The sequence below is a fragment of the Pseudanabaena sp. PCC 9330 genome (genome assembly GCF_055795045.1).
Window position 1 is genome coordinate 1 of the sequence record NZ_JAYFES010000107.1, and the last position, 55,976, is coordinate 55,976.

General features: G+C 58.5%; 53 protein-coding genes (1 of these 53 running past the window's edge). 24 read left to right on the top strand and 29 right to left on the bottom strand.

Annotation, left to right across the window (positions count from 1 at the left end):
- Positions 1-495: 495 nt before the first annotated feature.
- The 3 genes from rodA to AC0QKW_RS13825 all read right to left on the bottom strand — a co-directional run bounded on the left by rodA (position 496) and on the right by AC0QKW_RS13825 (position 3,382).
- Entirely contained in the window at positions 496-1,755 is a 1,260-nt protein-coding gene (gene rodA / locus AC0QKW_RS13815; RefSeq protein WP_473151656.1) for a rod shape-determining protein RodA, read from the bottom strand.
- Positions 1,756-1,886: 131 nt separating this feature from the next.
- Complete coding sequence (locus AC0QKW_RS13820; protein WP_473151657.1) at positions 1,887-2,948, bottom strand: Mrp/NBP35 family ATP-binding protein; 1,062 nt, start codon at positions 2,946-2,948, stop codon at positions 1,887-1,889.
- Between the two features lie 158 nt (positions 2,949-3,106).
- Positions 3,107-3,382, bottom strand: coding sequence for a DUF7219 family protein (locus tag AC0QKW_RS13825; RefSeq protein WP_473151658.1), 276 nt, complete (start codon positions 3,380-3,382; stop codon positions 3,107-3,109).
- 239 nt (positions 3,383-3,621) lie between these two features.
- Between AC0QKW_RS13825 and AC0QKW_RS13830 the strand changes: the two genes are divergently transcribed.
- The 3 genes from AC0QKW_RS13830 to AC0QKW_RS13840 all read left to right on the top strand — a co-directional run bounded on the left by AC0QKW_RS13830 (position 3,622) and on the right by AC0QKW_RS13840 (position 7,195).
- Positions 3,622-5,553, top strand: a complete 1,932-nt coding sequence (locus tag AC0QKW_RS13830) for an alpha/beta hydrolase (protein WP_473151659.1) — start codon at positions 3,622-3,624, stop codon at positions 5,551-5,553.
- Positions 5,554-5,736: 183 nt separating this feature from the next.
- Positions 5,737-5,877, top strand: coding sequence for a hypothetical protein (locus AC0QKW_RS13835; RefSeq protein ID WP_473151660.1), 141 nt, complete (start codon positions 5,737-5,739; stop codon positions 5,875-5,877).
- A 223-nt stretch (positions 5,878-6,100) separates the two neighbouring features.
- The gene (locus tag AC0QKW_RS13840; protein ID WP_473151661.1) at positions 6,101-7,195 is read left to right on the top strand and encodes an extracellular solute-binding protein; all 1,095 of its coding nucleotides are present in this window, start codon (positions 6,101-6,103) and stop codon (positions 7,193-7,195) included.
- A 19-nt stretch (positions 7,196-7,214) separates the two neighbouring features.
- On the opposite strand, the gene AC0QKW_RS13845 is transcribed toward AC0QKW_RS13840, so the two are convergent.
- The 3 genes from AC0QKW_RS13845 to AC0QKW_RS13855 form a co-directional block, all read right to left on the bottom strand.
- Entirely contained in the window at positions 7,215-8,048 is an 834-nt protein-coding gene (locus AC0QKW_RS13845; protein ID WP_473151662.1) for a hypothetical protein, read from the bottom strand.
- 83 nt (positions 8,049-8,131) lie between these two features.
- Complete coding sequence (locus AC0QKW_RS13850) at positions 8,132-10,780, bottom strand: TIGR03960 family B12-binding radical SAM protein (protein WP_473151663.1); 2,649 nt, start codon at positions 10,778-10,780, stop codon at positions 8,132-8,134.
- 67 nt (positions 10,781-10,847) lie between these two features.
- Positions 10,848-11,177 (bottom strand): STAS domain-containing protein, encoded by a 330-nt coding sequence (locus AC0QKW_RS13855; RefSeq protein WP_473151664.1) that lies wholly within the window; start codon positions 11,175-11,177, stop codon positions 10,848-10,850.
- Positions 11,178-11,495: 318 nt separating this feature from the next.
- On the opposite strand from AC0QKW_RS13855, the gene AC0QKW_RS13860 reads away from it, so the two are divergent.
- Positions 11,496-11,696 (top strand): hypothetical protein, encoded by a 201-nt coding sequence (locus tag AC0QKW_RS13860; RefSeq protein ID WP_473151665.1) that lies wholly within the window; start codon positions 11,496-11,498, stop codon positions 11,694-11,696.
- Between the two features lie 316 nt (positions 11,697-12,012).
- Here AC0QKW_RS13860 and AC0QKW_RS13865 read toward each other — a convergent pair whose 3' ends face one another.
- Positions 12,013-12,369: a hypothetical protein gene (locus tag AC0QKW_RS13865; RefSeq protein WP_473151666.1), complete on the bottom strand. Its 357-nt coding sequence runs from the start codon at positions 12,367-12,369 to the stop codon at positions 12,013-12,015.
- A 351-nt stretch (positions 12,370-12,720) separates the two neighbouring features.
- Here AC0QKW_RS13865 and clpS point away from each other — a divergent pair, with 351 nt between their 5' ends.
- Together clpS and AC0QKW_RS13875 are read left to right on the top strand one after the other, a co-directional pair.
- Positions 12,721-13,008: an ATP-dependent Clp protease adapter ClpS gene (gene clpS / locus AC0QKW_RS13870; RefSeq protein WP_473151667.1), complete on the top strand. Its 288-nt coding sequence runs from the start codon at positions 12,721-12,723 to the stop codon at positions 13,006-13,008.
- A complete protein-coding gene (locus AC0QKW_RS13875; protein ID WP_473151668.1) occupies positions 13,001-13,885 on the top strand; it encodes a lysostaphin resistance A-like protein in 885 nt (294 codons plus the stop codon). The genes clpS and AC0QKW_RS13875 overlap by 8 nt, the downstream gene beginning before the upstream one ends.
- Positions 13,886-14,083: 198 nt before the next feature.
- Here the strand turns inward: AC0QKW_RS13875 and AC0QKW_RS13880 are convergent, their stop codons facing one another.
- From AC0QKW_RS13880 to AC0QKW_RS13890, 3 genes are all read right to left on the bottom strand, one after another.
- Positions 14,084-15,391, bottom strand: a complete 1,308-nt coding sequence (locus AC0QKW_RS13880) for a leucine-rich repeat-containing protein kinase family protein (protein WP_473151669.1) — start codon at positions 15,389-15,391, stop codon at positions 14,084-14,086.
- A gap of 654 nt (positions 15,392-16,045) precedes the next feature.
- Entirely contained in the window at positions 16,046-16,636 is a 591-nt protein-coding gene (gene hemJ, locus AC0QKW_RS13885) for a protoporphyrinogen oxidase HemJ (protein WP_473151670.1), read from the bottom strand.
- Between the two features lie 238 nt (positions 16,637-16,874).
- The gene (locus tag AC0QKW_RS13890; protein WP_473151671.1) at positions 16,875-17,726 is read right to left on the bottom strand and encodes an ABC transporter ATP-binding protein; all 852 of its coding nucleotides are present in this window, start codon (positions 17,724-17,726) and stop codon (positions 16,875-16,877) included.
- A 129-nt stretch (positions 17,727-17,855) separates the two neighbouring features.
- Here AC0QKW_RS13890 and AC0QKW_RS13895 point away from each other — a divergent pair, with 129 nt between their 5' ends.
- A complete protein-coding gene (locus tag AC0QKW_RS13895; protein ID WP_473151672.1) occupies positions 17,856-18,173 on the top strand; it encodes a hypothetical protein in 318 nt (105 codons plus the stop codon).
- 55 nt (positions 18,174-18,228) lie between these two features.
- Here the strand turns inward: AC0QKW_RS13895 and miaA are convergent, their stop codons facing one another.
- Complete coding sequence (gene miaA, locus AC0QKW_RS13900) at positions 18,229-19,125, bottom strand: tRNA (adenosine(37)-N6)-dimethylallyltransferase MiaA (protein WP_473151869.1); 897 nt, start codon at positions 19,123-19,125, stop codon at positions 18,229-18,231.
- 206 nt (positions 19,126-19,331) lie between these two features.
- Here miaA and gyrB point away from each other — a divergent pair, with 206 nt between their 5' ends.
- On the top strand, positions 19,332-21,272 hold the full coding sequence (gyrB, locus tag AC0QKW_RS13905) for a DNA topoisomerase (ATP-hydrolyzing) subunit B (RefSeq protein WP_473151673.1): 1,941 nt from the start codon (positions 19,332-19,334) through the stop codon (positions 21,270-21,272).
- Between the two features lie 153 nt (positions 21,273-21,425).
- Here the strand turns inward: gyrB and AC0QKW_RS13910 are convergent, their stop codons facing one another.
- Positions 21,426-23,738, bottom strand: a complete 2,313-nt coding sequence (locus tag AC0QKW_RS13910) for a ComEC/Rec2 family competence protein (RefSeq protein ID WP_473151674.1) — start codon at positions 23,736-23,738, stop codon at positions 21,426-21,428.
- A 211-nt stretch (positions 23,739-23,949) separates the two neighbouring features.
- On the opposite strand from AC0QKW_RS13910, the gene AC0QKW_RS13915 reads away from it, so the two are divergent.
- From AC0QKW_RS13915 to ggt, 4 genes are all read left to right on the top strand, one after another.
- Complete coding sequence (locus AC0QKW_RS13915; RefSeq protein ID WP_473151675.1) at positions 23,950-25,374, top strand: SPOR domain-containing protein; 1,425 nt, start codon at positions 23,950-23,952, stop codon at positions 25,372-25,374.
- 87 nt (positions 25,375-25,461) lie between these two features.
- Entirely contained in the window at positions 25,462-26,157 is a 696-nt protein-coding gene (locus AC0QKW_RS13920; protein ID WP_473151676.1) for a PspA/IM30 family protein, read from the top strand.
- Between the two features lie 87 nt (positions 26,158-26,244).
- On the top strand, positions 26,245-26,532 hold the full coding sequence (locus AC0QKW_RS13925) for a DUF3288 family protein (protein WP_473151677.1): 288 nt from the start codon (positions 26,245-26,247) through the stop codon (positions 26,530-26,532).
- Positions 26,516-28,123, top strand: coding sequence for a gamma-glutamyltransferase (ggt, locus tag AC0QKW_RS13930; RefSeq protein WP_473151678.1), 1,608 nt, complete (start codon positions 26,516-26,518; stop codon positions 28,121-28,123). Before AC0QKW_RS13925 ends, ggt begins: the two co-directional genes overlap by 17 nt.
- Before the next feature lie 437 nt (positions 28,124-28,560).
- Here ggt and AC0QKW_RS13935 read toward each other — a convergent pair whose 3' ends face one another.
- Together AC0QKW_RS13935 and ribBA are read right to left on the bottom strand one after the other, a co-directional pair.
- On the bottom strand, positions 28,561-29,331 hold the full coding sequence (locus AC0QKW_RS13935; protein ID WP_473151679.1) for a hypothetical protein: 771 nt from the start codon (positions 29,329-29,331) through the stop codon (positions 28,561-28,563).
- 173 nt (positions 29,332-29,504) lie between these two features.
- Complete coding sequence (gene ribBA, locus AC0QKW_RS13940) at positions 29,505-31,250, bottom strand: bifunctional 3,4-dihydroxy-2-butanone-4-phosphate synthase/GTP cyclohydrolase II (protein WP_473151680.1); 1,746 nt, start codon at positions 31,248-31,250, stop codon at positions 29,505-29,507.
- 292 nt (positions 31,251-31,542) lie between these two features.
- On the opposite strand from ribBA, the gene argC reads away from it, so the two are divergent.
- Entirely contained in the window at positions 31,543-32,610 is a 1,068-nt protein-coding gene (gene argC / locus AC0QKW_RS13945) for an N-acetyl-gamma-glutamyl-phosphate reductase (protein WP_473151681.1), read from the top strand.
- Between the two features lie 115 nt (positions 32,611-32,725).
- Here the strand turns inward: argC and AC0QKW_RS13950 are convergent, their stop codons facing one another.
- The gene (locus AC0QKW_RS13950; RefSeq protein ID WP_473151682.1) at positions 32,726-33,091 is read right to left on the bottom strand and encodes a slr1601 family putative cell division protein; all 366 of its coding nucleotides are present in this window, start codon (positions 33,089-33,091) and stop codon (positions 32,726-32,728) included.
- 270 nt (positions 33,092-33,361) lie between these two features.
- Here AC0QKW_RS13950 and AC0QKW_RS13955 point away from each other — a divergent pair, with 270 nt between their 5' ends.
- Positions 33,362-34,120: a metallophosphoesterase family protein gene (locus AC0QKW_RS13955; protein WP_473151683.1), complete on the top strand. Its 759-nt coding sequence runs from the start codon at positions 33,362-33,364 to the stop codon at positions 34,118-34,120.
- A gap of 39 nt (positions 34,121-34,159) precedes the next feature.
- Here AC0QKW_RS13955 and AC0QKW_RS13960 read toward each other — a convergent pair whose 3' ends face one another.
- The 3 genes from AC0QKW_RS13960 to AC0QKW_RS13970 all read right to left on the bottom strand — a co-directional run bounded on the left by AC0QKW_RS13960 (position 34,160) and on the right by AC0QKW_RS13970 (position 38,260).
- Entirely contained in the window at positions 34,160-34,618 is a 459-nt protein-coding gene (locus AC0QKW_RS13960) for a DUF29 domain-containing protein (protein ID WP_473151684.1), read from the bottom strand.
- A gap of 52 nt (positions 34,619-34,670) precedes the next feature.
- The gene (glpK, locus tag AC0QKW_RS13965; protein WP_473151685.1) at positions 34,671-36,185 is read right to left on the bottom strand and encodes a glycerol kinase GlpK; all 1,515 of its coding nucleotides are present in this window, start codon (positions 36,183-36,185) and stop codon (positions 34,671-34,673) included.
- Positions 36,186-36,676: 491 nt separating this feature from the next.
- Positions 36,677-38,260, bottom strand: a complete 1,584-nt coding sequence (locus AC0QKW_RS13970) for a protein kinase domain-containing protein (protein ID WP_473151686.1) — start codon at positions 38,258-38,260, stop codon at positions 36,677-36,679.
- 376 nt (positions 38,261-38,636) lie between these two features.
- Between AC0QKW_RS13970 and pheT the strand changes: the two genes are divergently transcribed.
- The gene (gene pheT, locus AC0QKW_RS13975; protein ID WP_473151687.1) at positions 38,637-41,075 is read left to right on the top strand and encodes a phenylalanine--tRNA ligase subunit beta; all 2,439 of its coding nucleotides are present in this window, start codon (positions 38,637-38,639) and stop codon (positions 41,073-41,075) included.
- Between the two features lie 142 nt (positions 41,076-41,217).
- Here the strand turns inward: pheT and AC0QKW_RS13980 are convergent, their stop codons facing one another.
- The 6 genes from AC0QKW_RS13980 to AC0QKW_RS14005 all read right to left on the bottom strand — a co-directional run bounded on the left by AC0QKW_RS13980 (position 41,218) and on the right by AC0QKW_RS14005 (position 46,322).
- A complete protein-coding gene (locus tag AC0QKW_RS13980; protein WP_473151688.1) occupies positions 41,218-41,700 on the bottom strand; it encodes an adenosine-specific kinase in 483 nt (160 codons plus the stop codon).
- Between the two features lie 295 nt (positions 41,701-41,995).
- A complete protein-coding gene (locus AC0QKW_RS13985; RefSeq protein ID WP_473151689.1) occupies positions 41,996-42,964 on the bottom strand; it encodes a DUF4349 domain-containing protein in 969 nt (322 codons plus the stop codon).
- Positions 42,965-43,068: 104 nt separating this feature from the next.
- Positions 43,069-43,728 (bottom strand): peptide-methionine (S)-S-oxide reductase MsrA, encoded by a 660-nt coding sequence (gene msrA, locus AC0QKW_RS13990; RefSeq protein ID WP_473151690.1) that lies wholly within the window; start codon positions 43,726-43,728, stop codon positions 43,069-43,071.
- Between the two features lie 139 nt (positions 43,729-43,867).
- Complete coding sequence (locus AC0QKW_RS13995; protein WP_473151691.1) at positions 43,868-44,551, bottom strand: ferritin-like domain-containing protein; 684 nt, start codon at positions 44,549-44,551, stop codon at positions 43,868-43,870.
- Positions 44,552-44,746: 195 nt separating this feature from the next.
- Positions 44,747-45,265 (bottom strand): hypothetical protein, encoded by a 519-nt coding sequence (locus AC0QKW_RS14000; protein ID WP_473151692.1) that lies wholly within the window; start codon positions 45,263-45,265, stop codon positions 44,747-44,749.
- A 115-nt stretch (positions 45,266-45,380) separates the two neighbouring features.
- Positions 45,381-46,322 (bottom strand): glycosyltransferase family 9 protein, encoded by a 942-nt coding sequence (locus tag AC0QKW_RS14005; RefSeq protein WP_473151693.1) that lies wholly within the window; start codon positions 46,320-46,322, stop codon positions 45,381-45,383.
- Positions 46,323-46,534: 212 nt separating this feature from the next.
- On the opposite strand from AC0QKW_RS14005, the gene ispD reads away from it, so the two are divergent.
- Positions 46,535-47,233 carry a 2-C-methyl-D-erythritol 4-phosphate cytidylyltransferase gene (gene ispD, locus AC0QKW_RS14010; RefSeq protein ID WP_473151694.1) on the top strand — a complete coding sequence of 233 codons (699 nt, stop codon included), beginning with the start codon at positions 46,535-46,537 and terminating at the stop codon, positions 47,231-47,233.
- A 37-nt stretch (positions 47,234-47,270) separates the two neighbouring features.
- On the opposite strand, the gene psb30 is transcribed toward ispD, so the two are convergent.
- Positions 47,271-47,402, bottom strand: coding sequence for a photosystem II reaction center protein Ycf12/Psb30 (gene psb30 / locus AC0QKW_RS14015; protein ID WP_473151695.1), 132 nt, complete (start codon positions 47,400-47,402; stop codon positions 47,271-47,273).
- 171 nt (positions 47,403-47,573) lie between these two features.
- Here psb30 and AC0QKW_RS14020 point away from each other — a divergent pair, with 171 nt between their 5' ends.
- The 3 genes from AC0QKW_RS14020 to AC0QKW_RS14030 all read left to right on the top strand — a co-directional run bounded on the left by AC0QKW_RS14020 (position 47,574) and on the right by AC0QKW_RS14030 (position 48,786).
- Entirely contained in the window at positions 47,574-47,930 is a 357-nt protein-coding gene (locus AC0QKW_RS14020) for a YkgJ family cysteine cluster protein (protein ID WP_473151696.1), read from the top strand.
- A gap of 178 nt (positions 47,931-48,108) precedes the next feature.
- Complete coding sequence (locus AC0QKW_RS14025; protein ID WP_473151870.1) at positions 48,109-48,429, top strand: TMEM165/GDT1 family protein; 321 nt, start codon at positions 48,109-48,111, stop codon at positions 48,427-48,429.
- 75 nt (positions 48,430-48,504) lie between these two features.
- A complete protein-coding gene (locus AC0QKW_RS14030; protein ID WP_473151697.1) occupies positions 48,505-48,786 on the top strand; it encodes a TMEM165/GDT1 family protein in 282 nt (93 codons plus the stop codon).
- A gap of 5 nt (positions 48,787-48,791) precedes the next feature.
- Here the strand turns inward: AC0QKW_RS14030 and AC0QKW_RS14035 are convergent, their stop codons facing one another.
- The 3 genes from AC0QKW_RS14035 to tadA form a co-directional block, all read right to left on the bottom strand.
- Entirely contained in the window at positions 48,792-49,778 is a 987-nt protein-coding gene (locus AC0QKW_RS14035) for an L-lactate dehydrogenase (protein WP_473151698.1), read from the bottom strand.
- Between the two features lie 97 nt (positions 49,779-49,875).
- A complete protein-coding gene (locus AC0QKW_RS14040; RefSeq protein ID WP_473151699.1) occupies positions 49,876-50,676 on the bottom strand; it encodes a lysophospholipid acyltransferase family protein in 801 nt (266 codons plus the stop codon).
- A gap of 139 nt (positions 50,677-50,815) precedes the next feature.
- Positions 50,816-51,364: a tRNA adenosine(34) deaminase TadA gene (tadA, locus tag AC0QKW_RS14045; RefSeq protein ID WP_473151700.1), complete on the bottom strand. Its 549-nt coding sequence runs from the start codon at positions 51,362-51,364 to the stop codon at positions 50,816-50,818.
- 295 nt (positions 51,365-51,659) lie between these two features.
- On the opposite strand from tadA, the gene AC0QKW_RS14050 reads away from it, so the two are divergent.
- Positions 51,660-51,986 carry a PDDEXK family nuclease gene (locus AC0QKW_RS14050; RefSeq protein ID WP_473151701.1) on the top strand — a complete coding sequence of 109 codons (327 nt, stop codon included), beginning with the start codon at positions 51,660-51,662 and terminating at the stop codon, positions 51,984-51,986.
- A 111-nt stretch (positions 51,987-52,097) separates the two neighbouring features.
- Here AC0QKW_RS14050 and AC0QKW_RS14055 read toward each other — a convergent pair whose 3' ends face one another.
- Positions 52,098-52,415: a Mo-dependent nitrogenase C-terminal domain-containing protein gene (locus AC0QKW_RS14055; protein WP_473151702.1), complete on the bottom strand. Its 318-nt coding sequence runs from the start codon at positions 52,413-52,415 to the stop codon at positions 52,098-52,100.
- Between the two features lie 498 nt (positions 52,416-52,913).
- On the opposite strand from AC0QKW_RS14055, the gene AC0QKW_RS14060 reads away from it, so the two are divergent.
- The 4 genes from AC0QKW_RS14060 to AC0QKW_RS14075 form a co-directional block, all read left to right on the top strand.
- Positions 52,914-53,183 carry a YciI family protein gene (locus AC0QKW_RS14060; protein WP_473151703.1) on the top strand — a complete coding sequence of 90 codons (270 nt, stop codon included), beginning with the start codon at positions 52,914-52,916 and terminating at the stop codon, positions 53,181-53,183.
- A gap of 102 nt (positions 53,184-53,285) precedes the next feature.
- A complete protein-coding gene (locus AC0QKW_RS14065) occupies positions 53,286-54,158 on the top strand; it encodes a helix-turn-helix domain-containing protein (protein ID WP_473151704.1) in 873 nt (290 codons plus the stop codon).
- Between the two features lie 56 nt (positions 54,159-54,214).
- On the top strand, positions 54,215-55,009 hold the full coding sequence (gene tatC / locus AC0QKW_RS14070; protein ID WP_473151705.1) for a twin-arginine translocase subunit TatC: 795 nt from the start codon (positions 54,215-54,217) through the stop codon (positions 55,007-55,009).
- Positions 55,010-55,131: 122 nt separating this feature from the next.
- On the top strand, positions 55,132-55,976 hold the 5' portion of the coding sequence (locus tag AC0QKW_RS14075) for a hypothetical protein (RefSeq protein WP_473151706.1). It continues 391 nt past the right edge of the window; the window shows 845 of its 1,236 coding nt (coding positions 1-845); it begins with the start codon at positions 55,132-55,134; the stop codon falls past the right edge of the window.

The following is a 55,976-nucleotide window of genomic DNA, read 5'->3' on the forward strand; positions in this document are numbered from 1 at the left end:
GCGTCTCGGAAACAACATGAGCAGCGCATCTATCGAATCGAGTTCAAAATACACACGTACTGCTATGCTGCCGATTAGTTTTGTCAGTCAACCAGCCTACGATCGGTGGTGGAACAGCCTATTCGTTTGCAAACCTCAGCAAGTTCCAGGAAACGTGGAATAGTCTCGAAGCTTTTCAGCACACGTTTTTCAAGTATTGACAGGCGCAGCAAGCAGGTGCGAGAAATAACTCACAGATGGCCCTGGCAATCAATTTCAATGCTGAGCTGGCTGGCGATTTTTCCAGCAGTGGCTTTGTGGAAGCCCGTGGATGACCTATCTACGATTTCTCCGTTGGCCAGTTCGTAGCGGGGGTTATCGCCATAGCGGCTTCAAAAATTCACCAACGCCAAGTACAAGCGGCGATGAGTTCTGAGCCATAGAAAAGACTCCCAGAGCCAAGCAGTCATAGGATAATAGTAGAGAATTAGAGAAAACTTAACAGACATCATCGCCCTAATCGGTAAACTTCAGCCGATGGCGAAAATTGGCCACCGATTCCACCATGCCCAGGGCGATAAAATTGGTCAGCAGGGCCGATCGCCCGTAGCTCAGCCACGGCAGCGGAATCCCGGTAATGGGGGCGAGGCCAATGGTCATACCAATGTTGACCACCACCTGAAAGACGATCATCGCCAGCACGCCAATGACCAGCAGTGAGCCAAAGTCATCTTTAGCATTTTGGGCAATGATCACCAGGCGATAACAAATGAGCCAGTAGGCCAAAATCACCACCATTGCCCCCACAAAGCCCCACTCTTCGCCCACCGCCGAAAAAATAAAGTCGGTGTGCTGCTCAGGAATAAAGTTGAGCTGGGTTTGGGCACCTTGTCCTAGCCCCTGCCCCCAGATCTTTCCAGAACCAATAGCAATACGCGACTGAATCAGCTGATAGCCGCCCCCCAACGGATCTTTGTCGGGGTCTAGAAACAGCACCAGGCGGTCTTTTTGATAGTCTTGCAGCAAATCCCAAGCTACATCTCCCAGCTTGCCCGCGACTAGATTGACCGCCGTAGCCATAACGGTGCTAAACCAGCGCCAGGGTAGGGTAAACCAGGCGATCGCTCCCATGGTCAAACTCCACACCAGCCAGCCAGGCAGCACCAGGTTGAACAAAACCGCCGCCACTAGGGGAGACACAAACAGCACCAGCCAGCCGGGGTTGCAGTTGGCCCAGTAGAGCATAGCCAGGGTAATGGCCCCAAACACCAGCGAAGTTCCCAGGTCGGGCTGGATAAATACCAGCGCCCAGGGCAGAACGATCACCATCATCGCTCCGGCTACTCCCCACAAACTAGAGGCATCGCGATTACTCAGCGTAGCGGCCAGGGTAATGATGATGCTCAGTTTGGCAAACTCTGAGGGCTGAACGTAGAACCCACCAACCGCAATCCAGCTTTGGGCACCACCGCCGACGGTACCGATAAACATCACCGCCACCAGCAGCAGATTGACGATGCCGTAGATAATCCACTGCCAGTTCAGCAGGTACTCATAGCGACTGCGGGCAATCCATAGAGTAATTACCAGACTAATCAATCCCAAAACAGCATGGTTTAATCCATAGCCTGCGTTGGCAGTATGCAGCTGGGTGCTGTGGATGACGATGGACCCAAAGACTGTCAGCGCCACGGGCAGCGCAAACAGAATCCAGTCGACGCCCTGCCAGCCCGCCGCCAGCAATCGCCACTGTTTTTGCACATCGGTTACAAACATAGCCGTTGCCTACCAGTTAACCCAATTGATTATGACAAGCGGTCAGGGTTTTGGGGTTTGGGCCTGCCCCCACATCTCGGGTGCATCCCAACTATGGAGCCCTCACCCGAGCAGAGGCTAGGGGATAAGCGCTAGGCCAGCGCCGCCATCGACACCTTTGCTGCCACCTGCTGAGCCATAGCCCGCAGCGCCTTAGCCGATTCAGAATCAGGATGCTGCACCACGATCGGGATGCCCGTGTCGCCCCCCTCGCGCACCGCCATCTCCAGGGGAATGCAGCCCAGCACCGGCAGACCCAGTTCCTTCGACAGCAGCTCGCCACCGCCAGAGCCAAAGATGTCGTAGCGCTTCTCTGGCGCATCGGGGGGAATAAACACACTCATATTTTCGACGATGCCCAGCACCGGCACTTGCAGCTGCTGAAACATCTTGAGACCGCGCCGCGCGTCGGAGATGGCCACCGTCTGGGGGGTCGAGACAATCACCGCTCCGGCCATGGGCACAGCCTGGGCCAGGGTCAGCTGGGCGTCGCCAGTGCCAGGGGGCAAGTCCACAATTAGGTAATCTAGCTCGCCCCACTCCACCTGGTAGAGAAACTGGCGAATAATGCCATTGAGCATGGGGCCACGCCAGATTACCGGCTGGTCGCGATCGATCAAAAAGCCCATGGAGACCATCTTGACGCCGTGGTTAAAGGCGGGCTCTAGCACCTCGCCCTGCTTGACCACCACCTGGGCCTCGGTTAGCCCCATCATGATCGGCGCGTTGGGGCCGTAGATGTCGGCGTCGATCAGACCGACGGCAGCCCCCATCTGGGCGAGAGAGACGGCCAGATTCACCGCCACGGTGCTCTTGCCAACACCACCCTTGCCGCTGGAGACGGCAATGATATTTTTGACGCCGCCAATGCCAGTGCGATCGGGCAGGGCTTTTTGCTGGGGGGTCTCGGCGGTGACTTCGACATTCACAGCTTCGACCCCCGGCAGGGTGCGAACGGCCTTTTGGCAGTCTTCGACAATAAATTCACGCAGGGGGCAGGCGGGGGTGGTCAGCACCAGGGTAAAGCTGACGGTGCCGTCGGCGATCGCCACATTGCGAATCATATTGAGATCTACCAGGCTCTTTTGCAGCTCGGGATCTTGTACCGGGCGCAGCACCGCCAGCACGGAGTCAGAGTCTAAAGTTAGGGTCATGGGCTGATATCAGGTTGGCCAAAGCAGCCACCGCAAAGGGTTACACGTGTTACCGATCTATATTAGAGGTCGCTGACCTCACTTGAGCACATCGACCTGCTGTTCAGTTGCAGAGGCGGGTGTTGGCAAAGCCTTGTCTGGGGCAAATCACGCCTAGGCTACTCCGGGGGCAACTCTGGCGGTGAGTCGGGAGGGGCAGCGTCGAGCAAGTTGGCCTTCGATTGCTTTAGATCTTTCCACAGGCGCTTAATTTCGTCGTAGGCCTGGTCGGCTGACATCTTGCCCCCGGTCTCCAGATTGCACACAAAGGAGACGCGCTGGGCAAATTCTTGCAGGTTGGCATTAAATGCCAGCTGCTGAGGCGTAAATTCTCCCCAATACTTGCTGCGTGGAAAGAGAAAACTTTCCTTAGGAGATGACGAGTTATCTGTCATGGCATCGGGAGGGTGAGGGCATCGCTACTACCATACAGTAGATGAAACGACTGGGGCGATTGGTGGGGGCGATCGGGGTTGCGCAAAAAAACTTGATACTCAGAGCCCCCCACCCTGATGAGCTGTCGTTTAGATTAAATTAACCCACGGAGAAAATTTGGGTAATAGTGAAGCTATTGCTTCATCGTGACATGGCGCTGTCTGGGTATTGCCCCTGCCCCAATCGCTCTCTATTGGTAATGGCTACCGTGATCAGCCTCAGAGTTTTACTAACTTCCATCAGCCCGTGGCGGCGGGGCCGCCGAGTTTTTTGGGTGGCGGCCCTGGGTGGAATGCTGCTGAGCCCGCCTGCCCTGGCAGCAGAATCGATTACTGTGCGGCTGGGTCGACTGTCTCAAACCGTCAGCCTAGACGATGTGCAGACGTTTGTGGCCAGCGGCGAGGCCCGTGCGTCGCTGCAACTCTACCGACCGCTACTCAGCCCTGGCCTGAGGGAGTCGCTGCAAAGCGAGATTACCCTCGACCCTGAGGTGGGCCAGGTCATTTTAGACGAGCTGTTGATGACGCCTGGGGGTGCCCAACTCCTCGATACCCTACGGGCGATTGCCCCCAACCTGGCAGGCAACGATCTCCGCGTCACTCTAGAGCAAGTCTCTCAGTCAGAAGACGGGCTGACCCTGCTGAGCATTTTGCGGGCTATGCCCCAAGACACCCTCGAAATTGATGTGGGCACCCTGCTGACGCTGGCCTCACAGTTTCGTCTGGCCCAAATGGAGAGCGAGGCCCTGGGCCGGGTCGTGCGCCAGGCACCAGAGCCGGATGTGGCCGAGCCCTCAGAGCCGCTTGAGGTCAATCCTTTTACCACAGGGTCTGCCGATGTCGATCGCTGGGAACTGCTGCTGCGCGATCACGCCCGCAATCGCAGCATTCCCGTCGATATCTACTGGAGCAAAGATAGTCATGGCCCTCTGGTGGTCATCTCCCACGGTCTGGGAGCCGATCGCCGCTTTTTTGCTTACCTAGCCCAGCACCTGGCCTCCCACGGCTTGACGGTGGTGTCGGTCGAACACCCTGGCAGTAATGTGGCCGCTCTCCTCTCTCTACCTGAGGCAGAGAGGGCTGAAGCAGAGAGGGCCGAGGCCGATATGCCCCACTCAGAGCAGTCCGCTGGGGTAGCTCAAAGCCGCGTCTTGCCCGCCACCGAGTTTCTCGATCGCCCCCGCGACATTACCTACGTGCTCGATCGCCTAGAGAAACTCAATCTCTACTCCTACAGCCTGCGGGGCCGCATCAATACCAGTCAGGTGAGCTTCATTGGCCACTCTCTGGGCGGCTATACGGGGCTGGCCCTAGCGGGGGCCGACCTCGATCTGCGATCGCTCGACAACTACTGCCAAACCCTCAGCCCCGTCAATGTCTCCCCCGCCGACTGGCTACAGTGCGCGGCCCTAGATCTGCCGGTCAAATATGCCAATCTGCGCGATAGCCGTATCACCCAGCTAATTGCCATCAACCCTCTGACGGGCCTCCTCTTTGGCCAGGCCGGGCTGAGCCGGGTGCGGGTGCCGACAATGGTATTGGCCGGTACCCACGATACCGTCACCCCCATGGCGAGCCAGCAGCTGCGGCCCTTTATGCAGATGCCGGGGCCTAAGCATCTGATCACCGTAGTAGGCGGGTCTCACCTCAGCGTGGGCGACCCCAACAATCTCAACGTCGATCTAACCCGAATTCCGTTTATGCCAGAGTTGCCCACCGCGACCACCGCCCCTCTGCGGAGTTTTCTGCAGGGAGTCAGCCTGAGTTTTGTGATGCAGCAAACCTCAGAGGCCGAAGCCTACGCCCCGGCCCTGAGTCCTGGTCAAGCTCATGCTTTCTCGACCACGGCGATGTCTCTGCGGCTCAGCCAGACAGTACCCGAGGGGCTAGCCACCTGGCCGCGCCTGCGCCAAACGACCCTCCAGCGACAAGAGGGATTGATCAGCTATCTACCCTCACTGCTGCACCTCGAAAAAATGGCCATTCAGGAGCAGCTGCAAGGGTTGCAGCGGCAGATGTTGGCCTACCTGCGCACCACCCCGCCCTCAAGCTCGGGGCTGTACTGGCCACAGCCTCATCAGCCGCCCATGCAGGCCAGGCAGCCGGGCCGCTCTACGGCACCCTCTCAGTAGCGATCGCGCTCCCAGCCTTTGGCTAGACTAGGAGCAATCTATAGTTCTGAGGTCGCTATGATCGTCAGCCGTCTTCAGCATTTGACCAGCAATGTCACCTACCAAGACCTGGCCCTGCGATGCCAAGAATATCTCTATTACCAGCGGCAGGGCTGGGCCGATTAGCGGCAGCTAGCCGAAGATATGCTGTTTAACCTGCTGGTGGAGTACCTGGTCAGCGCTGGCACCCCCCGCTCCGCCGCTGAGCAGTTTTGCGCCGACGACAACAACCTGACCGAACTCGCCCTCCGCATTTCTTCAACCCTTGGCCCGGCGGTGGCCTAGGCCGCGATCGCTGCGGTCATTCTGCACTTGGGATGCTAGACAATCTGCTGACTGTGGAGAAAAAAGTACACCAGTCGGGCCAGACTGAGGCCAATGAACGATACCAAAATAATGGTGATAGAGACGCTAATAACATCGCGGACGGCTTTCATGGGCTGTAGACTAAAGCGCTATGGTTGATCAGTATTCTCCCCTGGAGAGGACAGCTAAGGGGCAAATGCTCATGAAACGTCGCAGCTTGTTGGCCGGTATCGGTGGAGTCGCCCTGGCCTCTCTCCTGGGGGGTTGCCAGCGGTCTAGTGCGTCTAGCCTGCGCCTGGCGATGCTGACCAATGGCGTACCAACCCAGCTGCTGAGGGCGTTTCAACAGCGGCCAGAGGGCGCAGCTGGCATTACTGTGGTTCCCCAAGATTCGCTGGCGGGTCTCTATGGGCTGCTCCAGCGGTGGCAGAGCCAGCCCGATGGGGCCGGGGCCGACTGGGTGAGCCTGTCTGACTATTGGTTAGCGCCTGCTATTCGCCAGGGGCTAGTGCAGCCGGTAGAAACAACCGGTTTGGCCCACTGGGAAGACCTGGCGACGGTGTGGCCTGAACTGGTGCAGCGCAATGCTGAGGGTTTGCCCAGCGCCGAGGGCAGTGTATGGGCGGTGCCCTACCGCTGGAGTCATCTGGTATTGCTATACGACCCCAGCCGCTTGCCGCACGGGGCAGAGCTGACAACCTGGGCAGATCTGCTGCGCCCAGAGCTGCATCGCCGGGTGATTTTGCCCGACCATCCTCGCCTGGTGCTGGGGATGGCCCAAAAAGCCCTGGGGGCTGACGCCAATGGCGACAATCCGGCAGCGATCGCCGGGCTAGAGAATTTTCTTGCCAAGCTGCACCAGCAGGTGCGCGTCTACGACAGCGATCGCTATCTAGAGGCTTTGATCATTGGCGATGCCAGCGCCGTGGTGGCCTGGTCAGACGACGTGCAGCCGCTGCTGAGCCAGTACCGCCACCTGGCCGCAGCGGTGCCTGCCGAAGGCACATTGCTAAGCGCCCAACTGTGGGTGCAGCCCGCCCTGACCACCCCCAGTCCCCTAGCGGCAGACTGGCTAGACTTTTGTCTAGAGGCCGAGTTTGCTGACCAGCTAGCGATTTTTAGCCAGGGTATCTCTCCTCGCCTGTGGGGAGTTGACCTCGCCCAGCTGCCCGAATCACTGGGGCGATCGCCCACCCTGCTGTCGCCCCAGGTAGCTAGTCAAAGCGAGTTTTTGCTACCCCTGACAGCGGCGGCAGAGGCGCGATACCGAGCCCTCTGGCAGACCCTACGCAGCTAACCAAGTTTGGAGCTGCGCCCTAGCGATCGGTCTCTGCGATCAGGGCAGGGTCGGTCGGGGTTGCGTCAGGGCGGGCGATGGGCTGTAGACGGCGATCGCCCTCGGCCAGCAAATGGCGCTGAATTTGCACAATCTGGGTCATGTCAAGGTTGGCTGAGCAGGCATCGGCCTCAAACAGCCGAGCTGAGGAGTCGGTCGGAGTCGGGCCAAACTCACAGGCGTAAAGCCCCACCAGACGATAGCTGCGGGCATTGCCCTGAAAAAATCTCAGGTTATAGCCAAAGTCTCGAGCCGCCGTACCAAACTGGTTGAGCACCGCAAACCGCTCGTTGTAGGTCAACACCGACCAGATTTGCGGGTTGATGATCACATCGACCACCTCGATTGAAGAGTCGGCAATCTGGTACGACAGCCAAGACTGCACCAGACGCGGCCCGCCCAAGTGCCTGGTCAGCGAGTCACGGTTCCACCAGAGGCTGGGCAGGGTCATCGACTCAGCCGAGACCTGGCGACTGTCGCTAGAGACTGAGCCATCGACAATGCGTTGGCTAAATTCGTCGGCATTCAGGGTCGAGTTGGTTGGAAAAACCAGCAGTTGGCAAAGAATTTGATTTAAGTCAGGCGATCGCCCTGGCCAGTAGGATGACAGCACATCCCCAGGGCAGCAGGCCGCATCGATAATGCCGGGGGCGTCAGCGGTGCCGGGGGCACAGGCCGTCAGCTCGTCGGCCTGACTTGGAGTTCCTGTCAGTAAAGTACCGGCTAACGCCACCCCCAAGCCCACTAGCCAAGGCAATCGATGACTGCTTCTACTGTGGTTTACCGGTAGCTGAGGATCGCCATTGCTGCCCATGATTTTGACCCCCTAGGGTCTATTTACACAATCTGACCGTACGCCCTACAGACATTCTGAACAAACTGCCCAGAGAAAATTGCCTACACAAGCACCAAACGGCTGCGATGCACTTGCCGTAGGCTCAATGGCTGGCCAGCCAGCCCTTCTACCATAGAAACGACGTGTTCAGGGCGCAGTAAGTTCCCATCGTTACGACAGACGCCCACCACCCGTAGCCAAACGCCATCGGCTTCTCTAGCATACTCTAGCCCCAGTGGCAGCGGCATCTCGGCAGGGACTAAAGCTAGCTCGTACAGCCGCTCCCGCAGGTTGACCATCTGGATTTTGCCAGACTTAGTTTTTTTCTCCCACAACAATTCTTCCAGACCCAAGACCCCATCAATCCATTCTGTCCAGGGGGCGGGGATGTCCTCCTCCGTCGCCAGCCGCAGGTAGTATTCGACCTGATCTAGGCGTTTGGTGGCTGAAGGTTCTGCCAGGGAGACCTCTTCAATGTTGTAGAGGGGAACCTCGGGCGGCAGCTGGGCGGCAAGACGCTGGAGAAACTCGGCTGGGGCGATCGCCTCAGTCAGCTCAAAATCGATGACTTCGCCGCTGCTAGTAGCCCCCAGGGGCAGGGCATTGGCGGGCGACAGGCGCGGCCCAGGGTGAAAACCGCCGGTAAAGGCAATGGGCAGACTGGCCCGACGCAGGGCGCGATCGAGCAGGCGCACAAAATCTAGGTGGCCGATCAGCGCCATGGTGCCCAGCTTGCCCAGGGTCACTCGCAGCCGCTGCACCCGCTCAGAACTCGGTTGACCATGGCCCAAAAAAGCGGGAATCGGCGGCGGCGGCACCACCACATTGTGGCCAAAGTCAGGGCCACAGATGCCACAGTGGCTACAGCCCTCAAAGGAGCAGTCGGGCACCGTAGCGGCATCTAGGGCGCGCAGTAGGTCTTCCTTCAGCCAGGTTTTGTCGATGCCGGTATCGAGATGATCCCAGGGGAGCGGCGCATCGAGGCTGGGATGACCACCGCTGGCATCGGCGGCCTCGGTATCCATCACATTCCATTCGCCCTGGTCCACCTTGCGATACTTCCAGGTCAGCCCCGCCTCGTCGATGGCCTGGGTCCAGGCACCGAAGGCGTTTTCCAAGCTCTCCCACCAGCTGTCCATGCCTGCCCCTAGTTCCCAGGCGCGGCGCACCACAGGGCCAAGGCGGCGATCGCCCCGGCCGACAAAATCTTCCATCGCCGAGATCCGCACGTCGGTAAAATTTACCTTGGCCCAGCGCATCTGGCTAAACTCGGCCCGCAGCAGCCGCTGCTTGCGACGAAACTCTTCGGTTGACACCGAGTGCCACTGGAAAGGGGTGTGGGGCTTGGGGGTAAAGTTTGAGATCGTAATATTGAACGTCAGGGGCCGCCGTCCTTGGATGGTACAGGCCTGACGCAGCCAGCGCACGGTTTCGGCAATGCCCAGCACGTCAACGTCGGTCTCACCGGGCAGGCCGATCATAAAGTAGAGCTTAACCCGGCCCCAGCCCTGCTCGTGGGCAGTTTTGACCCCGCGCAGCAGCTCTTCGTTGGTCAGACCTTTGTTGATGATGTCGCGCATGCGCTGGGTGCCCGCCTCGGGGGCAAAGGTGAGCCCGGTGAGGCGGGTGCCACCGATGATGTTGGCAATGTTTTCATCGAAGCGATCGACCCGCTGGCTGGGCAGCGATAGCGAAATATTCTCGTCCTTGAGCCGGTTTTTGACCTCGACCCCGACCGCCGGCAGAGCCAGGTAGTCTGAGCAGCTCAGCGACAGCAGCGAAAACTCGTTGTAGCCGGTCTTGCGCATGCCGGTTTCGATCGCATCGACCACCGCCTCGGGCTCTACGTCGCGGGCGGGGCGGGTGAGCATGCCCGGCTGGCAAAAGCGGCAGCCCCGGGTACAGCCCCGGCGAATCTCCACCGTCAGGCGATCGTGCACGGTCTCCACGTAGGGCACCAGGCCCATGGCATAGGCAGGGATGGGCGTGGCCACCCGGCGCAGCACCCGCGCAGGCACGTCGGGCCGATTGGGGTGCACCGAGCCATCCTCGGCCATATCGTAGAACCGAGGTACGTAGACCCCCGGCACCTGGGCCAGATCCAGCAGCAGCGCCTCGCGACTGAGCCCCGCCGCCTTGCCCTCTTCGAGCACCAGGGCGATTTCGGGCAGCAGTTCTTCACCATCGCCGAGGGCCACAAAGTCAAAAAAATCGGCGTAGGGTTCGGGGTTAGAGGTGGCGGTCTGCCCCCCGGCAAAAATTAGCGGCCAAGCGTCAGTCTCTACAGCAAAGGCACCAGACCAATCGCGCTCCTGCCAGGTGAGGGGAATGCCCGCCAAAGAGAGCATTTCCAGAATATTGGTGGCCCCCAGCTCATAGCTGAGGCTAAAGCCCAAAATATCAAAGTCAGTGAGGGGGCGCTGCGACTCTACTGCAAAGAGCGGCGTCCCCGTTTCTTTCAGCTTAGTCGCCAGATCGGCGGCGGGCAAATAGGCGCGATCGCACAGCTGACGAGGCTGGGCGTTTAAAATGCTGTAAAGAATGATGTGGCCAAGATTAGACGCCCCGACCTCGTAGACTTCGGGGTAGGTCAACACCCACCGCACAGCGGCCTCAGGCCAGGGCTTGTGGACGGCACCCAACTCGTTGCCCAGGTACCGCCCTGGCCTAGAGATATCTGGGGAGACTAAGGCATTAAGCGATACAGACACAAGCTAGCAACCCTAAACCGTGATGGAACATCCCCCATACTATAGCGGCAGGGCACGGGCATCGGGCCTAGGCGGCTAGAGGCATCGATTGAGGCAGCTCATCAACCATCTCAAAGGCGCGATCGAGCTGGGTTAGCTCAAACACAATGCGAATGGCCGGTGGTACCGAGTACAGGCACAGTCGCTTCTGTAGCTGACGAGCTTGCTTTAGCGCCGACACCAGCGAGATCAGCCCAGCGCTGTCGAGAGACTCAACCTGGCTCATGTCAACAAACAGACCACCGGCAAAATCGGACTGGATTTGCTGCATCAGAGCAGTTTGGAATGCGGGAGCGTTGGAAGCGTTCAACGACCCCTGAGCCTGAACAATCGCCATGGATTTAGTCATGGTATGCATCCTCGGTATACTCCTGAGCAGATTTATAAATCTTAAAAACTAGTAAATCAAGCATCGCTATTCACGACAGTAGTCGGCCCGACACTTTGATGACTACGTTTACACTGAGAGTTGGTCATATCTTGATACAAATTTGAGCATCACTAGGGCAACATTTCCGTGAATTCACCGACCATAGCCTCTGTCCTCCCCTTGGTTTTGTGATCTGAATCACGGATTGTTGTGGGCCATTTCACCGTCCGCTGGGAGAGGTATCACTGGCTGGAGTCAGCTCTAGGGAGAGAATACTCATACGACACCGTTGGTAGGTACTGGTTTATGGCCCCCACATTTTCTATCCGCCGCCTGGTTGAGAAAGCCCTCTATTGCGGGCTGCTTACCCCTGAGATTGAGCAGGGTATCAATGCTGAGCTGACTCGCCTGGGCTATTTGCCCATTGGTGACTCAGAGGCCCTAGAGCTGCTCATGTACGAAATGGACGCTGGGCGCATCCGTCTGGTTCCAACTGCGGGACTTTAGGGCTAAGCCCTCGGGTAAACGACCAGCCGAGTCTTACGGCTCCGTAAAATCATCGAAACACGCCCCGTCTCTTCATAGAAACCTCACAAAAATCGTTAGGTTTTCTGCGCCCCTGGCTGCTGACTGGGAATGTGATGCTAGGCCTGACCTGAGTCCCTCGGGCATTCATTCCATTTTGGCCAATTTTGGGGTGTTTGCCATTCACCCTTCGGCAGATTCAGGGTGAACAAGACGGCAACAAGTTCAGCCTGAGCGGTGTTTTCTAAGCTTAAAAAAGCGTTTTATCTGGAAGAAAGCTGTAGATAGGCAAGCTGGCTCAAGCTGACTGTGCTTCGGCCCAGAGAACTTGCAAAAATTCGTTCATCGCTGCGATCGCCGTTTTGCCTTCCTGGGGGTCTAGCTGAGTTGGCTCGGCAGCTTTAGACCAGATCTGCGCCATCAGCGGCATGACATCGGTATCTAGGGCAGGAATCAGGTGTTCGATGGGCCACACCATGTCTGGGGCCGCAGCGATCGCCCCCGTTTCTAGGAGCTGAATGCTCTCTCCTCGCACCAGAGCGAGGGGCCTGAGCCACCCCATCGGGCGATCGTCTAACACCTGAATAACTTCGGCGTAAAGCCGGGTCTGGCGGCATTCTAAAAATACAATTTGACCGGCGACCAGGGTGGCCATAGACAGCGCTGCTCAATCAGTAGAATAGGGCTAGGGTGCAATTGTCCCCAGGGCTCGACAGAATTCTCTAAGCGCCAGGAATCTGCGGAAGGCAGGCATCTGGGGAAGGGAACCGGGCTTTTCACCTATGGTAAACGGTGTCAGCATTTGCTGTGAGCTGGGCCAGCCTAGACTATGTTAAGAGCAGTGCTAAAGCCATCATGAAGTTTTATGATGGGAATCTATGATAAACAGGTCTGCGCCCATGGGGCGCTGGGGCCATCGGCGATCGCCCGAACCGGGCCTAATCTAGGGCTTTCAGCCTGTTGTTGTCTTGAAACTGGCTCTACATCAGAGCGAAGAGGTATGGCTGTGTCAGTTGAAACCATTGAGCGAACTACAACTTCCACCGTACGTAAGCCAGCGCCACGCTACCGGGTGCTGCTGCACAACGATCCCTTCAACTCCATGGAGCACGTGGTGGAATCGCTGCTGAAGGTGGTGCCCAGCCTGACCATGCCCCAGGCGGTCGACATTATGATGCAAGCCCACACCGCCGGAGTGGCCCTAGTCATTACCTGTGAAATGGAGCACGCGGAGTTTTACAGTGAGGGGCTCTGCAATCTGGGCCTGACCAGCACCATCGAGCCGGATGAGTAGGCTGCCGGGAGCCAAGCGCTGGGGGCAGATCCCTTGGGTTCAGCTGGCGAGCTATCCTCCCCTGGCTAGGGTCTTCATCTTTTTGCTGGGGGTGGTGGCCCTATGGCTACCCTTAGCCCTTCCCCTGTACGCGCTAGCCGCCAAGGAATTGTTGCCGGGGGGTGACCTGCTGCCAACGGCGTTGCTCTACGTGTTTTTTTTGCTGGTGCTGCCCCGCTGGGAGCGACGGGTGCGGGGTGAAACTCGGCCCTGGAGCCAAGTTGGGTTTGTGGGCTCTCGGGCATTGGCCCGAGGCATGGCCGTAGGAGCTGCGATCGGGGCGGTTAGCCTGGTGGTGCTAGCGGCGGTACAGGTAATTTTGGGTTGGGCGTTGATAGCCCCCGAGGGGGCTAGGGGTTTTGAGCTACTCCAGGTCGCTCTGGTAGGGGCTCTAGCGGCTACCGCCGTGGGCTGGTCTGAGGAAGTGCTGTTTCGGGGCTGGCTGCTGCGGGAGCTTGAGCAGGGCTGGTCACCGGCAGTGGCGCTGGGGGCAACCAGCGCTATTTTTGCGATCGCCCATTTCATCAAGCCCCTCGACGCGATTTTGGCTCTGCTACCCCAGCTGATTGGGCTGCTGCTGCTGGGTCTCGTGCTGGGCTGGGCGCGACGCATTCCAGTACAGGGCGGCACCACCGGTCTGGGGCACCCCGTCGGTCTCCACGCGGGGCTGGTGTGGGGCTATTACCTGCTCGAAGTAGGCAATCTGTTGCAGCCCACAGGGGCCGTGCCCGATTGGGTCACTGGCATCGACGGCAATCCCCTGGCGGGGCTGTTGGGGTTAACGCTGCTGACAGGCTTGGGTGCCTTGGTGTTTCGCTGGAGCCGCCGGAGCCAATAATTGCAGATTAAAAATCTGCCATCTTTGCCTGTCAGGTATCTTGCCTAACCGTAGGTAGATAGAAAAACCGGGCTGACAGTGCTCGAAAAGGCTCCGTAGGGAGCCAGGCGGAGAGCCATCAAAGTCTTACCTGCGATCGCCCTCCAGCATTCCTCACCAAAACATTTGTCCCTTGGGCGTTGGCTCAACTCGAGTGGCTCAAACTTGGCCCATAAAGGCCGCTAGCTCGCTCAGCACCGCTGTAAACCCAGGGCGGGTTGGCACCTCAGGCTGCATACAGACCTGCTGAAGCTGCCGCAGGGGTGCCAGGCGGTGGACAGGTGCAGGGCAGCGATCGCACAAATCTTCTAGCAAACAGCCCCAGGCCCGCACCTCTAGGCGCTCTAGGGCAATAGCGGTGACACTGTCAGCAGGGTCGTAGAAGCTAGCAGCTCCAAAATCGCTCAATCGCGCATTGCCGCCATGGTCAATCAGGGTATTGTGGGGGTACAGATCGCCGTGGAGAATACCCCGCTGGTGCAGGTGGGCAGCGGCAGCAGCCACCCCTCGAGCAATCTCCACAACGGCTTCCAGAGAGAACTCTAAAATAGCGGGGTAGATGTCGCGGGTGCAGCTTTCCAGGCTAGGGGGTGCCCCCATCACCCGGTAGCTGGGGGGCACCAGTGGTAGCACAAGAGCATTTTTTTCTTCAGGGTGGTCTACCCCCTGCCCCAGGGGGCTGATCAGATGAGGGTGCGCCCCCGCAGCCATGCAGGCGCGCATTTCGTCCGCAGGAAGCCCGTCGCTGGTGATCGCTCCTTTAAAGATTTTGACTGCCACGGGGGTCTCAGTCTCACCCTGTCGCCACGTACCCCGAGAGATTACCCCCGAGGCACCCTGGCCTAGCACCTCGCCCAGGGTGAGATCGGCCCAGGGAATGGCGGGTAGGTTTGCCTCTAAGGGCACCGGACAGCAGGGGTTGCCCGCATAGGCCAGCCAGCTCAGCCGGGGCAGCTTGAGCAACCAAGGGGGTAGGCGATCGATCTGGTTGGCGGCAATGCGCAGGAGTTCTAGATTTTTGTAGGCGGCCATGGTCTCTGGCAGCGTGTGCAGATGGTTGCCTGCCAGCATGAGCTTTTGCATTGCCGTTAGCTGACCCATAGAATCGGGCAGGGTCTCAAGCCGGTTGTCGGTCAAAATCAGCCAGCGGGTAGCAGCGGGCAGAGCAGCAGCGGGCACCGTCGTGATCTGGTTTGCCTTAAAGCTGATCATCGAGAGCTGAGGGCACTGACTGAGCACCTCGGGCACCCGCTCAAAGGCATTGTTGTTGAAAAAGACAACCCGCAGGTTGCGCAGCCGGGCAAAGCTGTCGGGCAGGGTGGTGAGGGCATTGTTCGACAGATCGAGAATTTCGAGGTCATCGGCCAGGTCGAGAATTTCTTCGGGGAAGGTGGTGAGCCCCGCTGCCAGGGTGAGCTGTCCGGCTTCGTTGAGCTGGCGCGATCGCAGCATCTCTAGAGATTGCATTGGGATTAACCTCAGGGTTGCCGACTATAGCTAAGTCCCAGCTCGAAGTCTGTAGTTTTCCCAGAGGAACAGCTCTACTGCTGGACTTAGATTTGATGTATCTTCTGCCCAATGTGGCATCTCCCAGAGGAGATGCCTGTAAAAAATTAGTGTAGTTTGGCGGTGCTGGGTGAGGAAGACCCCTTAATTAGGGCGTTGCTGAACCGACGCATGAATTTGGGTAGGGGCAAACGGCCGTTTGCCCTGACGAGAGCCGCTGGCATTTTTGACTCATACCTGTATCCAGCAACGCCTTAATGAGCTTGTCGGCGATTTTGCTTTAATGAAGAAAAAATAAGCCCTCGCCATAGCATCTAGGGTCAATGCACCATCGAGCCGCATAAACAGCAGCCCTCACCAGTGACCTGCCCTCTTGCAGAGCGAGCAGATCGGTTTCCTGGGTCTCAACCCCGACCTGGGCCTGATCGACAGCCGGGGCAGTACCAAGGAGGCTGAGGGTGCCTATCACTAGAACTGGGTCGCTGACCCGAAAGCCTTGGTAGCGGCGATCGCCGCTACCCTCTACCTGGGCAGGCGTTGACCGTAAACCAGTTCCTGCTTCTATATCAGGGCAGACAGGTGGGTCTGACCTTGCCCAGCCCTGGGGCTGGGGCATTAGGAATTTTGCAAGGCCTGGGGTTCAGGGGTTGCCCCCAGGGCGGCTTTTTCTTTATCCAGCCGCCGCTTGCGGGCGTAGAGCTGAATAGTGGCGGCCATAAACACGACCAGGCCCACCATCAGCCAGGTGGTAGCCCCGGTAGGGAAGTTATTCTTAAAGACCACCAGCATGACTATCACCACCAGCAGCAGGGTAGGAGCCTCGTTCAGCGCCCGCAGCTGCTGGCCTGACCACTGGCACTCGCCCCGGTGCAGCTGGCGCATCAGCCGGGCGCAATAGAAGTGATAGCCCAGCAGCAGGGCCACAAAGCCTAGCTTGATGTGCATCCAGCCCTCTTTGAGGTACTCGGGCATCTGCACCAGCAGGGCGATCGCCATAGCCACCGCCACTACCATGCCAGGGGTAGTGATGATGCCGTAGAGGCGCTTTTCCATGATGGTGTACTGGTTTTGGAGAATGCTCCGGGCAGGCTCTGGTTCGGCCTCGGCCTCAACGTGATAGATAAACAGGCGCACCAGGTAAAACAACCCGGCAAACCACACCACCACCCCAATAATGTGAAACGCTTTGAACCAGTAGTAGGCCATAGTCATCCTCTAAACCCGGCCAGAGTGATGCCCTGACGGGATGTTGCAAATCGTTAAGTACGCCTTACATTGTCAGGCAAGGGTTTGCCCTTGCAAAGGCAGGCGCGACGGTTCTTAACGTTTACCCGTAGGGGCAAATGGCCTTTGCCCTCCCCCGCTGTCACTTCAGACCGGTCTGGCTACAAAATTACCTGAGAACACTGCTTTGCCCTGCGCCCCTGCATCTGGGCATCTTTGTCTAATCCAAATTGCGCCCGGTCAGCTCGACGAAGATATCCTCCAGGTTTGAGGGGCGGGTCATCATGCCGGTTTTGTCGGGCTGCTGGTCGAGGTGAGCATTGGCGGCGGCGAGAGTGGGGAAGAAATTGTACTCCCAGCGATCGCCCCGTTGGGTCATGACGATGCCCTCGCCGTGGCGCTGGCGAAACTCGTCTAGGGTGCCCAGCTCGATCAGCTGGCCCTGGTCGAGAATGCCGATGCGATCACACAGATACTCCACCTCTTCCATGTAGTGGGTAGTGAGCAGCATGGTCATGCCCTGCTGGTTGAGGCCGCGAATGATCTCCCACAGGCGGCGGCGGGCCTGGGGGTCGAGGCCCACGGTGGGCTCATCGAGAAAGAGAATCTTAGGGTTGTGCAGCAGGGCACGGGCGATCTGCAAGCGGCGCTTCATGCCGCCGGAGAGGGTTTTGACCTTGTCGTCGCGGCGATCGCTCAGCTCCACATAATCTAGCCAGGTGTCGATGGCAGTGCGGCGCTGGGCCGCAGGAATGTGGTGCATGCGCCCGTGGAATTCCATGTTTTCCCACACGGTCATGTCGCCATCGACGCTGGTCTGTTGCAGCACCACGCCGATCTGACGGCGCACATCGATCTGCTGGCGGTTGACGTCGTAGCCCGCCACCACCACATGGCCGTCGCTGGGCCGGGTGAGCGTCGTGGCCATGCGAATGGTAGTCGATTTGCCCGCTCCGTTCGGCCCCAGTAGACCAAAGACTTCCCCCGCTTCGATATTTAAGGAGAGGTCATTGACGACAGAGACCCCGTTGTAGACCTTGTGGACGTTTTGCAGACAGACCGCAGCGGACATGGCAGATTGAAGGCTCCAGAGGTAATGTCACGGCGATCGCAAGGGGCCATGATGTGGCCTTAGAACGGGATCGTCTGTAACGTATTGTGAATAGTCTTACCGTACCACCCATCTACCCCAAAGCCTTCCATGCGCGCCCACATTGACCACGGCATTTTGTACCTCCACAAAGACGATGTGCCCGCCTACAAAAAGTCGGGCTCGGTGGTGCGCAACAGCTATTTTTGGGCGCTGCGATCGATCGCCGACCGAGCCGGGTTTAACCACGATTGGGAGTTTGCCGATGTGGTCTGGCCTGCCCTGGGGCGAATGATCATGACATTTATGGAGTCGGGCTACCTGGGCTACCGCGAGACGGTGCTAGAGTTTGCCGACGACGCCGACATTCCCGATCCCCTGCGCCCAGTTGGCACCTGGATCGCTGCCGATGCCTACGAAGACGAGTGATCAGCGATCCAAGCCAAAATCCCGATTGATCTCACCGAACGCCCAGCTCGCCAATCTATGGCAAATCAAGCCATTGCCACACTTGCTCTACCAAGTCTTTGGCATCGGCATCGAACCCCTGGGCCGCAGTGCGGTTGCGAAACCAGGTGCGCTGGCGCTTGGCAAACTGGCGAGTGTGCTGCACAATCTCCGCCTGGGCCGTGGCAAGGGAAACATCGCCGCTGATGTGGGGCAACATCTCGGCATAACCCAGGGTTTGCAGCAGGGGCAGGTCGGAGCCGTATTTTTGAGCTAGGTGGGTGACTTCATCCACAAACCCGGCATCGATCATCGCTTGGGTGCGCTGGGCAATGCGCTTCTCTAGGGCCAGGGGGTCGCAGTCGAGGGCCAGATATCGCACCGGATAGTCGGGGGGTACCTCTCCCTGCAGGGTTGATATGGGCTGGCCAGTGACGTAGTAGACCTCTAAGGCCCGCACGGTGCGCACGGGGTCATGGGGGTGAATGCGCTGGCTGGCGGCGGGGTCAATGCTCTGGAGCAGGGCGTAGCAGTAGATCTGACCAAGATCTGTCAGCTGTCGACGTAGGGCCGGCTGAGGCGCAACCGGGGGAATGCGCAACCCCTTCACCACGGCGTCTATATAAAGACCGGTGCCGCCCACCAGCAAGGGCAAGGTACCGGCCCGATGAAACCGCTGAATCAACCCCTGGGCCTGGTGCTGGTACTGGGCCAGGGTAAGGGTGTCGGTCGGGTCGCAGATGTCGATTAAGTGGTGGGGCACCTGGGCTCGGTCAAAGGCCGAAGGCTTTGCGGTGCCGATATCAAACTCTCGATATACTTGTCGGGAGTCAGCGCTGAGAATGACGCTTCTGTGGTTTTGAGCCAGGGCTAGGCGCTGGGCTAGGGCGATCGCCAAAGCCGATTTACCCGTGGCCGTAGCTCCGCCAATCACCAGCAAAAATGGTACATTTGATCTATTGACTTCCCCAGAATGGGAGAAAGATTCTAGTTTAGAAAATTTTGGTGATTGCATCCCTACTTCATTCTGCGCCTGAAGCTGCCTTAGAACCCGCTGTGGCAGCTTTGTGCTATAATTTTCTAGCGTTTTAGCCTGTCGGGCAGTCAGGCGGCTTAAAGCCCATTTTTGGAGCGTACAATATGACAACCGATTACGGTGCTGACCAGATTCAGGTTCTAGAGGGGCTTGAGCCGGTTCGCAAGCGCCCGGGTATGTACATTGGCAGCACTGGGCCTCGAGGTTTGCATCACCTAGTGTACGAGGTGGTCGACAACTCCGTAGACGAAGCCCTGGCTGGCCACTGCGATCGCATTGATATTTCCCTCAATGCCGACGGCTCGGTTACGGTCACCGACAACGGGCGCGGCATTCCCACCGATATTCACCCCCGCACGGGCAAGTCAGCCCTGGAGACGGTGATGACCGTGCTCCACGCTGGGGGCAAATTTGGCGGCGGCGGCTACAAGGTGTCGGGCGGTCTCCACGGCGTCGGCATTTCGGTGGTCAATGCGCTGTCGGAGTGGGTCAACGTCACCGTCTGGCGCGAGGGCAAAGAACATAAACAGCGCTTTGAGCGCGGCATCCCCATCGGCGAACTGTCGGCGGAGAAGATTACCGAAGTGCGCAAGGGCACTAGAGTGTCATTCTTGCCCGATACCGAAATTTTTCACAACGGCACCGAGTTTGACTACGACACCCTGGCCGGGCGGCTGCGAGAGCTGGCCTATCTAAATGCGGGTATTCGAGTCGTCTTTACTGACTACCGTCTGGATGTAATCAAGTCTGACACCCCCAAGGTGTCAACCTACTACTACGAGGGCGGCATCAACGAGTACGTGCAGTACATCAACCACGACAAGCAGCCGATCCACGACGAGATTATCCACATCTCCTCGGAGCGCGACGGGGTGCAAGTGGAGGCGGCACTACAGTGGTGCGTCGATGCCTACTCTGACAACCTGCTGGGCTTTGCCAACAACATTCGCACCATTGACGGCGGTACCCACCTGGAGGGCCTCAAGGCGGTGCTCACCCGCACCCTCAACACCATCAGCCGCAAGCGCAACAAGCGCAAAGATGCCGACTCTAACCTAGCGGGCGAAAACATCCGCGAGGGGTTGACGGCGATTATTTCTGTCAAGGTGCCCGACCCCGAGTTTGAGGGCCAGACCAAAACCAAGCTGGGCAACACCGAGGTGCGCGGCATCGTCGATTCGCTGGTGGGCGAAGCGCTGACTGAGTACCTCGACTTTCACCCCAACGTGGCTGACGCCATTCTCGAAAAGGCGATTCAGTCGTTTAACGCCGCTGAGGCCGCTCGCCGGGCGCGGGATCTGGTACGCCGTAAGTCGGTGCTGGAGTCGTCGACCCTGCCCGGTAAGCTGGCGGATTGCAGCAGCCGCGACCCCAGCGAATCTGAAATCTTTATCGTAGAAGGGGATTCGGCTGGCGGCAGCGCCAAGCAGGGACGCGATCGCCGCTTTCAGGCCATTCTCCCCCTGCGGGGCAAGATTCTCAACATTGAGAAGACCGAAGACTCCAAGATCTACAAAAACACCGAGATCCAGGCGCTGATCACCGCCCTGGGCATGGGCATTCGCGGCGAAGAGTTTGACTCGTCGCAGCTGCGCTACCACCGCATCTGCCTGATGACCGACGCCGACGTCGATGGGGCGCACATTCGCACCCTGCTGCTGACCTTTTTCTACCGCTACCAGCGCGACCTGGTCGATCAGGGCTACATCTACATCGCCTGCCCGCCCCTTTACAAGGTCGAGCGGGGCCGCAACCACTGGTACTGCTACAACGAGCGCGAGCTGCAACAGCTGATTACCAACGAGTTTCCGGCCAACGCCAACTACACGGTGCAGCGGTTTAAGGGTCTAGGCGAAATGATGCCCCAGCAGCTGTGGGAAACCACCATGGACCCCACCACCCGCACCATGAAGCGCGTTGAGATCGAAGACGCCGCCGAGGCCGATCGCATCTTTACGATCTTGATGGGCGATCGCGTTGCCCCCCGCCGCGAGTTTATCGAGACCTACGGCCCCCGCATGAAGCTCGAAGACCTCGATATTTAGGAAATTTCTAGGCAAGATTACCCACCTTAATCCAGCCACCGCGCTTGTCGCAGGGTGGGTACTGCCCCAACGGGTGCAGATCTTCTACAAAAGCCGCCTTTGTCGCCGGGGATCGTTCAGCAAAGCCAGCGCGATCGCAACGAAAGTGACCACCTAATCGAGGCCAGCGGCGCTACTGGGCTGACCCGCCAGGTACGCCTGGTACTGCCGTCGAGGGCTCCAGGTCACGGCTCCGTCGCGGTCGGTGCAAAACACCTCTATGCCGCGATCGCGCAATCGTTGCTCGGTCTCTGGGTCAATGGTGCGGCCAGAGGCGATCGCCACCCTGGCCCCGATCGCGTCGATCACTACCTCAGAGAGCGCTTCGCCATGCCACCACAGCACCTCGCTAGAGAGACCGGGGTGGGCCTGCACCCAGGGAATTTGGCGATCGGGGGTCAGATTGGGCAACAACAGCCAGGCGTGGTTGGGCCGCACCATGAGTCGCAGCCCTTGTTCACCATCCTGTAGATATTCCACTCGCTGGCGACCTAGAGTCTCTATTTGCCCTGGGTCTAAGATCTGCACCTCGGTTCCAGCAGGAGCCTCTGTCAGCGCCCGATTGCCCCCGTAAAACTTGCGAATCGGAGCCTTCTCTGCGATGGTGCGCCAGTTGTCGCCGTTGCTGTCATCGCCGTGGATTGCTCCTGCCAGTCGGTTAATGCCCGCCTGGCGCAGAAAGGGCACCACGGTGTAGAAGGCGGTTTTGTCAGTACCGCTATTGACCACTAGGGGAGACCGCCCGTCTTGCACGACCATGACCGCATCTGGCCCCGACGCCAGCACCGTCACCTGGGTCAACGTCGCCCCCCGATACAGCAGAGGCCCCAGGGCCAGAGCCACCACGAGCAGCGCCACCAGGCCCCGCCGCCGGGCTGCCCCCCAGCCCCAAACGATGTACAGGGCGTAGAGCCCCACCATCTGGGCCAGAGAGATGTGGCCCGTTGCTAGGGCGCTGCCCGGCAGCCCCACCTCCCACTTCACCAGGGCAATCAGCAGGTGAGTAGGCAACCAGAGCACCGACGCCACTAAGCTCCCCAGCCAGGGCCAGATCACCGCGATCGCCCCACTGACCATGCCCCCCAGGCTGATCACCATCACCAGGGGCGTGGCCACCATGTTGAGCAAAATGCTGTAGGTGGTGAGGGTGTTGAAATAGTAGAGGGACAGGGGAATGGTCCACAGGTAGGCCGCCAGGGGCACCGCCGCCACTGCCGCCAGGGTCGTGGGTAGCCACTCCAGCCGCTCCGCGATGGGCTTGACGGCCACCATCAGCCCCAGGGTCGCCATCACGCTGAGGCGAAAGCCGATGTCGTCAATCCAGTCTGGGTGCAGCACCAGCAGCAGCGTCACTGCCACCAGCAGACAGCCCAAGGGCTTGACGCTGCGCTCTAGGGCTAGGCCCGTGAGCACCGCCGCCCCCATGACCGCCGCCCGCATCACGCTGGGCTGCCCCCCCGTGATCAGCACGTAGAGCACCAGGGCCAGGCCGCCGGCTATGACCTTAGCTTTGACCGGGTTAGAACAGCGATCGGCGATCGCCCTATGCCCCAGCACCGCCAGCACTACCCCCAGCACCAGCGACACGTGAAACCCACTGGCCGCGAGAGTGTGGGCCATGCCCGCCTGCACAAAGGCATCTTGAATGTCGTAGGGTACGTTGACCGCCTGCCGACCCAGGGCCATGGCGCTCACCAGCGGGCCTGCGGGCAGCCCTAATCCATTTTCGTGGGCCTGAGCGATGCGTTTTCTAATCTGCCACAGGGCCAACCGGGGCGGCGACTGCCCCTTGTCAGGCGTCACCTCAGCGCCTGCGAATCCGGCAAAGCTGCGCTGGCTGGCCAGATAGCCACGAAAGTTAAAGGCGTTGGGGTTTTTGGGCAAGGCCGGTTCGTAGAGTTTGCCCTGCACCTTAACTGTTTGCCCTGGGTACAGCCCCTCGATTTGGTCAGAGGGCAGGGTAACGTAGAGTTTGCCTTGGCGAGTTTCAGGAATGCTAAAGGCATTGCCTTGGGCATCAAGTCGCCGCACCTGATCAACTTGTAGCCACACCTGCCCGCGATCGCCCCGGGTAAGTCGAGGCATCTCTTGCACCCGGCCCCACACTATCTGCTGCGCCCCCGCTGCTTCCCCCTGGCTCAGCAGATGGCTGATATCGAGGGGGCCGGGAACCGGGTAGCGCAGGCCGTAGTTGAGGGTAGCCAGTAGGGCGATCGCTCCCGCCCCCAGCCACTGGGCCGCCGTTGGCCCTAGACGCCAGCGGCGCGGCAGCACCAGAGCGGCTAGCCCCCCAGCCCCGAGCAACCCCAGCCCGACGGCGGCTACCCCCACCCAGAGGGGCCAGCCCAGATGGCGGACCCACACACTGACCAAAAACAGCCCAGCGCCATAGGCACTGGCCCACAGCAAGCCCGCCGCAACACCCATAGATTTTCCCTGCACCCGGTTATACGTTTAGAAAACCCAACTCGAGGGAAGAATCACAGCGGCGGGACGAGGGGTGCCCCAGTTTTCGCCAGATATAGTGGTGGTCAGTTCTCTGCGTAGACCTTCACGTCTGGATATGGATTAAATTCAGTTGTCAATTTCTCAGAAATCAGTACTATTAGTCAGTGCTACATCCAGGGAGATAGTAACTATGCCGCAATTGCCCTCGGGTCTATCTACCAAGCCTGAGAGTTTTGCCCCTTCAGGCGAGTCCAATCTGCGTTTGCAGCGGGCGATCGAGAGCCTCGCCCTCAACCTGGATGACGAACTCAACCGCTATCGTCGCAGCCGGTCAGGGCACAGTGTTGTGCCCACGACGCCTGCTCGCCTGCCGCTGCGCCAAACTCGCAAGCCCATCGACCTGATTGCTCTCAAGACCTCTGCGATCGCCGGAGCCAAACAAGCCGCCCCGCCGCCGCCCAACGCCCGGCTGCAAGAGCTACTGGGGCAGCCCTCAGAGCCCACCGTGCAGGCCTACCCGCCTAAGGCCGCCATCAACCAAGTGCGTCTAAGCCACGGCGGCACCCTGACCACCTACCGCGCCGCGCCCGATGACTACCTAGAGAGCAGCGAGGCGCTGCTAGGCAGTCTGCCCAAGCGGGCACAGGTGCCCGATGACACTGATTATGAGCCCTCTCTACTACGCCAGCTGGCCACTCCTCTGGGCATGGGGACATTGCTGCTGTTGCTCGTTGGTAGCGCCAGCTTTGGCTACCTGGTTACCTCGCCCCAAGCAGTGAGCCACCTCACCGACAACCCCATCACCCGTCGGCTCAAGGGTACGGCGGCACCTGAGGCTTTGCCCTCTGATGACCCCTTGGCGGCTCAGACGCGAGACCAAACAGATGCTGGTCAAATAGATTCTGGATTTAAGCCCGTTGGCCCCGACCTATCAGACCAAGAGTTTGCCTCCCTAGACTTAAACCGCATCAGTACCCTGCCGTCAGATACTTCCACTGCCACCAGTCGCTCTTTTCCAGCTCAGGCTGAGACCACCGGCACCTCTCGATCTGCCAATGACAGCGCCGCAGTGCCCCCCCTAGGCAGCGCGACCTCGACCACTTCAACCCCCGTAGGGCCAGAGGCGCTGCGCAGCGCCGCCGTTAGAGTACCGGCTCGGCCAGTCAGCCGCCAGCCCACTACAGCCCAGCCTAGCGCGGTGACCCCTGCTCAGCCATCTCGAACCACGGCCCCATCGGCCCCGGCGGCAGTCACTGGAGCCAGTCGCCCTGTTATGGCTCAGCCCCCCCAGCCGATCGCCGTTAACCGCACCCCACCGGCCCTGGCCACGCCGCCAGCACCCCTAACGGCTCCGGCCCCAGTGACCCGCACCGCACCACCGGCACCCCTAACCCAAGCCCCGCCCGCGGCACCCTCTACCTACTACGTAGTCACCGACTACAGCGGGGCTCAATCTCTAGAGTCGGCTCGCAGTGCCGTGGGCGATGCCTACGTGCGCAATTTTTCCAGCGGTACCCGCATTCAGATGGGCGCGTTTTCGCAGCCATCGTCGGCTCAAAACCTGGTAAACCAGCTCCAGGGGCAAGGCATTCCGGCCCAGGTGATTACACCTTAGGCGGAGAACGCTACAGTCTACCGCTAGCCTCAGTCACCTCAGCCTGCCTGCTATGCTGAAGCTGATCACACTTGTGGGAGATCTTCGATGGGGCTGTTTGATCGGGTTTGGCGCGTCATTACAGCGAACCTCAATAGTGCAGTCAATCAGGCCGAAGACCCCGAAAAGGTGCTCGAACAGGCCATGCAGGACATGCAGGGCAACCTGATTCAGCTGCGGCAGGCGGTGGCCCAGGCGATCGCCACCCAAAAGCGCACCGAGCGCCAGAGCGCCCAGGCCAAATCTACGGCGCAGGAGTGGTACAACCGAGCCGAGCTCGCCATTCAGAAGGGTGAAGAAGATTTGGCTCGCCAGGCGCTCACCCGTCGCCAAACCTACCTGCAATCGGCCCAGGCCATGGATGCCCAGCTCGACCAGCAGCGCGACGTGGTCACAGGTCTCAAAGACAACATGCGGCGACTAGAGGCGAAGATCGCCGACGCCCGCACCAAAAAAGACCTCTACATTGCCCGTGCCCGCTCTGCCGAGGCCAGCGCCCGCATTCAAGACATGCTGGGCACCACTGGCACCAATGGCTCGATCGCCGCCTTTGAGCAGATGGAGCAGCGGGTCATAGAGCTAGAGGCCAAGTCTGAGGCCCTCGAAGAACTCAGTGGCGACCCCCTGGAGCGCCAGTTCGCAGCTCTAGAGGGGGGCTCCACTACGGTAGACAGTGAACTGGAAGCGATGAAAAACCGTCTGAGTCAGGGTAGACAGCCGGATAGTCTGCCGCCATCGGCCTAGGCGACTTTTTCCCTACAAACCGCTTTAGGCAGACAATAGTCACCATAAAGCTGGCGATCGCTTTCCAAGAGCACTCAATCAATCTCTATGGCCGACACCACTAAAGACCAGCAGCACCCCCAGTACAAGACCGATCGCCAGGTGGTCAACCAGCTAGTGGCTGGAGAGGCCACCGACTACAACCTGGTCGAACTGGCCCGGCTGATGACCCGCTATGAGGGCTTCCCTGGTGCCCGCGACATTCAGACTGATCTAAAAAAAGCGCTGGCCCGCTGGGGTCTGACCGAGGCAGAACTGTTTGAGAAAACCCGCGCCATTCACCAACAGGGCGAGGTCTACAAGGGGTTGGGGCGAGGGCGTGAAGACTGGAGCTAACAAGGGTGCTGTCGCCGCTGGGCACCCCCTCACCGCTGAGGCCGGGGCCGAGATGCTGCGTCAGGGGGGCAATGCCTTCGATGCCGCGATCGCCGCTGCTTTCACCGCCTGCGTCACCGAGAGCGCCCTGACCTCGCTGGCGGGGGGCGGCTTTTTGCTGGCCCACACCGCAGCGGGCCAAAACCGCCTGTTCGACTTTTTTTGCCAAACGCCGAAATCGAAGGACATTGGGCGATTCCGGGCCAGATCGCTGCGCGAATCGCCCAACTTTTACCCCATTCACGCCAACTTTGGCGACACCACCCAGGAGTTTCACATTGGCCTGGGGTCGATGGCGGTGCCAGGGGCGATCGCCGGGCTGCTCGACGTCCATCAAAAGCTGGGTCGGCTGCCCCTCGAGAAAATTGTGGCCCCGGCCCAGCGCTGGGCCACCGAGGGCACCGAGGTCGAACCCTTTCGGGCCTACTGCTTTCAAATTTTGGAGCCGATTCTCACCGCTACGGAGTCAGCGCGGGCGCTCTATGCGCCAGAGGGCAAGCGGCTGACGGCGGGCGATCGCTTTTTCTTGCCCGACTTTGCCCAGTTCTTGGCGGCTCTGGCTAGCGAGGGGGCCGACCTGTTTTACCGGGGAGAGATAGCGCAGGCGATCGCCCATACCTGCCAGGCCCAGGGCGGCTACCTAACCCTAGAAGATTTGCAGCATTACCAGGTGATCGAACGCGAACCCCTGGCCATGTCCTACGGCAGCGCCACCCTGCTCACCAATCCGCCCCCTAGCTCTGGCGGCACGCTGATCGCCTTTGCCCTGGCGCTATTATCTCAAGTCAACCCATCGCAGACCCCCCACCGTAGCCCTCGCCACGTGGCAGCCCTGCGGGAGGTGATGCGCCAAACCAACCTGGCCCGTCAGCGGGGCTATGATGACCATCTGTATCGCGAGGCGATCGCAGCAGAATTTCTCGGTGCTGAACACCTGACTCCCTATCTGACCCAGCTACAAGACGCCCTCAGGGCCGGGGGCAGCCGGTGGGGCAGCACCACCCACATCAGCGTGGTCGATGGCGAGGGCAACGCCGCCAGCCTCACCACCTCCAACGGCGAGGGCTCGGCCTACGTCATACCCGGCACTGGCATCATGATGAACAACATGCTGGGTGAAGAAGACCTCAACCCCCAGGGCTTTCACCAGTGGCCGACAAACCAGCGGATGTCGAGCATGATGGCCCCCACCATAGTCTTGCAAGACGGCCAGCCCCTGCTGGTGCTGGGGTCGGGCGGCTCCAACCGCATTCGCACCGCCATCTTGCAGGTGGTGTCTAACGTGCTCGACTTTGGTATGGATATCGAAGCCGCCGTTCAAGCGCCGCGCCTGCACTGGGAGCGAGGGGCGCTGCATCTGGAGCCGGGGTATGACCGAGGGGCGATCGCCGCCCAGGGAATTGGCGATGAAGACCACTGCACCTGGTGGCAGGCTCACAGTATGTTTTTTGGCGGCGTCCACGCAGTGGCGGTGGGTTCAGATGGTGCCCTGTCGGGGGTCGGCGACTCGCGCCGAGGCGGAGCCTGTGTGATAGTTAAACCGTGCGATTGAGTAATTCTATAAATTCAATTCTGATTCAAGAAATTTCAAGAAAATCTTGATCAATAAGCCTTAGTCGCATCCGCTATCAATAGCTTTTCAGCAGCATCAATCTGAAAGAATTAATAGTTAGTTAGCTAGTTGCTTTCTTGAAGTCTAATACCAAAGCTGAATCGCATAACCCTGATTCCAAACAAGTGGATTGTGTAGGAGAAGAGGATCGCCTGATCAGCCCTAAAAATCACAAGTGTTTCACCTGCCTCTACTTGGCAAAGATATTTGAGTGGATCACGCTGGTTTTCATCAATTGTTATGTTTGGCGTTAGCTAGCCTCTCGTTTTGTGGTAACAACGTTACAGTTGAGCGGTTGTCTAAAACTTCCACTCTCAGCCGATCTCCCTTTTCAATCCGCTCCAATCGCATTGTTCAACTGCAATTGACTAATAAGACTATTCCATTTGACTTTGATCGCGGAACTCAGGCTTTGCTGTAGCAAGCTTGACATATACACCGTCACCAGACAAGGCGCAAACATCGCAAGACCACATACTACTCTCCTTAAAACCCGGCGTAGAGTCTTTCTCACGCTTAATAGAACCTTGAATGCACAACGGACAACGGAGTATCCAATCCACAAGGTATCCGCCTCCTGTCTTCGATAGGATCTCACATTCTTGCCAATGAAGCTGACCTGTCTTTAGAAGACGTTCTCGCGTGACATTTGCTGGAAAAGAGGAAAGTTTCGGAGGTTTGCAGTCATTATTGTAAGTTGCTTCAAGCAGAAACATAGTCTGCATGCAAACAGAGCGAAATCGGTCTGCGTCGCTTGTCATAAAATATGGATCGAGTGTGAGTTCGTTTATTTTTGTTTTGACCTCTGTTGCTGCTTTCACTAAGTCAAGTTCATGAGCATAAATATTCCGCAGCTTATTAACTCTTAGTAAATTTTCATAGAGGAGTGGCTCAAATGCGCTGCACTCATTGAGTTTAACAACTTTTTTATGAAACATGAGTTTGCTTGCATCTATTTGAAGTTTTTTCAAAAACTTGTCTAGCCAATACTCAATATAAAGATGCAGCGTAATCACCTGGCTTCGTGTGATATCAGGATTGAAAATTTCTTCGGAAAGCTTTTCGTAGATTGAATCTGGTGCGTAGTCTCTCGCTACTCGCGAGGGATCGTTTAACCAGCCAAAATGAATAGGTCGATCTTCGCTCATGTGACCTCCTAAAATCTCATGTTTCTGAAAATCAGCCTGTAAAAGGATATGGCCTTTTATATATTCTACAGGCGTGTCTTAGGGGCTTAAGTTGAAGCAGTCGAACAACTTAATTATGCCGACAGTTTCTGTATAACTCCCCTTAGGAAGGCAATTATAGAGATAGTCCCTAGCTAATCGGCTGAGATGTGGCTAGAGAAGACGTAGATGCGCTGGCTCTCCAGGCTGCCGCAGAGGTCGGAGGGTTTGACGGTTTCGGGGGTGGGCACTGCGTCGTGGTGAAACACCTGTCGATCGAGGCCCACCTGCAAACCGCTGAAGGGGTCGCTGCCGCTAGAGATTAAGAACGCGAGCTGGTCGATTTCGGGCCAGGCGGCGAGTTTGTCGAGCAGGGTGGCAACGGTCTGCATCTGCGGTTGCTCACAGTCGCGATACCAGGCCTCGGCCCCTTCGAAAGGCGGAATATCCAGCCCCAAATTCACAATTAGATCAGGCTGGCTAAACAGCGCTGCCGCCACCGGGCGGGCTTCTTCTTGCAGCATGAGGCCCTGACTATGGGCCAGCTCGCGCAGGTGCTCTAGCTTTTGGTAGCGCTCCTGCACCGGCAAATCGCCCTTGCGCCAGTGGATTGCTACCGTAACTAGGTAGGTCTGCACCAGTAGGTGACCCAGCTTTTGGGCCTTGGTGGCCAGGTAGCCCGAGTTGTAGTCGGTAGCTTCAATAATCAGCGGCACCCGGCTCACCATCTCTAGGCCATAGCCTTTGATGCCCGCAATTTTGCGCGGGTTGTTGGTGATCAGGCAAAACTTTTGCACGCCGATGTCGTTGAGAATCTGTGCGCCGATGCCGTAGTTGCGCTGATCGACGGGCAGACCCAGCTTTTCGTTGGCTTCTACGGTGTCGAGGCCCATATCTTGCAGAGAATAGGCTTTGAGCTTGTTGATCAGGCCAATGCCGCGCCCCTCTTGGCGTAGATAGACCACCACACCGCGCCCAGCCGCATCGATCATTTTGAGCGCCGCCTGGAGCTGCATGCGACAGTCGCAGCGTAGCGAGCCAAAGGCGTCGCCCGTCAGGCATTCGGAGTGAACGCGCACCATCACCGCCTGGTCGGCAAAGGTGGCGGGGTCGCCTTTGACTAGGGCAACATGCTCAGAGCCGTCAAGCAGATTGCGGTAGGCGTAGATGGCAAAGTCGCCAAACTGAGTGGGCATCTTGGCTACCGCATCTCGCTGTACAAAGCGCTCGTGTTGCAGGCGGTAGTGAATCAGATCCGCGATGCTGATCAGCTTGAGGCCAAAGGTTTTGGCGTAGTTAACCAGTTCGGGCAGGCGCGCCATCGAGCCGTCGGGGTTTTGAATTTCGCAGATCACCCCGGCGGGATAGAGGCCCGCCAGCCGCGCCAGATCGACTCCAGCTTCGGTGTGGCCCGCCCGCTTGAGCACGCCACCCTCCTTGGCCCGCAGCGGAAAGATGTGGCCGGGGCGGCGCAGGTCGATGGGGCGAGCGTTGGGGTTGATGGCAACTTGAATGGTGCGAGCGCGATCGTCAGCAGAAATGCCCGTGGTAACGCCCCAGTTCAAGCCGGCGTCGATGCTGACGGTGAAGGCGGTCTGCTCGTTTTCATCTTCAAAGGCGCTGGGGCTGACCATAAGCGGCAGGTCGAGTTGATCGAGCCGTTCGCCGGTCATGGCCAGGCAGATCAGCCCCCGCGCTTCCACCGCCATAAAGTTGATGTTGTCGGGGGTGGCAAACTGGGCGGCGCAGATCACGTCGCCCTCGTTCTCGCGGTTTTCGTCATCGACCACCACGATCGACTTGCCCGCCGCCAGGTCGTGGAGCGCCGACTCAATGGAATCGAACTGAAAATTGGGCGGTAGCTCCAGCTCGGCGGGCGACGGGTTTGGGGCTTGAGACATCTCCGCTTCTGGATTGAGCACGATGGGGCGAACCTGCAAAAAGTACGATTACCCTTAAAATTCTAGCCGTACACCCTATCCTTCGCCGGAAGAGTGGTGGTCTTTCTGCCTGGGGGCACTTCTGGGGCAGAGAAGAGTTGGCCGATCGCATTCCAAGCCACCATGTTGAAGTGAGATTACTGGTTTACTATTACAGTGCCGTTCTAAGGCCGGGTGCTCACTCAGTTAGCGTCTACCTCAAGAGCGGTGCTCAATCCCCTAACTATTCTTTCAACCAGCTAGCCCCAGAACCATGAGCGAGTCGTCACCCGTCGGGAAAATCAAGGTCGGCATTGTGGGGGCCTCGGGCTACGGAGGGGTGCAGCTGGTGCGTCTGCTGACCCAACATCCCGAGGTAGAGCTGGTGTACCTCGGGGGCGACAGCAGCGCCGGGCAGCCCTATACCGATATCTATCCTCACCTGGCTGACTCGGTCAATTTGACGGTAGAAGCCGTAGACTTGGGCGAGATTGCCCAGCGCTGTCAGGCGGTTTTTCTGTCGCTGCCCAATGGTCTGGCCTGCACCATGGCCCCCACCCTGCTAGAGCGGGGCTGTCGGGTGCTTGACCTGTCGGCAGACTACCGGTTTGAAAATCTGAATACCTACCAGGCCTGGTATGGAGGCGATCGCACCGATCAGACCACCGCCGTCGAGGCCGTTTACGGGCTGCCCGAGCTATTTCGCGATCGCATTCGCAACGCCCGATTGGTGGGCTGCCCCGGCTGCTACCCCACCGCCAGCCTGCTGGGTATTGCCCCTCTGCTCAAGCAGGGGCTCGCTCAGCCCGAAACTTTAATTATTGACGCTAAGTCGGGCACCTCCGGCGGCGGACGGGTGGCCAAAACGGGCATGCTGCTGGCCGAGGCGAGCAACTCTCTCGGAGCCTACGGCGTCACCCGCCACCGCCACACCCCCGAAATCGAGCAAATTTGCACCCACCTGGCCAGCCAAGAGGTCACCGTGCAGTTTACCCCCCACCTGATTCCTATGGTGCGGGGCATTTTGGCCACCATCTATGCCACCCTGCGCGACCCCGGCCTAGTGCGCGACGACCTGCTCACCATCTACAGCGCCTTTTACCGGTCGTCGCCCTGGGTGACGGTGCTGCCCAACGGCACCTACCCCCAGACCAAGTGGGCCTGGGGCACCAATCGCTGCTATATCGGCCTTGAGACTGACCAGCGCACCGGGCGCGTGATTGTCATGTCTGCGATCGACAACCTGATGAAGGGCCAAGCCTCTCAAGCCGTGCAGTGCTTTAACCTGATGATGGGACTAGAAGAGGGTCTGGGGCTGCCGACGACGACTTTTTATCCGTAGTGGATAGGTGTGTGGGTGGGTTAAGCGATAGCGCCATGAGTCTACGAAGCAGCTCTCCAACCACCCGAGCAATCACGCCTGGAGTCAGGTTCACTCACCTACTCGTCTACTCCCTTCAGTCTGTCCAGACGACCTGGCGCTCTGAGCGGGTGCGGTAGCCGGTCTGCTCTTGAATTACGCGTCCGGCCTGGGCTGGGTCAAAGTAGCGATCGAAGTCTGACCGCAGGCGGGTATTGATCACCTCGGCCTGGGCCAACTGTTGGTTAACGGCTTCGAGCTGCTGCGCCTGGCTCTGGACGTAGGGCACCAGCCGTACTAGAGAGACTGCGGCCACCAGAGTCAAAAATCCGTTGACGCCGAGTCTGGCCCCCAGCTCTATGACGGGGGTATGACGCGCGAGCTTTTGCCAGGGGTCGGGGCGACGGCGAGCCCTGGCAGAGCGCACAGCAGGGACCAGTGGCTTGAGGGGAGATAGACTCATGGGGTAGGTGCTCTAAGCTGGTCTTTATTATGCCTGAGAACTCAAACCTGAGACCGATGAAATGGAGGGACTGCCCAGGAAGTGCCAGGGATCGCTCGATCATCTCGCTGCCACGACTGGGCTCTTTGGGTTGGCTATGGCTGGCTGGGGGTGTCGCTGTAAAGCCCTGAAAAGCCTTTGATAAAACACACTACAACCCACAGGCATTGCGAAAAATTGATAGTGGATTTTGGGGTTAAGGCATAATAGATATAACGGAGTCCCTACCCCATGCCCCGAAGAATCTTTATCGGTGATATTCACGGTCACTTTGACGGCCTTCAGCGACTGTGGGATGCGATCGCCCCAGAACCCGACGATCAAATCTACTGCGTAGGCGATTTAATCGATCGCGGCCCCAAGAGTGCTGACGTGGTCGATTTTATTCGTAAAAATGCAACGGGCTGCGTGCGCGGCAACCACGAGCAGCTCATTCTCGACAGCTTTGTCGACGGCAAAATCAACCCACCTACCCTCCAGGGCTGGATTTTTAGCGGCGGTCAGGCCACCTTGAGCAGCTACCACGGCTCCACCGCCACCCTCGAAGACCACCTCGACTGGCTGCGGCAGCTACCCCTCTACATCGACTTGGGCGATCTGTGGCTGGTGCATGCCGGGGTCAACCCCATGCTGCCCGTGGCCGAGCAAAGCAGCTACGAAATGTGCTGGATTCGCGAAACTTTTCACAGCAGCCTGACGCCCTTTTTCTCTGACAAGCTGATCATCACCGGTCACACCATCACCTTCACCTTTCCGGGGGTTGACCCTGGCCAAATCGTCGCCGGGCGCGGCTGGCTCGATATCGACACCGGGGTCTACCATCCCCGCAGCGGCTGGCTCACCGCTCTCGACTGGGACAACCAAATCGTTTACCAAGTGAATGTGTTTGAACCCATCGAGCGGGTGCGATCTTGCGCTGAGGCCATTACCTACCTCGACCCCACGCTGATCAAAAAGCGTCCCCGCGACTTGCTCAGCCACACCCACTAAGGGAAGCGCCGAAAAATGAGGGTTGGAAAAGATGGTTGGTTAACGCCAAAATTCCTTAGTGAGCAGTGCTAGTAGCTCTTTGCTGAAGGGGTAACCGGCGGGCAAGTCGCTGTCGGCATAGGCCGCGATCGCTTCTGTCAGGGCATCCTGATACACCTCATCTAGCACCCCCTGAAAGTAGGTTTTGAGGCTGGGAGATGGCTTTATCAGCCGTTTGAGAGCATTCCGCTGCTCCACAATAGTGAGCTGCCAGTCTCGATAGTCGTCGGGGAGATTGACATAGCCACGTTTGAGCAAGTGAACGAGCAAAACACTTAGACGACTTTCTAATTCTCGTCTGGCCGATTTACCCAAGTCTTCAATCTCCTCGATCAACCCGTTCCAGTCGAGCTGATCGATATCTCTACGCTTTAGGCCATCAACCGTGGCCTCAACCCAGCAGACAAAATCCTCATCGTAAAGCTGGTGCAGCGGCGTTTGGAGCCGAAGATTGGCCATAGCACCCAGGCATGGGAGAACTACCCTCTAGTGTAAGCCACGTATTTCCCTCTTAGCCCCAGCCCTTCGTCTGTTCTACGGCCTTGGCCCACTGGCCGAAGTTGGCCTGGGCTTCGGCTTGGCCTGCTCCCGGCTCGAATACACGGTCGATGGGACGGCTCTCTACCAGGGCGCGATAATCATCCCAAAAACCCACGGCTAGGCCCGCCGCAAAGGCCGCCCCCTGAGCGGTGACGTCGAGCACCTGGGGCCGCTCGACCGGTATGCCCAGCACGTCAGCCTGGAACTGCATGAGAAAGTCGTTGTTGCAGGCTCCGCCGTCAACCTTGAGCCGACGAATAGGGGTGCCGGCATCCTGATTGACGGCATCGACCACTTCTTTGACCTCGTAGGCGATCGCCTCCAGCACGGCCCGCACCAAATGCTCGCGTTGGGTGCCCCGGGTGAGGCCAAAAAAGGCTCCTCGGGCATTCATATCCCAGTGGGGTGCGCCGAGGCCGCTAAGGGCAGGCACAAAATAGACGCCGTTGTTGTCGGTGGCCTTTTGGGCCAAAATTTCGGTCTCGCTGGCGCTAGAGATCACCTGGAGCCCGTCGCGCAGCCATTGAATGCAGGCTCCGGCGGTAAACATGCTGCCCTCAATCGCATAGCCAATGTGGGGCTGTTTGGGGTTTTCGGTGGCCTCAGACCAGGCCACGGTAGAGAGCAGCTGATGCTGCGATCGCACTACCTTATCCCCTGTGTGCGACACCAGAAAGGCCCCCGTGCCATAGGTGCACTTGAGCAAACCGGGGCGATCGCAGCCGTGGCCGTAGAGCGCTGCCTGCTGGTCACCAAAGATCGCCGCGATGGGAATTTCGACCCCTAGGATTGACCGATCAGTGTGGCCAAACACCCCGACGCTGGGCTTGATCCCAGGCATCATATGGGGCGGAATGCCGAAGAGGTCCAGCAACGTGTCATCCCACTGGCCGCTAGAGATATTCAGCAGCATGGTGCGGCTGGCGTTGCTGTGGTCGGTGGCGTGCACCTGCCGACCAGTCAGGTTCCACAACACCCAGCTATCGATAGTGCCTGCTAATATCTGGTCAAAGTCTACCGGCGGATCGGTCTCTTTTTTGGCCTGTTCTAGCAGCCAGGCCAGCTTGGTAGCCGAAAAGTAAGCATCGAGTACGAGGCCGGTGCGATCGTAGATCTCCTCTGCTTTGCCTGCCTCCCGTAGAGCGTTGCACAGAGGCGCGGTGCGGCGGTCTTGCCAGACGATCGCATTGGAGAGGGGCCGCCCAGTACTGCTATCCCACAGTAAACAGGTTTCGCGCTGTACCGTCAGGCCAATGGCGGCAATGTCAGTGGGCTTTAGCCCCGCCTTAGAGATGGCCGACCCCATGGCCCACTCAATCTCCTCCCAAATCTCACGGGCGTTGTGCTCAACCCAGCCCGGCTGGGGATAGTACTGGGTCAACTCGCGGTAAGCCTGTCCGGCGATCGCCCCTTCGCGATCGAAGATAATCGCCCGGTTGCCCGTGGTGCCCAGATCAAGCGCCATGATGTAGTTAGCAGTCATCATAATCTATGGGTTTGCAGCGCCCAAAGCGTAGCAAATTATGCCAAACGCCGCCCCACCCCCAGGAGAGATTCTACTCATCGAGAACGCTCGACATAGACAATATGGGTTCCTCTGGCGGCTGCGATCCAGTTCTATCTTCTGCCTGCCTCAATCAGAGCAACAGCTGAATCTACAAACAGTTTCCGTTCTCAAATAGGCACTGGTCTCTAATACCCAATCCGAGTCCCACAACCCCGATTCCCAGAAGACCAAACCGTAGGGGCAAACGGTGGTTTACCCTACTGAATCGGGGGTAGCCAAGAAGGATTTAGTATAAAAGTATGATCTTTGATTTTTCGTTGCTGAGCATCCTGGTGCAGCAGGCCTTCTCAAAGGCGTTTTACTTCAGTGGGCTATTGCCGTACCGCATGCCATTTCCCACCTTGCACTTAGTTTGAAGGCATACCAATTTGGAGCTGTATAAATCAGACTGAATACCAGGTAGGAGCCTCTTATAGCATCCCCCGTCGGCCATTGGGCATCACTGTTGACCAGTTGGTGCGGGCTGCAGCTAGCTGCTGATCAGAGACCAATGCCCCGGTCAGGTCTGCACCGCAGAGGTTGGCCTCTCTCAGGTTGGCGTTAGAAAGGGAGGCATGAGCTAAGTTAGCCCCGCGCAGATCGGCCCCCTCCAGGTTAGCGTAGTGAAAATAGGCTTTGACCAGTTTGGCATTGCGCAGGCAGGCGCGGCTGAGGTTGGCACGGCCAAAATTGGCGTTGCTCAGATCAGCGCCCTGGAGGTTGGCACCGGGCAGTTTTGACTGGTTGAAGTTGGCCTCTGTCAACAGCGTGCGCTGGAGGTCGAGGTTTTTGAAAGTTTGCAGCGAAAAATCGCGGCGGCCTTTGGTGTATTTTTGCTTGACATCCTCTGAAGACAGCGTGTTTGCCGCTGCCGCGCTCTTGGGCTTGACACCAGATGCTCCATTGTGGGATGGCCCCAGGGGAGCACCATTGCTGCTGGAGTGCGATCGCTCTCGCCGAGCCCGAATCGCCGCCGCCATGCGAGCGGTGGGCGATCCACCAGAGTGAGGGTCATAGCTCTGGGCTCGCCCGTTGGCTGAGCCATGGCTATGGCTAAAGCCGTTGGTGTTGCTGGGTGGGGTAGGAAAGGCCATATTTTGAGCCAGACTTTCCATGTAGGGCTCTAGGTCTAAATCTCGTAAAATTGCCTCCACTGACTGGTAGCGGTGCTTCACCGATATTTCGAGCATTTTTTGCAGCACCTTAGCGAAGTGGTCGCTGATATGCACGTGCTCGCGCCACAGCAGCTCGCCAGTGTGAGGGTCATAGTTGAGATCTTTGGGAGCCTTACCCGATAGCAAGTACACGCAGGTGACCCCCAGGGCATAGAGGTCGCTGGCGTAGACCGGGCGCATGGCCATTTGTTCTGGCGGAGCGTAGCCGGGGGTGCCAATGGCGTAGGCCGTCAGGGCCGTCTGGTCAGAGTTGGCCGCCTGGGTTGGGTTGACCTTGTCTTTGACGGCGCCAAAGTCGATCAAGACCAGTTTTTTGTCCTGGTCACGGCGAATGATATTGGCAGGCTTGATGTCGCGGTGAATGACGTGGTTGTCGTGGACGTACTGCACCATCGACAAAATTTCGCAGAGAAACTGTTTGACCCCAGCTTCGGTAAACGGCCCACCCCGCTTCACCTCCTGCTGAAGGGTGAGGCCATTGATAAACTCCTGCACCAGGAAAAACTCCTGGCCGCTCTCAAAGTAGTCGAGCAGGCGGGGCAGTTGTGGGTGGTTGCCAATCATGCCCAAAATTTTGGCCTCTCGCTTAAAGAGGTCGCGGGCCATATCGAGCACGTGGGGAGCCTCGGCGGAGGGGCGCAGCTGCTTGATCACACAGGGAGGCTTGCCCGGCAACAGCTCGTCACGGGCCAGAAAGGTAGCCCCAAACCCACCTCGCCCCAGGGCGCGAATCATTCGATAACGGCCCCGCAGCACTAGCTCTGCCCCACAGTTCTGGCAATGGCTGACGGTGGGAGGGTTTTTGGGCTTTGAACAATCGGGATTGATGCAGTAGCTCATGCGGCCCAGGGTGGTGGGTATTTAGACGTAGCCAAGGAGCACCGTCTGAGGGTTAACTGACCAGCAGCAGAGGGCAGTATTTCGGAGTGCGACAACGCCCCTAGGGCAAGAGGTGTAGGGCTAGTTCCGACCGTACTGCCACATTACTCTAATTATTCCCTGTTTCAGAGAGGGGTAATAGCATCCACCCCAGGGATATACACTTTTGGGCGAAATCTAAGGGAAATGTAAAAAGTCAATGAACCCTGAGATGCCTAGTCTCGCCCCTGGTTTAGAGGCAGCCCCTGATGCCCTCTTGGGTAGATGTAATGCCCACGGGGTAGAATGTTTGGGCATTGCACTACAGCATTTTTTTAGCGGTTAAGACAGCTCCACCATGCGCATATCTTTAAATTGGCTCAACGAGTACGTCAATGTTCAGCTGTCTGCTGAGGCGCTAGCCGAGGCCCTGACCATGGCGGGGTTTGAGGTTGAAGACATTGAAGATAGACGCACCTGGGCCGATGGGGTAGTGGTGGGTCGAGTAGTAGAGCGTGCCCCACACCCTGATGCCGACAAGCTCAGCGTATGTGTGGTCGATATCGGGCAGGCCGATAGGTCAACTATAGTCTGTGGCGCGGCCAATGTGCGGGCCGACATCTATGTGGCGGTGGCTACGGTAGACACTTACCTGCCGGTGGTTGATCTGACAATCAAACCTCGAAAATTGCGGGGTGTGCCCTCAGCAGGAATGATCTGCTCGCTCTCGGAACTGGGGCTAGCCAAAGAGTCTGAAGGCATTCATATCTTTGAGGCCGAGTCTCTGGAGCTGGGGCAGGATGTGCGCCCGCTGCTGGGTCTCGACGACGTAATTTTAGATGTCACCTCTACCGCCAACCGGGCCGACGCCCTGAGCATGGTGGGTATTGCCCGGGAGGTGGCGGCGATTACGGGGGCCACTCTGCACCTGCCGGTTACGCAGGCACCAACAATACTGACTAGTTCGGCGGCTCCGGCCATTGACCTGCCCGACGAAAAAGCCTGCCCGATCTATATCGGCACGGTGCTAGAAACGATTGCGTTAGGCCCTTCGCCCCAGTGGTTGCAACAGCGGCTGTTAGCGGCGGGTACCCGTCCTATTAATAATGTGGTCGATATCACCAACTACGTGCTGCTGGAGTGGGGGCAGCCGCTGCACGCCTTCGATCGCGATCGCCTGTTAACTACGGGCGACAGCCTGGCTCTGGGGGTACGCTTTGCCCAGCCAGGTGAAACCTTGGTGACGCTAGATAGCCAAAAGCGATCGCTCACCGCAGAGACCCTGGTGATTACCACCAATAACCAGCCCGTGGCCCTGGCCGGGGTGATGGGTGGCGAAGCCACCGAAGTTTACGACGGCACCGTGGCGGTGCTGCTGGAAGCGGCGTTCTTTGATGCAGCGGCAATTCGCAAGTCGGCTCGCAGTCAGGGGTTGCGCACCGAGGCCTCGGCCCGCTACGAGCGCGGGGTGAACCCGGCGGAGCTGAAGCTGGCCTGCGATCGCGCCCTCCAGCTGCTGCAAGAGCTGGCCGGAGCCACCGTCATGGCCCAGACCACCGGCACAACGACGCTTGGGGCCGCCATCCCCGAGCGGGTGATTTCTCTGCGGCTGAGCCGGGTGGCCCAACTGCTGGGTAAAGTTATTAATCTGGGCGACCAGCCCCAAGTTCTGCCGCCGGAGACCATTCAAACGCTGCTAGAGACCCTGGGCTGCCAGGTAGCCCCCGCGCCCGAGGCGGGCGTATGGGCGGTGACGGTGCCCCCCTACCGCTACCGCGACCTAGAGCGCGAGGTCGATTTAATTGAAGAAGTGGCCCGCCTCTACGGCTACAACCACTTTGCCGATACTCTGCCTCAGAAAGCGATCGGCGGGTTTTTATCGGTGGAGTTCGCACTGCGCCGCCGCCTGAGGGAGACATTTCGCGCTGCTGGGCTAACCGAGCTGCTCCACTACTCGCTGACCAAGCCGATTAGCGATCGCCAGGTCACCCTGGCCAACCCCCTCTTTCCTGAATATTCGGCTCTGCGGCAAGATCTAGTAGACGGGCTGATCGACGCCTACGAATTTAACCTCAACCAGGGCAACGGCCCCCTCAACGGCTTTGAGATTGGCCATATTTTTTGGCAAGACGAAGGCGGCATTCACGAGGCCGAGGCGGTGGGCGGCATTGTGGGCGGCGATGGGCGATCGAGCCAGTGGGTGACCAGTGGTCAAGATCAGCCTCTCACCTGGTACGAGGCCAAGGGCATTCTCGACGGTGTGTTTCAACGCCTGGGCCTGACGGTAGACTACCGTGCCGACAGCACCGACCCGCGCTTTCACCCCGGTCGCACCGCCTCTCTGTGGGTGCGGGGGCGGCTAGAGCTGGGTCGCTTTGGCCAGCTACACCCCCAACTGCGCCAGCAGCGCCAGCTGCCCGCCGAGGTGTACGTGTTTCAGCTCAACTGGTCGGCCCTGGAGACCTGTCTGGTGCCGGTGCTGCAAAAGTCGGTGAAGTTTGGCGCCTACTCGACCTTCCCGGCCAGCGATCGCGACCTGGCCTTTTACGCTCCCCTAGAGGTTACCGTTGCTGATCTGACCACTGCCATGACCAAAGCTGGAGGCAAACTGCTGGAATCAGTGGCGCTATTTGACGAGTATCGGGGCGAAAGCGTGCCCCAAGGCCAGCGCAGTCTCGCCTTTCGCCTGGTGTACCGATCCCCCGACCAGACCCTCACCGACGACACCGTAGACCCGGTGCACAAAAAGGTGCGGGCGGCTTTAGAGAAACAGTTTGGCGTGACGTTGCGCAGCTAACCTCACGCATTGGGCTGCGGCCCATACAAACCCTGCTCGCCTACCCCCGATTCAGTCGGGTCAACAGCGGCTCGCCCCCACAGGTTGGCCGATTGGGAATCGGGGGATGATGGAATTCGGATTCGGGATCAGACAGTCGGGGTTAGAGCTTGTAGCCAATTTGGCGCAGCAATCCTTGACGGGTTTTGACATCCTCGGCAGTTTCTACGCCCTTGGGCGAAAAGCCATCAACTACGCCTAAAATGCCTCGCCCCTGGGCTGTTTCTGCCACAATCACCTCTACTGGGTTGGCCGTGGCGCAGTAGAGGTGACAAACCTCAGGGCATTGCTTAATGGCGTTGAGGAAGTTAATGGGGAATGCCTCTTTTAGCACAATGATGAAACTGTGCCCGGCGGCAAGCGCCTGGGCGTTTTGGACAGCAGCCTGCTGTAAAGTTGCATCATTGCCGGCGGTACGAATAAGGCAGGGGCCAGAGGCTTCGCAAAAGGCAATGCCAAACTTAACCTGGGCCGAGGTACCCACCATAATTTCGTAGAGATCTTCGATGGTTTTGATGAAATGGGTTTGGCCCAAAATCAGGTTGCTATCCTCCGGCAGAGCCAGGGCCACGGACTTGAGTTCCATACGTTGCCTCCGTTCTGATTTAGACCGCTTAGCGCACTCGGGCAGCACGTTCAGCCAGCATAGATCTATTGTCAGAGGTGTCTTGGGGAATCACTCAATCACTACACATTTCCATAGGCTCAAACATCGCTCAGCAGTGGCCCTAGCCTTGTTAGGTATGCGATCGACGCCAAGAGTCTAAAAGCTTTGTCGCTCGACTCTTGGCGTCGATCGTGTTGTTTCGTAGGCTCACCTTGACAGGGGCAGTCCTCGCTTCTTCGACATAGTCAACGGAAGCGAGAGTGGGTGGGGATCCTCAACTATTCTCAGCCTCCGCAGCCACCGGCTGAATTGTGTGTCGCTGCCACAGCCGATAGCCGCCGTAGCCTGCCGCCGCCAGCAGCGCCCAGTAGGGGCTAAAGGCCAGCAGCCACAGGCCCAGCTTGAGCCCGCTCACGGTAAACATTTTCACCGATTGAGTGGCCGAGTCCCAGGTGTTGCCCAAGGTTTCACCCACCGGGCGGAGGGGGGGCACCTGGGTGACGGGGCTTTGCAGGGTTAGGTAAATCTGTGAAAAGGCCACCTGCCGTTTGAGGTTTTGCTGCTGGGCAGCCATGCGCTCGATATTCTCTCTCACGGTGCTAAGTTCACGGGCCACTTCCAGCACATGAGAGATTTCACCCGATCGCTCCATAATTTGCAGTAGCGCTACCTCCGACTGGCGCAGGTTCTTGAGCCGGGCGTCGAGATCCACCAGCTGGCTCGACACATCTTCGGCGGTGAGCGACTGCTGCTGCACGGTGCCTAGAGAACGCAGGGAATTTAAGACACTATCTAGCTCAGCCTGGGGCACCCGCAGCGTCAGTGATACCTGCTGGCTATAGCCTTCGGGCGATCGCTGGTCTTGCAGGCTGAGCAGATCTCCCTGGGACTGTTGTAGCAGGGTTTGCACCTGGGCGATCGCCCCGTCGATGTCGGTCAGCACCAGGGTCAGGCTGGCCTGCTTAACCAGCTGGGGGGTGGGCTGGCCAATGTCGCTTGGAATAGGCTCTGTGCTGGCCGCCCGCTCCAGATCGGGGGCTGCCAACTCTGCGGCGGGAGCTATGGCCTGGTTTTGGTCGTAGTCTAGATCGCCCAGGGCTACCCCTGCGCTGGAGGTGGCCGTCTCTTGCTTAGAGGCCAGGTGGGGAGCCGCTGCACAGCCGCCGACTAGAAGTAAACTCAGGGCGATCGCCTGGATCGGTAAGCGGCGATCGCGCCCAAAGAAAACGTTAGAAGGGGTCATGGTGGTGCCTAGCTAAACTCAGATGGCTTCACTATGGCTCAACCCATTGCCCCCCCGGCCGACGTTACCAATATTGCAACCGGTATCTGTCGCGATGGCTAACGCTACACCGCCATTCCCACCGGGCAAGCGACATTTGTGCCCCCCAGGCCACAGTACCCGCCCGGATTTTTAGCCAAATACTGCTGATGGTAGGCCTCGGCGTAGTAAAACTCTGGGGCCGCTAAAATCTCAGTCGTAATGGTGCCGTAGCCAGCAGCGCTCAATGCCTTTTGGTAGGCCGCTTGCGAGGCCTCGGCGAGCTGTCGCTGGGTGTCGGAGTAGGTGTAGATACCTGAGCGATACTGGGTGCCCACATCGTTGCCCTGGCGCATGCCCTGGGTGGGGTTGTGATTTTCCCAAAAGGTCTTCAGAATTTGCTCATAGCTCACCACCGCTGGGTCAAACACTACGAGCACTACCTCGTTATGCCCCGTTAGCCCCGAGCAAACCTCCTGGTAGGTGGGGTTTGGGGTCAACCCGGCAGCATAGCCAACGGCGGTAGAGTAGACCCCTTCTAGCTGCCAAAACTTGCGCTCGGCCCCCCAAAAACAGCCCATACCCACCAGCGCAAGCTCCATGCCTGCCGGGAAGGGAGGTACCAGGGGGTTGCCGTTGACGTAGTGCTTGTCGGGCACGGCCATCGTCGCGGCCCTGCCGGGCAATGCATCGCCAGGAGCGGGCATTTCAGACTTTTTGCCTTTGCCTAAACCAAAGAAAACCATGGGAATATTTGCAGATTGTGTGGGTGAGATAGTTTAACTATAGCGTCAACGCTAAGGGGGATTCTGAGAGCAAGGTGAGGGGCGATCGCCACCGGGCTAGCAGGGGCAGGGGCGATCGCCCTCTCGCTCTATTTGGCACTCAAACCAACGACAGCTCGGGTTTTTGGCCAGGCTGCACCAGGCTGGGGCGCTCTGAGGCGGGCTTGGTGATAAATTCCACCACTTTGCCTAGCTCCTTAAACATCTTGCCCTCAAGGTCGCGGCGGTAGGCGTCTACTACCGCAGTGGCGCGAAAGTAGTGGAGGGCATCGGTAAGATAGCGGACGTGGCGTTCTTCATCCTTGAGCACCGACTCGAGAGCGGCTCGGGTCGTGGTGAGGTGGTCGGGCAGGGCTTTGAGCATGCAGCGAAATCCGCGCACGCCCATTTCTTCAGCTAGCAGCACGCTGGCCAGTAAATTGGGCAGCGGTGCCGTGGCCAGATCATCCACCTGGTGGTAGCGGCGCATAGAGGCTTCCCCCACGCTCGACAGCGACTGCCGGGCGGCCTCGCTGTCGAGATCGATAAAATAGCCTTCGCGCTCAACCGCCTTGGTGAAAATCTGGGCGTGGCGGATCTCATCGTTGATGTGGCGCTGCATTTGCTCGTCGAGCCAGAGAGGAATCTCAGCGGCCTTGACCTGGCGAATATGGGCGACGGTACGACTGCCCTCTGCCTCCTGAAGGGCCAGAGAGGCCAACAGGTGAGGTCGCCGCTGGGGGTTGGCGGTGCTCTGGCTGTAATAGATAGCGCCAAAGCCGACAAACAGATAGTGCTGGAGCATGGGGAGAGGGGAGAGAGAGCGTAGAATCTCCTAGCTATTGTAGAAACTTCTACCTGGCTGTGCCGCCTAGCCACAGCGACAAACTAAACCGCAGCAACCTGAGTCGCCACGGCTAAACATCACGAGAAAACGTTTCTCACTGTAATGAGCTTTGCGCACCTGCCAGACCGGTCAGGGAGACAGCTCGTCAGAGCCCTAGGCCAAGTCATCCTCATCTTCGGCAGCAGGAAGTATGGTCGCCGTTGGAGCTAGCGGTTCAGTGGGTATGGGCGGCTCAACTGGAGCGGGTGGCCCACTTGGGGACGGCGGCTCAACTGCGGTTGGAGCGGGAGGTGTGGCCGGTGTAGGCGGCGTGACGGGCTCTGGTTCTGGAAGGCCAAGCTGCTGCCGCGCCTGGTTTAGCAGGTAAGTCGTGCCCGATTTGACGGTGTCGAGTAGCGCCTCGCCCGTAGAGGCGATCGACTGCGGCTCTACATCAGAGCCTTTTTCGCTGAGGCCGCTGTACCAGGAGCGGGCACTGCTGCCGAGCCCAACAGAGGTGCGGTAAAACCACTCGCCACCCACAAAGGTGAGGCAAATCACCAGCCACAGCAAAATGCCGATCTCCCGCAAAATATCCCAGGTGCGGGTGAGGGTTTTGGTATAAATTTCGCCGGTGTCGCCAGCAAACAGCAACTGGCTGACAATATTGGCCTGTTCTTTAATCTTGTCCATAGGTGTCAACTCTTCTAATGGCTGGGCATAGGGATGGCGTGACGGCCTTGCTATTAGATCATAGATGCAGGGGCTATGGGTCGGCTTAGGCAGGGTTGAGCCTAGAGTGAGGCCGCTATCCGGCCTCGCTCCAGATCTTTTTGAGTACCTGATCGGGAGCAATGTCGGCTAGGGAACCGCTGGCTGAGGTCAGCGATACCAATCGATCGGCCCCTTCAACGGTGGGCAATAGGGCGCTACTGCCAGCGAATAAGCCCAGGGTATAGACTTTTAGGGCGATCGCCAGGCTGAGCGGGTAACCCTCAACTGCCACCAGCAGGTTGGCCGCCGCGATCAGAGCAGCCGTCTGACCTGGGGTCTCGGGCCGAAGAATTTGGATATTGGGAAGGGCGCTGGCGATCGCCGCCGTCTGGGGAGCCTCATCGTCGGTCTGAAGCAGGGCCAGGGGCAGGTCGGGCTGCCGCTGCTGAAAGTCTTTGAGAATGGCGATCCAGCTTTCGGTGGGATAGGTCGCACCGCTGGGGGTGGGGCCGGGGTATATCAGCACATAGCCACTCACCAGCCCTACCCCCTGGCGCAGGGTATCGACGGCGGCTAGATCTTTGCGCGGCACGCTGACGGTAAGGGCCGGGAGACTGCCGGTGACGTTGATGAGCTGGAGCAGTTCGCCGTGGTGGGCTGACTCAGCGGTGCGGGGCACCGTGGCGGTCAGCAACAGGTTGTTGGCCGACCCGCCGTAGCCCAGACGGGTGGGCACACCGCTCAGCCACAGCAGCAGAGCGATCGACCAAGAGTCGGTCAGGGTCAGGGCGACATCAAACTCGCGATCGCGCACGATACCCAGCAGATTAGCCCAGTCAGCGGGGCTATTGGCAGCCTCAAAGTTGTAGGGCACCACCTCGGCCACCCCCTTTGAGAGCTGGTAGATGGCCGTGGCGCTGGGTGCCGCGACCACAGATACCTCAGCGTTTTCAAAGCTATCTTTGATCTGATTAATGATCGGAAAGAAGCTCAGCTGAGTCTCCGTTTCCCCTGGAACAAGAGCCAGTACCCGCATATGTCACGTCCATGCCTGTTCGGAAGTATTGTAGTGGAACCTGACCAAGGTTTAGGGGCTATCTGGCTTACAAAATAAATTAAATTTCCCCAAACGGGGATGAGATTGCCCCGATTCTCCCGCCCTATGCCCAGTCCAGCTCAGAATCTGGGGTTTTCCCACAGTCAGAGCTCCGTGTCTGGACTGGGACAAGGCTTATTACGGTTTTGCCTGTGTCTACTTCCCCTGTTCATCTGCTCATTCCCGCCGCTGGCAGCGGTCGCCGCATGGGTGCCGACCGCAACAAAGTTCTGCTTGACCTGCTGGGGCAACCAGTCCTCGCCTGGACGCTGCAAGCCGCCGCCCAGGCCGACTCTGTGAGCTGGATTGGGCTGGTAGGCCAGGAGAGCGATCGCCCCGACCTAGAGGCGATCGTGGCTGGGCTACAGCTGTCTAAGCCGGTAGACTTTATCCTGGGCGGCAGCAGCCGGCAGGAGTCGGTCTATAACGGGCTGCAAGCTCTGCCCGCCGAGGCCACCCGCGTGCTAATTCACGATGGGGCGCGCTGCCTGGCCACCTCAGCGCTATTTGACCGCTGTGCCGCCGCCCTCGACCATAGCCCAGGGCTGATTGCGGCGGTGCCGGTCAAAGACACGATCAAACAAGTAGACGCTCACCAACGGGTCATCGCCACCCCCAACCGAGACCACCTGTGGGCGGCCCAAACCCCCCAGGGCTTTGATGTGGCGCTGCTCAAGCAGGCTCACCACCAGGGACGGCAGCAGGGCTGGAGCGTCACCGACGATGCCGCTCTGTTTGAGCAGTGTGGACTGCCGGTGCAGGTGGTGCCCGGCGAGGAAACCAATCTCAAGGTCACTACGCCAGTCGATTTGGCGATCGCAGCTTTCATACTAAAACAGCGCCTGGGGTAACCCCCAGACGCTGCTAAATCCTGCATCAACGGTTGACCTAGAGGTCGCCGCCGCGCAAAAACAGCAGAAATACGATCACGGGGCCAGCGATGACAATCATGCCTAGCATGGTCAGCTGGGCGATCAGTTCAAAGTTAATATTGCTCAAAAAACCGCTTAGAAAGCTCATGAACCCTCCCAACACAAGGCGACTGGACTAAAATGAAACTCGCTTTCAGCGCTCATTTTACCCGCTAATGCGGCATCCATTTTAGATAACTTAACAAAATTCTAAGGCAGCCCTGCGCTTCCAACCCGCTCTCTCCACCGTGCTAGGCCTAAGCAGGCCAAAGGAAATTCTATGGCCACCTGGCAATGCGTCAAGTCGTGCGGAGCCTGCTGCTTTTTAGCTCCTGACGAGCGGCCTGACCTAGCGTCATACCTCACTCCAGAGCAGCTGGCGCTCTACCTCTCTATGGTGGGCGAAAACGGCTGGTGCATTCACTACGATGCGGGCGATCGCCTCTGTACGATCTACCCCGATCGCCCCAGCTTTTGTCGGGTCACCTTTGACACTTTTGAGACCATGTTCGGCATTGACCCCGATGGGCTCGACGACTTTGCTATCGACTGTTGCCAAGAGCACATTGCCGATATCTACGGCGAAGAGAGCATCGAGATGGAACGGTTTAATGAGGCGGTAGGGGTGGATGAGTAGGGGCGGTGCTGATGGGCCTGTTCACCATTGGGGGTAGATGGGTCGGTTTGTACAAAGCCAGCGGTAGGGCCTGGGGTTGCGATCGCCGCTATACTCCCAGATAATGAAAGCATTATGAAATAGCGTTTAGCCTGTCTATCCTACTGTGTCTATCTCTAGCCCAGTCCCTAAACCGCCAATCAGCACTACACCTGCGGCCTTGCCACCCGTCAGTCGGTCAGCTTTCTGGCGGGTGTTTGGTTCCACTTTTATCACTATTTTTTTGGCCGAGCTGGGCGACAAAACCCAGGTCACTACGCTCTTGATGAGTGCTCAATCCCAAGCACCATGGATCGTATTTCTCGGGGCCGGTACCGCCTTGGTCTCCACCAGCCTGATTGGCGTATTGCTAGGACAGTGGCTGGCCCGGCGTGTCGCCCCCACTACCCTCGACACCGCCGCTGGGGCCATGCTGCTTGGCATCACCGTCTGCCTCCTCTGGGATATTGCCCATTTGTAATCGGGGCGGTCACGGGGGTGCCGCCCTACATTTCATCCACCCCCTACCCATTTACCCTCTACCCCCGACCCATCCATGGACTGGAACCTGCTTGCCCTGAGCTTTACCGCTGTGTTTATCTCCGAACTAGGCGATAAGAGTCAGCTAGCGGCGATCGCCCTCGGAGGCAGCTCTAGCTCACCCCGCGCGGTTTTCTTCGGCACCGCCGCCGCCCTACTGTTGGCCAGTCTGCTGGGAGTCATCATTGGCGAAGGCACCGCCCAAATCTTGCCGGAGCGGTTAGTCAAAGCAGTGGCTGCCGTGGGTTTTGCCCTGCTGGCCGTGCGGTTGCTTTGGTCTGGGGAGAGCGGTGAGTAGCCCCTCTAGAACTTGATGTGGTCAATCACATCCCGCAGGGTTTGGGCCGAGTGCCGCAGCAATTCTTTCTCCCGCCCACTCAGGGTGAAGTTAAGCCGCCGGGTTACCCCCATGCGCCCCACTACAGCAGGCACGCTCAGGCACACATCCCTGACGCCAAAGATCTCATCTAAAATGCAGCTCACCGACAGCACCCGGTTTTGATCGCGAATGATCGATTGCACAATTTGAGTCACCGCTAGCCCCACCGCAAAATTGGTGTACCCTTTGCGGTTAATAATTTCGTAGGCAGCATTTTTAGTCTGCTGAAAAATATCGTCCATAATCTGGCGATCGCCCTCTGGCATGCCCTCGGTGTAGAGGTAGGTGCCGCCCACGTTAGCCTGGCTCCAAAAGGGCACCTCGCTGTCACCATGCTCGCCAATGATGTAGGCGTGCAGACTGCGGGCATCAATGCCCATACGGCGCGACAGCAGATATCGAAATCGGCCAGTATCCAGCACCGTACCCGATCCCAGCACCCTGGCCTTAGGCAATCCCGACAGCTTCCAGGCGGCATAGGTGAGCACATCGACTGGGTTTGACACCAGCAGCAAAATCGCATCGGGGCAGTGGGTGACAATATCGGGAATCAGCTTTTTGAGCAGCTCCACATTCTTTTGCACCAGGTCGAGCCGCGTTTCGCCCTCCTTTTGGGCCGCCCCAGCGGTAATGATCACCACATCAGCCCCGGCAGCATCGGCCATGGTTCCGGCCTTAATCGTGGTGGGCTGCACAAAGGACATGCCCTGCTCTAGATCCATCACCTCACCGATCAATCTCTCCTGATTGATGTCGACCAACACCATCTCATCTAGCACGTTCTGAATCATCATCGAATAGGCGCAGGCCAGGCCCACCTGCCCTGCCCCCACAATCACCCCCTTGAGGGGCCGCAGGGGGTCAACATGCAGATCGGGCAGAGGATTGGCAGTAAAGAGGCTATCAAACATAGGACATTCTGACTTGAAGGGCCAACGGTTTCTATAAAACCATGACACCGTTTGGTTGTCCTGTAGTTTTGATGTCTTGGGGCGCCCTCGGCAGCGGTTATGGATCAGCGATCGGTTCAGTGACAGAGTCAGGAGCGGCCATCATCTGACGACTGGCCACCAGGGTCTCAAGGCTTGTCTTAATATCTCTAGTCAATCTTTGGGCCGCCGCCTTGAGCGTTTCGGGAGAGTCTTCTCCTTGACGATAGGGAGCCACCGCTAGCGGTTCACCAATGCGAATCTGGACTGGGCAGCGCCAGCTCGGATAGGCCTGCCCGTAGTAAATATCCACGGGTAGCACCTGCACCCCTAGCCCTGGTTGGGCCACCTCGGCCTGTACCGCCAGCCGCGCCAGCCCCGGTTTGAGCCCATGCACCCGGTCAGCTCGGCGAATGCCCCCTTCCGGGTAGATCACTAGCATCTCGCCCGCCAGTAGCAGGTCAATCCCGTGGCGCAGGCTGGCCACCGTGGGGCGCTTCACATTGACCGCAAACCCCCCCAACCGCCGAATAAACCAGCCCTGAAGCCCCTTGACCTCATCGGCGGTGACCATAAAGCGCAGGTCTCGCCCCGTAACCAATCGCCCGGTGGCATAGGGTAGCAAAATCGAGTCCCACCGGGCTCGGTGGGTGGGGGCCAAAATGACAGGGCCGCCAGTGGGCAGATGATCTTGGCCGACAATAGTGATGGGGCCAAAGTAGGCGGGCACCACCACCCGTCGCCCTAGGAAGTAGGCCAGGGGTGTCAGCACCGGCGAACAGTGAGACTGAGCCGGGGGTGGTTCCCCGACTTTTAGCAGCTTGGTAGACGATTCAGGAAGCTCAGGAAATTTCATTGCAAGGCGTAGTTGAGGAGCCATGACCGCAAAACTCTAAATGCCAAAACCAGGCCCACCTAAGTATGCCCGCCCATTGCCCTAGGGTTTGATACCGCTGGAACAATTGCTGGCTTGACCTGGTCTATGCCATCACCCTATCGCTGCAACATGCTCTCCAGATTTAGTCCGGGACAGTTCCAGCGGTGTCATGGGGTGTGGCTTGACGGCGCTTCTGTTCACGGCGGCGCTGAAACCACTGCTGGAGCTGCTGGCGGCAGGGTTCGGTTAATACCCCCTCTACTACGGTCAGGCGGTGGTTTGAGGCCGGGCCATCGGGCAGGTTGAGCACCGATCGCACCGCTCCCGACTTTGGGTCAGGAGCACCGTACACCAGCAGCCCCAGCCGACTGAGCACAATTGCCCCAGCACACATAGGGCAGGGCTCTAGGGTGACGTAGAGGGTACAGTCATTAAGATGCCAGTTGCCCAACTGGCGGGCCGCCTCTCGCAGGGCCAACACCTCGGCGTGGGCAGTGGGGTCTTGGTTTTGCTCGCGTTGGTTGCCCGCCTCGGCCAGTACCCGGTTGTCAGGACCGACCACCACCGCGCCAACCGGGACATCGCCCGCTGCCCCCGCTGCCTCAGCCAGCTCTAGCGCCCGCAGCATCCAGCGGCGATGAGTGACGTCTAGCTCATTCTCCCGGTCTAGGGCAGACGTATCGTAGGGCATAGCAGGAGCTAAAGTGGATGGCCAAAGTACCTATACCAAAGTACCTATAGTAGTAGGCATTAGGACGGCATCCCGTCAGTAAGGTTGAGGGAATTGATTAAGTAGGGAAGCATAGCCAGCTAAAGAGGTCATGGATCGTCAGCGCTAGGGAAATCTCAGCTAATTATGCTTACCAGCAGTTGAGTAATGTCTCTGTCATCATGGGGGCACTGAGAGCTGGCGATCGCCCAGAGTACCGCTGACACAGATTCCGACTGAAACCTGGGTTTCAGCTAACTGAGATGAGTATTGCCAGGTGCTGGATGCCCCTGAGTACACCTTGGCCAAGGCCTACTATTTCGACGGTAGGCTGCCCATAGAAATGAATGCGGTTGGGCCAGATCATTCTCGCGACAACGCCATTGTCACCCTGGCCATTAGCCTGTCTGGGCTGGCCAGGGGCATTCCGCTCAATGCGCTGATTAACTGTAGCTACCAAAAGATAGAGCTGGGGGGCTGTCAGCCCGATGCGTCGGACTACATTGGCGATCGCGTAGTCGAGACACCCCAGGGGCTATCGGTGGTCAATACTAGACCGTTTTGCGCCGCCAGAGCGATCAAACGGCGGTGGGTAACTGGCTGATGGCTCAGTTTCAAGATTAAAGCGCTGACTCTACCGAGAAATCGGGTCTCTTGGCAGAATCGGCCAATATTTGCTGCCGACTAGGAGTAAACCCGGCTATGGCTCAGGGTGCTAGATGTAAGCCGAAATGTCTTCGCCGCACTCGTCAGCTAAGTAGCATAGGGCGCGAAACCGCAATTCCACCAACTCGTTGTACAAAGGGTTTAACTTGCACAGTGGTGGAATGTGGGCAACAGAGCGACCTAACAAGACGATGTCGCGCTCAAAGGGGCACTGGGCAGGAATTAACTCGGCCACCTTGCGGGCGCGGCGCGGGCTTTCTACCTGGAGGTGGCTAACCCACTGGCGGAGCGGTGAAAGTAGGTCTAGGTGCAGGGTGCGGATTGTAGCGCGCAGCCCTTGGCCCACAGTGGATAGAATGCTTTTCATGGTTAAACCTCTCGCAAGTCCAACAAATGAGACTGTCTGAGAAACGGGCAAGCCTTGAGCCGGACTTGGATAAAAACTCAATGCCTGATCCTAGGAGCGTAGATACAACAGACCTTTCTAGAGCCTTTTGCTTAAGCTAAAGAATTCCCCCTGGAGTCGGGTAAAGCATCAGCAAAGGCCTACTAATTTCAACTAAAGCTCCTGTAAAGAATAACTCCACTGCGCTGGGGATAGATTCTGGAAGGCCTTGTGCGCACTGAGCCTAGGCTGTTTTTGACAGCAGGGTTGAGCTCCCTAAAGTCAAGTGTTTTTACTGGAAATATCCAAAATCTATTGTGGCCAAATTCAGCGCTTTCTCCGGGAAAGCCAGGACAGTTTTATAACTGGGCTACGGTGGCCATAACGGCTTTCTAGGTGACTTTTCTATGGCAATTGATTCAGTATCTGAGGCAACCCAGTCTGATACCATCGTCGGTGAACGGTAGGGAAGATGAGACCATGGCCAAGTATGTGATGTGGGGCAGCTACTGTGAGGACGTTTTGGAGAAGCGGACGCCCTTTCGGGAGGCTCACTTGAAGGGGCTACAGCAGCAGCAGGCCGATGGCATACTGGTAGCCCTGGGGCCAACGGTTGATAACACTAAGGTGTTTGGTATCTACGAAACCGACGATGAGGCGACAGTACGGCAGCTGGTGGAGGGCGACCCCTACTGGCAAAATGGCATTTGGACCGAGTACAGCGTCTACGCCTGGAACCAGGTGTTTTGATCGGGCAGGTGTTTTGAGCAGACTCAACCGCGATCGCCGCCATTTCCCATTAAAATGACTTCGTTCGGGTTCATCGCCCATAGCGTAGTTCAATGAGGTGCCGTGGCTAAGTTAGCGCCTACCCAGATCGAGCAGCTTCAAGGTATTGGGGCTTACCTGTGCCAGGTGCGTCAGCAGCAGGGGCTGGCTCTCGATGTTCTGGCCAACCAAATTTTTATTCGCCCAGCGCTGCTGCAAGCGCTGGAGGCAGGCCAAGGAGCTGAACTGCCGGAGGCTGTCTTTATTCAAGGGTTTATTCGCCGCTATGCCGAGGCCTTGGGGCTAGACGGTCAGGCGATCGCCCAAGAATTTCAGGTGACGCCAGCGGCAGTGCCACCCACCGCCGAATTGCTGATGCAGCCCGACGCCAACGGTGCGGTAAAACCGGCTCCAGCAGCGGTGCGGGTCGCAGAGGCACCGGCTCCGCCCCCGGCGGTGCGCCGAACTGCGGCACGTCGTGAAGGCAGTTCTCCCCTACCGCTGTTGCTGAGTCTCGGGGCGTTGGCAGCCATTCTAGGACTCGGGGCTTGGGGCCTATGGGGCCGCAAGCCAGGGCCAGACAACTCAACTCCGGTGGTTGAAACCCCCGCCCCCTCTTCTACCCCCGATGTGCCAGCCGAGGAGGAACCCTCAGAACCTCTGGAGGAAAACGTTCGAGAGTCTCTGGAGGCCCCCATCGTTATCAGTGCTAATCTCAGCGATCGCTCTTGGTTGAGTGTGGTCGCCGATGGCCGCAATGTCTACGAAGGGGTGGCCGAAACCGGCTTTGAAGAAACCTGGACCGCCGAAACCAGTCTGGTGTTGACCACGGGTAACGCGGGCGGTGTCGAGCTGTCGGTCAACGGCGATCGCCCAGTAGTAGTAGGTAACAACGGCGCCGTACGTACCCTCACCTTTACCCCCGACTCGAGTGTAGAGACGGTTCAGTCTCCCTAGGTCTTGCCCCTGAGCCTACAATAGAAGCGATCACCTTATCGTCCTTGGCCCGACCTATGACACCGCCCACCGATCTTGAGACCGCCACCTCTAAGACGGCCAACCTTATCGGTGCCGCTGACAACTCGGCGGTTGACCTCGATGAGGCACCCTACGATCTAGAAATGTCGCTCTTTGATCATCTCGAAGAGCTGCGACTGCGCATTTTCTACAGTCTGATTGCGGTGGTGCTGGCGATCGTCGGTTGCTTTTGGCAGGTCAAGCCCATCGTCAGTCTGCTGGAGGTGCCGGCTCAGGGGGTTAAGTTTTTGCAGCTATCGCCGGGGGAGTACTTCTTTGTCTCCTTTAAGGTGGCAGGCTACAGCGGGTTGGTAGCCGCTAGCCCGTTCATTCTTTACCAGATAGTCATGTTTGTGCTGCCAGGGCTGACTCGGCGCGAGCGGCGCTTGGTGGGGCCGCTGGTGCTGGGGTCGAGTGTGCTGTTTTTTGCTGGGCTGCTGTTTGCCTACGTGGCGCTGATCCCGGCAGCGCTGAACTTTTTTATTAGCTACGGAGCCGATGTCGTCGAGCAGCTGTGGTCGATCGATCGCTACTTTGAGTTTGTGCTGCTGCTGCTGTTTAGCACTGGCCTAGCCTTCCAGATTCCTATTTTGCAAATGCTGCTGGGGCTGCTGGGCATTGTCAACTCTGAGCAGATGGTCAAGGGCTGGCGCTATGTGCTGCTGGGTGCGGCTATTCTCGGCGCTGTTTTGACCCCGAGCACTGACCCAGTGACCCAGAGCCTGCTGGCGGGGGCGGTGCTGTTTCTCTACTTTGGTGGCATTGGTTTGGTAAAAGCGATCGGCAAGTAGGGGGCATTTTCCCATTCACCTAGGCCCGCATCTATGACAGAAGCGAGAACTGGTTGAAGACTCGACGTAATCTCTTGGGCTGGGCCTACAGTCGGTAGCATTACCCTTCTGGAGTCCTGACTATGGTCAACCGAGTTCGGCGGCAGTTTCGACGCTTTTTTAGGCAGGCTCGCACGGTCAACAACGAACCTGTCAACCGGGCGAGCTTGGCGGTCATCGTTCTGATCGATCTATTTGTTCTCTTCAATGTGTTTAGTGGCCTTAACGACATTGGCCGCTGGCCGCTAGCTCCCTATCAGGCCTACCCCTGCCATAGCCCCTGGGCTGGGTATCGATCGCAAACCCAGGGCGATCGCAACTACGACATTCTCCGCAACAGTATTCAGTTTTCTGAAGACCCCAACGGCTGGGCCTCCGACTATCGCCGCACCGCAGAGGGCCACCTGGGCCAAGTGTCTCCCATCTGCCTCGACTATGCCGCCACCGCCGACGGTCTCACCACCCCCGAGAATCGTGACATTCTCAATCGCATCGACCAGAACCAGGGCACCATCGCCACCCTGGAGCAAGAGAATCAAACCATTCGCAGCCAGTATGACTCGACCCTGCTAGAACAGATCGCCGGGCAGCCCCAAGACCAGTCGATCAACCAGGTAGACGCCTCCCAGGCCCGCGCCACCCTCGATCGCAACAACGCTAGCCTAAAGAATCTGCGATCGCAGCAGAGCGATCTGCAAACTCAGCTGGCCCAAACCCCTGCCAGCCAGCAGTTTCTTACCCTGCTCAATAACGACGGCCAGTTTCAGCAGCTCGATCGCCAGTTTCAGCGCTCTTCTTTCTGGCATCCCACGGTGCAGATGCTGTTTCAGGGGCTATTTTTGCTGCCCCTGATTGGTTTGGCCTGGGCGGTTCACCGCACCGCCGATCGCCGGGGCTATGGCCTGGTGGCTCTGCAGAGTTGGCACCT

Excerpts from the sequence above, each read along its gene's own strand:
- rodA (WP_473151656.1), bottom strand. The coding sequence starts at position 1,755 with ATGTTTGTAACCGATGTGCAAAAACAGTGGCGATTGCTGGCGGCGGGC.
- AC0QKW_RS13820 (WP_473151657.1), bottom strand. The coding sequence starts at position 2,948 with ATGACCCTAACTTTAGACTCTGACTCCGTGCTGGCGGTGCTGCGCCCG.
- AC0QKW_RS13825 (WP_473151658.1), bottom strand. The coding sequence starts at position 3,382 with ATGACAGATAACTCGTCATCTCCTAAGGAAAGTTTTCTCTTTCCACGC.
- AC0QKW_RS13830 (WP_473151659.1), top strand. The coding sequence starts at position 3,622 with ATGGCTACCGTGATCAGCCTCAGAGTTTTACTAACTTCCATCAGCCCG.
- AC0QKW_RS13835 (WP_473151660.1), top strand. The coding sequence starts at position 5,737 with ATGCTGTTTAACCTGCTGGTGGAGTACCTGGTCAGCGCTGGCACCCCC.
- AC0QKW_RS13840 (WP_473151661.1), top strand. The coding sequence starts at position 6,101 with ATGAAACGTCGCAGCTTGTTGGCCGGTATCGGTGGAGTCGCCCTGGCC.
- AC0QKW_RS13845 (WP_473151662.1), bottom strand. The coding sequence starts at position 8,048 with ATGGGCAGCAATGGCGATCCTCAGCTACCGGTAAACCACAGTAGAAGC.
- AC0QKW_RS13855 (WP_473151664.1), bottom strand. The coding sequence starts at position 11,177 with ATGCATACCATGACTAAATCCATGGCGATTGTTCAGGCTCAGGGGTCG.
- AC0QKW_RS13860 (WP_473151665.1), top strand. The coding sequence starts at position 11,496 with ATGGCCCCCACATTTTCTATCCGCCGCCTGGTTGAGAAAGCCCTCTAT.
- AC0QKW_RS13865 (WP_473151666.1), bottom strand. The coding sequence starts at position 12,369 with ATGGCCACCCTGGTCGCCGGTCAAATTGTATTTTTAGAATGCCGCCAG.
- AC0QKW_RS13875 (WP_473151668.1), top strand. The coding sequence starts at position 13,001 with ATGAGTAGGCTGCCGGGAGCCAAGCGCTGGGGGCAGATCCCTTGGGTT.
- AC0QKW_RS13880 (WP_473151669.1), bottom strand. The coding sequence starts at position 15,391 with ATGCAATCTCTAGAGATGCTGCGATCGCGCCAGCTCAACGAAGCCGGA.
- hemJ (WP_473151670.1), bottom strand. The coding sequence starts at position 16,636 with ATGGCCTACTACTGGTTCAAAGCGTTTCACATTATTGGGGTGGTGGTG.
- AC0QKW_RS13890 (WP_473151671.1), bottom strand. The coding sequence starts at position 17,726 with ATGTCCGCTGCGGTCTGTCTGCAAAACGTCCACAAGGTCTACAACGGG.
- AC0QKW_RS13895 (WP_473151672.1), top strand. The coding sequence starts at position 17,856 with ATGCGCGCCCACATTGACCACGGCATTTTGTACCTCCACAAAGACGAT.
- gyrB (WP_473151673.1), top strand. The coding sequence starts at position 19,332 with ATGACAACCGATTACGGTGCTGACCAGATTCAGGTTCTAGAGGGGCTT.
- AC0QKW_RS13910 (WP_473151674.1), bottom strand. The coding sequence starts at position 23,738 with ATGGGTGTTGCGGCGGGCTTGCTGTGGGCCAGTGCCTATGGCGCTGGG.
- AC0QKW_RS13915 (WP_473151675.1), top strand. The coding sequence starts at position 23,950 with ATGCCGCAATTGCCCTCGGGTCTATCTACCAAGCCTGAGAGTTTTGCC.
- AC0QKW_RS13920 (WP_473151676.1), top strand. The coding sequence starts at position 25,462 with ATGGGGCTGTTTGATCGGGTTTGGCGCGTCATTACAGCGAACCTCAAT.
- AC0QKW_RS13925 (WP_473151677.1), top strand. The coding sequence starts at position 26,245 with ATGGCCGACACCACTAAAGACCAGCAGCACCCCCAGTACAAGACCGAT.
- AC0QKW_RS13935 (WP_473151679.1), bottom strand. The coding sequence starts at position 29,331 with ATGAGCGAAGATCGACCTATTCATTTTGGCTGGTTAAACGATCCCTCG.
- ribBA (WP_473151680.1), bottom strand. The coding sequence starts at position 31,250 with ATGTCTCAAGCCCCAAACCCGTCGCCCGCCGAGCTGGAGCTACCGCCC.
- argC (WP_473151681.1), top strand. The coding sequence starts at position 31,543 with ATGAGCGAGTCGTCACCCGTCGGGAAAATCAAGGTCGGCATTGTGGGG.
- AC0QKW_RS13950 (WP_473151682.1), bottom strand. The coding sequence starts at position 33,091 with ATGAGTCTATCTCCCCTCAAGCCACTGGTCCCTGCTGTGCGCTCTGCC.
- AC0QKW_RS13955 (WP_473151683.1), top strand. The coding sequence starts at position 33,362 with ATGCCCCGAAGAATCTTTATCGGTGATATTCACGGTCACTTTGACGGC.
- AC0QKW_RS13960 (WP_473151684.1), bottom strand. The coding sequence starts at position 34,618 with ATGGCCAATCTTCGGCTCCAAACGCCGCTGCACCAGCTTTACGATGAG.
- glpK (WP_473151685.1), bottom strand. The coding sequence starts at position 36,185 with ATGATGACTGCTAACTACATCATGGCGCTTGATCTGGGCACCACGGGC.
- AC0QKW_RS13970 (WP_473151686.1), bottom strand. The coding sequence starts at position 38,260 with ATGAGCTACTGCATCAATCCCGATTGTTCAAAGCCCAAAAACCCTCCC.
- pheT (WP_473151687.1), top strand. The coding sequence starts at position 38,637 with ATGCGCATATCTTTAAATTGGCTCAACGAGTACGTCAATGTTCAGCTG.
- AC0QKW_RS13980 (WP_473151688.1), bottom strand. The coding sequence starts at position 41,700 with ATGGAACTCAAGTCCGTGGCCCTGGCTCTGCCGGAGGATAGCAACCTG.
- AC0QKW_RS13985 (WP_473151689.1), bottom strand. The coding sequence starts at position 42,964 with ATGACCCCTTCTAACGTTTTCTTTGGGCGCGATCGCCGCTTACCGATC.
- msrA (WP_473151690.1), bottom strand. The coding sequence starts at position 43,728 with ATGGTTTTCTTTGGTTTAGGCAAAGGCAAAAAGTCTGAAATGCCCGCT.
- AC0QKW_RS13995 (WP_473151691.1), bottom strand. The coding sequence starts at position 44,551 with ATGCTCCAGCACTATCTGTTTGTCGGCTTTGGCGCTATCTATTACAGC.
- AC0QKW_RS14000 (WP_473151692.1), bottom strand. The coding sequence starts at position 45,265 with ATGGACAAGATTAAAGAACAGGCCAATATTGTCAGCCAGTTGCTGTTT.
- AC0QKW_RS14005 (WP_473151693.1), bottom strand. The coding sequence starts at position 46,322 with ATGCGGGTACTGGCTCTTGTTCCAGGGGAAACGGAGACTCAGCTGAGC.
- psb30 (WP_473151695.1), bottom strand. The coding sequence starts at position 47,402 with ATGAGCTTTCTAAGCGGTTTTTTGAGCAATATTAACTTTGAACTGATC.
- AC0QKW_RS14020 (WP_473151696.1), top strand. The coding sequence starts at position 47,574 with ATGGCCACCTGGCAATGCGTCAAGTCGTGCGGAGCCTGCTGCTTTTTA.
- AC0QKW_RS14030 (WP_473151697.1), top strand. The coding sequence starts at position 48,505 with ATGGACTGGAACCTGCTTGCCCTGAGCTTTACCGCTGTGTTTATCTCC.
- AC0QKW_RS14035 (WP_473151698.1), bottom strand. The coding sequence starts at position 49,778 with ATGTTTGATAGCCTCTTTACTGCCAATCCTCTGCCCGATCTGCATGTT.
- AC0QKW_RS14040 (WP_473151699.1), bottom strand. The coding sequence starts at position 50,676 with ATGGCTCCTCAACTACGCCTTGCAATGAAATTTCCTGAGCTTCCTGAA.
- tadA (WP_473151700.1), bottom strand. The coding sequence starts at position 51,364 with ATGCCCTACGATACGTCTGCCCTAGACCGGGAGAATGAGCTAGACGTC.
- AC0QKW_RS14055 (WP_473151702.1), bottom strand. The coding sequence starts at position 52,415 with ATGAAAAGCATTCTATCCACTGTGGGCCAAGGGCTGCGCGCTACAATC.
- AC0QKW_RS14060 (WP_473151703.1), top strand. The coding sequence starts at position 52,914 with ATGGCCAAGTATGTGATGTGGGGCAGCTACTGTGAGGACGTTTTGGAG.
- tatC (WP_473151705.1), top strand. The coding sequence starts at position 54,215 with ATGACACCGCCCACCGATCTTGAGACCGCCACCTCTAAGACGGCCAAC.